This is a genomic window from Sphingobium sp. Leaf26, assembly GCF_001421665.1.
Taxonomy (GTDB): Bacteria; Pseudomonadota; Alphaproteobacteria; order Sphingomonadales; family Sphingomonadaceae; genus Sphingobium.
Window position 1 is genome coordinate 738,801 of the sequence record NZ_LMKV01000012.1, and the last position, 56,497, is coordinate 795,297.

52 protein-coding genes and 1 pseudogene (2 of these 53 only partly in view) are annotated in these 56,497 nt (G+C 65.6%); 25 read left to right on the plus strand and 28 right to left on the minus strand.

Annotation, left to right across the window (positions count from 1 at the left end):
* Nucleotides 1–276, minus strand: a pseudogene (locus ASE85_RS12340) (ArsR/SmtB family transcription factor); its annotated part reaches 12 nt to the left of the window's first position; the annotation flags it as partial.
* A 112-nt stretch (nt 277–388) separates the two neighbouring features.
* On the opposite strand from ASE85_RS12340, the gene ASE85_RS23925 reads away from it, so the two are divergent.
* Nucleotides 389–583, plus strand: coding sequence for a hypothetical protein (locus ASE85_RS23925; protein WP_235523509.1), 195 nt, complete (start codon nt 389–391; stop codon nt 581–583).
* Here the strand turns inward: ASE85_RS23925 and ASE85_RS24220 are convergent.
* The 7 genes from ASE85_RS24220 to ASE85_RS12375 form a co-directional block, all read right to left on the minus strand.
* Nucleotides 578–703, minus strand: a complete 126-nt coding sequence (locus ASE85_RS24220) for a hypothetical protein (protein WP_268795127.1) — start codon at nt 701–703, stop codon at nt 578–580. The two genes, ASE85_RS23925 and ASE85_RS24220, sit on opposite strands and share 6 nt — an antisense overlap.
* 19 nt (nt 704–722) lie before the next feature.
* The gene (locus ASE85_RS12350) at nt 723–2,207 is read right to left on the minus strand and encodes a DUF4403 family protein (RefSeq protein ID WP_056688432.1); all 1,485 of its coding nucleotides are present in this window, start codon (nt 2,205–2,207) and stop codon (nt 723–725) included.
* Nucleotides 2,208–2,316: 109 nt separating this feature from the next.
* The gene (dxs, locus tag ASE85_RS12355; RefSeq protein WP_082462779.1) at nt 2,317–4,245 is read right to left on the minus strand and encodes a 1-deoxy-D-xylulose-5-phosphate synthase; all 1,929 of its coding nucleotides are present in this window, start codon (nt 4,243–4,245) and stop codon (nt 2,317–2,319) included.
* A 78-nt stretch (nt 4,246–4,323) separates the two neighbouring features.
* Nucleotides 4,324–4,788 (minus strand): Fur family transcriptional regulator, encoded by a 465-nt coding sequence (locus tag ASE85_RS12360; RefSeq protein WP_056688435.1) that lies wholly within the window; start codon nt 4,786–4,788, stop codon nt 4,324–4,326.
* Nucleotides 4,789–4,832: 44 nt separating this feature from the next.
* Nucleotides 4,833–5,159, minus strand: a complete 327-nt coding sequence (locus tag ASE85_RS12365; RefSeq protein WP_056688438.1) for a DUF423 domain-containing protein — start codon at nt 5,157–5,159, stop codon at nt 4,833–4,835.
* Nucleotides 5,156–6,955, minus strand: a complete 1,800-nt coding sequence (locus ASE85_RS12370; RefSeq protein WP_056688441.1) for a cation:proton antiporter domain-containing protein — start codon at nt 6,953–6,955, stop codon at nt 5,156–5,158. The genes ASE85_RS12365 and ASE85_RS12370 overlap by 4 nt, the downstream gene beginning before the upstream one ends.
* Nucleotides 6,955–7,377, minus strand: a complete 423-nt coding sequence (locus ASE85_RS12375; RefSeq protein ID WP_056688443.1) for an iron-sulfur cluster assembly scaffold protein — start codon at nt 7,375–7,377, stop codon at nt 6,955–6,957. Before ASE85_RS12375 ends, ASE85_RS12370 begins: the two co-directional genes overlap by 1 nt.
* Before the next feature lie 182 nt (nt 7,378–7,559).
* Between ASE85_RS12375 and ASE85_RS12380 the strand changes: the two genes are divergently transcribed.
* Together ASE85_RS12380 and ASE85_RS12385 are read left to right on the plus strand one after the other, a co-directional pair.
* Complete coding sequence (locus ASE85_RS12380) at nt 7,560–8,015, plus strand: YaiI/YqxD family protein (protein WP_056688446.1); 456 nt, start codon at nt 7,560–7,562, stop codon at nt 8,013–8,015.
* Between the two features lie 2 nt (nt 8,016–8,017).
* Nucleotides 8,018–9,190 (plus strand): NAD(P)/FAD-dependent oxidoreductase, encoded by a 1,173-nt coding sequence (locus ASE85_RS12385; RefSeq protein ID WP_056688449.1) that lies wholly within the window; start codon nt 8,018–8,020, stop codon nt 9,188–9,190.
* Between the two features lie 16 nt (nt 9,191–9,206).
* Here ASE85_RS12385 and ASE85_RS12390 read toward each other — a convergent pair whose 3' ends face one another.
* Together ASE85_RS12390 and ASE85_RS12395 are read right to left on the minus strand one after the other, a co-directional pair.
* Nucleotides 9,207–9,953: a LytR/AlgR family response regulator transcription factor gene (locus tag ASE85_RS12390; protein WP_056688762.1), complete on the minus strand. Its 747-nt coding sequence runs from the start codon at nt 9,951–9,953 to the stop codon at nt 9,207–9,209.
* 5 nt (nt 9,954–9,958) lie between these two features.
* Complete coding sequence (locus ASE85_RS12395; RefSeq protein ID WP_056688452.1) at nt 9,959–11,068, minus strand: sensor histidine kinase; 1,110 nt, start codon at nt 11,066–11,068, stop codon at nt 9,959–9,961.
* Between the two features lie 141 nt (nt 11,069–11,209).
* Between ASE85_RS12395 and ASE85_RS12400 the strand changes: the two genes are divergently transcribed.
* The 6 genes from ASE85_RS12400 (at nt 11,210) to ASE85_RS12425 (ending at nt 14,033) form a co-directional block, all read left to right on the plus strand.
* Complete coding sequence (locus tag ASE85_RS12400) at nt 11,210–11,425, plus strand: hypothetical protein (RefSeq protein WP_200928345.1); 216 nt, start codon at nt 11,210–11,212, stop codon at nt 11,423–11,425.
* Between the two features lie 78 nt (nt 11,426–11,503).
* Complete coding sequence (locus tag ASE85_RS12405) at nt 11,504–11,758, plus strand: hypothetical protein (RefSeq protein WP_056688455.1); 255 nt, start codon at nt 11,504–11,506, stop codon at nt 11,756–11,758.
* Between the two features lie 100 nt (nt 11,759–11,858).
* Complete coding sequence (locus tag ASE85_RS12410) at nt 11,859–12,218, plus strand: winged helix-turn-helix domain-containing protein (RefSeq protein ID WP_056688458.1); 360 nt, start codon at nt 11,859–11,861, stop codon at nt 12,216–12,218.
* A gap of 50 nt (nt 12,219–12,268) precedes the next feature.
* The gene (locus tag ASE85_RS12415) at nt 12,269–12,637 is read left to right on the plus strand and encodes an STAS/SEC14 domain-containing protein (RefSeq protein WP_056688461.1); all 369 of its coding nucleotides are present in this window, start codon (nt 12,269–12,271) and stop codon (nt 12,635–12,637) included.
* Between the two features lie 343 nt (nt 12,638–12,980).
* Complete coding sequence (locus ASE85_RS12420; RefSeq protein WP_056688768.1) at nt 12,981–13,529, plus strand: hypothetical protein; 549 nt, start codon at nt 12,981–12,983, stop codon at nt 13,527–13,529.
* An 81-nt stretch (nt 13,530–13,610) separates the two neighbouring features.
* Nucleotides 13,611–14,033 carry a hypothetical protein gene (locus tag ASE85_RS12425; protein ID WP_056688464.1) on the plus strand — a complete coding sequence of 141 codons (423 nt, stop codon included), beginning with the start codon at nt 13,611–13,613 and terminating at the stop codon, nt 14,031–14,033.
* A gap of 49 nt (nt 14,034–14,082) precedes the next feature.
* Here the strand turns inward: ASE85_RS12425 and ASE85_RS12430 are convergent, their stop codons facing one another.
* Complete coding sequence (locus ASE85_RS12430) at nt 14,083–17,328, minus strand: beta strand repeat-containing protein (protein WP_056688467.1); 3,246 nt, start codon at nt 17,326–17,328, stop codon at nt 14,083–14,085.
* A 250-nt stretch (nt 17,329–17,578) separates the two neighbouring features.
* Here ASE85_RS12430 and ASE85_RS12435 point away from each other — a divergent pair, with 250 nt between their 5' ends.
* From ASE85_RS12435 to qhpE, 9 genes are all read left to right on the plus strand, one after another.
* Complete coding sequence (locus tag ASE85_RS12435; RefSeq protein WP_056688771.1) at nt 17,579–18,046, plus strand: (2Fe-2S)-binding protein; 468 nt, start codon at nt 17,579–17,581, stop codon at nt 18,044–18,046.
* Nucleotides 18,043–20,226, plus strand: a complete 2,184-nt coding sequence (locus ASE85_RS12440) for a xanthine dehydrogenase family protein molybdopterin-binding subunit (protein ID WP_056688470.1) — start codon at nt 18,043–18,045, stop codon at nt 20,224–20,226. The genes ASE85_RS12435 and ASE85_RS12440 overlap by 4 nt, the downstream gene beginning before the upstream one ends.
* A gap of 172 nt (nt 20,227–20,398) precedes the next feature.
* On the plus strand, nt 20,399–22,135 hold the full coding sequence (gene peaA / locus ASE85_RS12445) for a quinohemoprotein amine dehydrogenase subunit alpha (protein ID WP_056688473.1): 1,737 nt from the start codon (nt 20,399–20,401) through the stop codon (nt 22,133–22,135).
* Nucleotides 22,132–23,580, plus strand: a complete 1,449-nt coding sequence (peaB, locus tag ASE85_RS12450) for a quinohemoprotein amine dehydrogenase maturation protein (RefSeq protein WP_056688476.1) — start codon at nt 22,132–22,134, stop codon at nt 23,578–23,580. Before peaA ends, peaB begins: the two co-directional genes overlap by 4 nt.
* The gene (qhpC, locus tag ASE85_RS12455; RefSeq protein WP_056688478.1) at nt 23,577–23,957 is read left to right on the plus strand and encodes a quinohemoprotein amine dehydrogenase subunit gamma; all 381 of its coding nucleotides are present in this window, start codon (nt 23,577–23,579) and stop codon (nt 23,955–23,957) included. Before peaB ends, qhpC begins: the two co-directional genes overlap by 4 nt.
* Before the next feature lie 8 nt (nt 23,958–23,965).
* Nucleotides 23,966–25,057 (plus strand): YncE family protein, encoded by a 1,092-nt coding sequence (locus tag ASE85_RS12460; RefSeq protein ID WP_056688774.1) that lies wholly within the window; start codon nt 23,966–23,968, stop codon nt 25,055–25,057.
* A 34-nt stretch (nt 25,058–25,091) separates the two neighbouring features.
* A complete protein-coding gene (locus tag ASE85_RS12465; protein WP_056688479.1) occupies nt 25,092–26,084 on the plus strand; it encodes a hypothetical protein in 993 nt (330 codons plus the stop codon).
* Nucleotides 26,081–27,787: an ABC transporter ATP-binding protein gene (locus tag ASE85_RS12470; protein ID WP_056688481.1), complete on the plus strand. Its 1,707-nt coding sequence runs from the start codon at nt 26,081–26,083 to the stop codon at nt 27,785–27,787. The genes ASE85_RS12465 and ASE85_RS12470 overlap by 4 nt, the downstream gene beginning before the upstream one ends.
* Nucleotides 27,780–28,436, plus strand: coding sequence for a subtilisin-like serine protease QhpE (qhpE, locus tag ASE85_RS12475; RefSeq protein ID WP_056688483.1), 657 nt, complete (start codon nt 27,780–27,782; stop codon nt 28,434–28,436). The genes ASE85_RS12470 and qhpE overlap by 8 nt, the downstream gene beginning before the upstream one ends.
* Here the strand turns inward: qhpE and ASE85_RS12480 are convergent.
* Nucleotides 28,412–30,448 carry a tetratricopeptide repeat-containing sulfotransferase family protein gene (locus tag ASE85_RS12480; protein ID WP_056688486.1) on the minus strand — a complete coding sequence of 679 codons (2,037 nt, stop codon included), beginning with the start codon at nt 30,446–30,448 and terminating at the stop codon, nt 28,412–28,414. The two genes, qhpE and ASE85_RS12480, sit on opposite strands and share 25 nt — an antisense overlap.
* A 362-nt stretch (nt 30,449–30,810) precedes the next feature.
* On the opposite strand from ASE85_RS12480, the gene ASE85_RS12485 reads away from it, so the two are divergent.
* Genes ASE85_RS12485 through ASE85_RS12495 form a run of 3 tightly spaced genes read left to right on the plus strand, consistent with a single transcriptional unit; the run spans nt 30,811 to nt 34,321 of the window.
* The gene (locus tag ASE85_RS12485; RefSeq protein ID WP_443018520.1) at nt 30,811–33,480 is read left to right on the plus strand and encodes a TonB-dependent receptor; all 2,670 of its coding nucleotides are present in this window, start codon (nt 30,811–30,813) and stop codon (nt 33,478–33,480) included.
* A 50-nt stretch (nt 33,481–33,530) separates the two neighbouring features.
* Nucleotides 33,531–33,809: a hypothetical protein gene (locus ASE85_RS12490; RefSeq protein ID WP_056688780.1), complete on the plus strand. Its 279-nt coding sequence runs from the start codon at nt 33,531–33,533 to the stop codon at nt 33,807–33,809.
* The gene (locus ASE85_RS12495; protein ID WP_156358308.1) at nt 33,746–34,321 is read left to right on the plus strand and encodes a hypothetical protein; all 576 of its coding nucleotides are present in this window, start codon (nt 33,746–33,748) and stop codon (nt 34,319–34,321) included. Before ASE85_RS12490 ends, ASE85_RS12495 begins: the two co-directional genes overlap by 64 nt.
* Nucleotides 34,322–34,369: 48 nt before the next feature.
* Here the strand turns inward: ASE85_RS12495 and ASE85_RS12500 are convergent, their stop codons facing one another.
* From ASE85_RS12500 to ASE85_RS12530, 7 genes are all read right to left on the minus strand, one after another.
* Nucleotides 34,370–34,882, minus strand: coding sequence for a c-type cytochrome (locus tag ASE85_RS12500; RefSeq protein WP_056688783.1), 513 nt, complete (start codon nt 34,880–34,882; stop codon nt 34,370–34,372).
* Between the two features lie 11 nt (nt 34,883–34,893).
* Complete coding sequence (locus ASE85_RS12505) at nt 34,894–35,439, minus strand: methylamine dehydrogenase light chain (protein WP_056688491.1); 546 nt, start codon at nt 35,437–35,439, stop codon at nt 34,894–34,896.
* A gap of 25 nt (nt 35,440–35,464) precedes the next feature.
* Complete coding sequence (locus tag ASE85_RS12510; RefSeq protein WP_056688495.1) at nt 35,465–36,067, minus strand: hypothetical protein; 603 nt, start codon at nt 36,065–36,067, stop codon at nt 35,465–35,467.
* A 4-nt stretch (nt 36,068–36,071) separates the two neighbouring features.
* Entirely contained in the window at nt 36,072–36,605 is a 534-nt protein-coding gene (locus tag ASE85_RS12515; protein WP_056688498.1) for a MauE/DoxX family redox-associated membrane protein, read from the minus strand.
* Between the two features lie 2 nt (nt 36,606–36,607).
* A complete protein-coding gene (locus ASE85_RS12520; RefSeq protein WP_056688500.1) occupies nt 36,608–37,786 on the minus strand; it encodes an amine dehydrogenase large subunit in 1,179 nt (392 codons plus the stop codon).
* A gap of 144 nt (nt 37,787–37,930) precedes the next feature.
* Nucleotides 37,931–39,112: a hypothetical protein gene (locus ASE85_RS12525; protein ID WP_056688503.1), complete on the minus strand. Its 1,182-nt coding sequence runs from the start codon at nt 39,110–39,112 to the stop codon at nt 37,931–37,933.
* 87 nt (nt 39,113–39,199) lie between these two features.
* Nucleotides 39,200–39,853, minus strand: coding sequence for a TetR/AcrR family transcriptional regulator (locus ASE85_RS12530; protein WP_056688507.1), 654 nt, complete (start codon nt 39,851–39,853; stop codon nt 39,200–39,202).
* A gap of 213 nt (nt 39,854–40,066) precedes the next feature.
* Here ASE85_RS12530 and ASE85_RS12535 point away from each other — a divergent pair, with 213 nt between their 5' ends.
* On the plus strand, nt 40,067–40,543 hold the full coding sequence (locus ASE85_RS12535) for a c-type cytochrome (protein ID WP_056688511.1): 477 nt from the start codon (nt 40,067–40,069) through the stop codon (nt 40,541–40,543).
* A 539-nt stretch (nt 40,544–41,082) separates the two neighbouring features.
* On the opposite strand, the gene hutU is transcribed toward ASE85_RS12535, so the two are convergent.
* Genes hutU through hutI form a run of 4 tightly spaced genes read right to left on the minus strand, consistent with a single transcriptional unit; the run spans nt 41,083 to nt 46,272 of the window.
* Complete coding sequence (hutU, locus tag ASE85_RS12540; RefSeq protein WP_056688514.1) at nt 41,083–42,750, minus strand: urocanate hydratase; 1,668 nt, start codon at nt 42,748–42,750, stop codon at nt 41,083–41,085.
* A complete protein-coding gene (gene hutG, locus ASE85_RS12545) occupies nt 42,747–43,553 on the minus strand; it encodes an N-formylglutamate deformylase (RefSeq protein WP_056688518.1) in 807 nt (268 codons plus the stop codon). The genes hutU and hutG overlap by 4 nt, the downstream gene beginning before the upstream one ends.
* Complete coding sequence (gene hutH / locus ASE85_RS12550) at nt 43,550–45,079, minus strand: histidine ammonia-lyase (protein ID WP_056688521.1); 1,530 nt, start codon at nt 45,077–45,079, stop codon at nt 43,550–43,552. The genes hutG and hutH overlap by 4 nt, the downstream gene beginning before the upstream one ends.
* The gene (gene hutI / locus ASE85_RS12555; protein ID WP_056688524.1) at nt 45,076–46,272 is read right to left on the minus strand and encodes an imidazolonepropionase; all 1,197 of its coding nucleotides are present in this window, start codon (nt 46,270–46,272) and stop codon (nt 45,076–45,078) included. The genes hutH and hutI overlap by 4 nt, the downstream gene beginning before the upstream one ends.
* An 87-nt stretch (nt 46,273–46,359) precedes the next feature.
* On the opposite strand from hutI, the gene ASE85_RS12560 reads away from it, so the two are divergent.
* Together ASE85_RS12560 and hutC are read left to right on the plus strand one after the other, a co-directional pair.
* Nucleotides 46,360–47,739, plus strand: a complete 1,380-nt coding sequence (locus ASE85_RS12560) for a formimidoylglutamate deiminase (protein ID WP_056688527.1) — start codon at nt 46,360–46,362, stop codon at nt 47,737–47,739.
* Complete coding sequence (gene hutC / locus ASE85_RS12565) at nt 47,736–48,455, plus strand: histidine utilization repressor (RefSeq protein ID WP_056688530.1); 720 nt, start codon at nt 47,736–47,738, stop codon at nt 48,453–48,455. The genes ASE85_RS12560 and hutC overlap by 4 nt, the downstream gene beginning before the upstream one ends.
* A 2-nt stretch (nt 48,456–48,457) precedes the next feature.
* On the opposite strand, the gene ASE85_RS12570 is transcribed toward hutC, so the two are convergent.
* Together ASE85_RS12570 and ASE85_RS12575 are read right to left on the minus strand one after the other, a co-directional pair.
* On the minus strand, nt 48,458–49,924 hold the full coding sequence (locus ASE85_RS12570; RefSeq protein WP_082462780.1) for a glycoside hydrolase family 28 protein: 1,467 nt from the start codon (nt 49,922–49,924) through the stop codon (nt 48,458–48,460).
* Nucleotides 49,921–52,311, minus strand: a complete 2,391-nt coding sequence (locus ASE85_RS12575; protein WP_056688533.1) for a glycoside hydrolase family 2 TIM barrel-domain containing protein — start codon at nt 52,309–52,311, stop codon at nt 49,921–49,923. Before ASE85_RS12575 ends, ASE85_RS12570 begins: the two co-directional genes overlap by 4 nt.
* Before the next feature lie 206 nt (nt 52,312–52,517).
* On the opposite strand from ASE85_RS12575, the gene ASE85_RS12580 reads away from it, so the two are divergent.
* Nucleotides 52,518–53,171: a YjbE family putative metal transport protein gene (locus tag ASE85_RS12580; RefSeq protein ID WP_056688536.1), complete on the plus strand. Its 654-nt coding sequence runs from the start codon at nt 52,518–52,520 to the stop codon at nt 53,169–53,171.
* Here the strand turns inward: ASE85_RS12580 and ASE85_RS12585 are convergent.
* The 3 genes in view from ASE85_RS12585 to ASE85_RS12595 are tightly spaced (at most 34 nt apart) and all read right to left on the minus strand, a layout consistent with a single transcriptional unit that may run on beyond the window.
* On the minus strand, nt 53,155–54,231 hold the full coding sequence (locus ASE85_RS12585) for an AbrB family transcriptional regulator (RefSeq protein ID WP_056688539.1): 1,077 nt from the start codon (nt 54,229–54,231) through the stop codon (nt 53,155–53,157). The two genes, ASE85_RS12580 and ASE85_RS12585, sit on opposite strands and share 17 nt — an antisense overlap.
* Nucleotides 54,224–55,531: a CitMHS family transporter gene (locus tag ASE85_RS12590; protein WP_056688541.1), complete on the minus strand. Its 1,308-nt coding sequence runs from the start codon at nt 55,529–55,531 to the stop codon at nt 54,224–54,226. Before ASE85_RS12590 ends, ASE85_RS12585 begins: the two co-directional genes overlap by 8 nt.
* A gap of 34 nt (nt 55,532–55,565) precedes the next feature.
* A protein-coding gene (locus tag ASE85_RS12595; RefSeq protein ID WP_056688544.1) for an OprO/OprP family phosphate-selective porin crosses the window boundary here: on the minus strand, nt 55,566–56,497 show its 3' portion. Its footprint extends 547 nt past the window's final position; the window shows 932 of its 1,479 coding nt (coding positions 548–1,479); its start codon lies off the right edge, out of view — the gene reads right to left on this strand; the stop codon is at nt 55,566–55,568.

Sequence of the window (56,497 nt, forward strand, 5' to 3'; positions counted from 1 at the left end):
CATCAAGGCTTTCAGCCGGGCGAGCATGTCGTCCCATCGGGTGCTGGCGTGTTCCAGCCAGAGCCGGGCCGCGTCCATGGCGTCAGGGTGCAGCGTGTAACGGACCTCGCGCCCGCTCTTGCGGCGATGAGCGAGGTCGGCGTCGTGCAGCACATCCAGATGGTTGGCGACGGCCTGCCGACCGATGGCCATCCCTTCGCCCAGTTGCATGATGGACAGGACTTGTCCGTCGCTGAGACGGCGGACCATGCCGAGCCGGCTGGGGTTGCCGAGGGCCGCGAACGATGCAGATGGTCAAGCGTTCGGCATAGCGTCTGATACTCTGCACCTGCTCCGCCCACCCGCCATCGTTCGAGCGCAGGACGTTGGAGCGGCGCGGTTCGGGGATATGATCGAACGCGTTTCGGTGACGGTCAGCCGGGTGCCGGTGCCGATCGGTTCCAGCCGAAATTCCACCAGCGTCCATTCGGGCGCGCCGCTGCGGATCGCCTGCTCATCGCCACCGATCGCGGGCCATTCGAAGGCGAAGCGGGTCATCGGTTCGATCGCAAAGGTGCGCGACGCCCATGGGCAATGTTCATAGCCCGGACAGGTCATGTGGCCGGTCGAGCAGGCGCCGACTTTTCCGATGATCGGTGAGCGCGTCCCACATTTTCTCGACAGGGGCGGCAATCTCGATGGTCTTGATGATGGAGTCGGTCATGATCGCACACTCCTCATCCTTATTTGCGGTCCCGTACCGGCTGGTAGCGCATGCGGGCCGTGCCCTGCGCTTCGACCGGCAGGTGCAGGCCCGCACCATAGGCGTGGATCTGGCCAGTGGTCATGCGGTCGATGCGGCTCTGGATCAGCAGGTCGCCCAGCCGCTTTTCGGCGATGGCTCGGCGGATCTTGCCTTGCAGTTCCTCCACATCCTTTGTGAAATTCTGGGTGAGGGCGGTGGCGATCAGTTGGGAGACGCCGGGGCTGTTGCCGAGTGCGACCAGCATGTCGCCCGCGACGCCATCCGTGGCACCCGAGACCGTCAGGTCGGTGAAATGAACCTGCGCGCTGTTGGGGGCGTTGACCGGGCGCGCGGTGATCCAGATGCGGCCGTGGGTTTCATCCGTCCCGCTGGTCGCGGGGCGTGCGGCGAGGGTTAGGCCCACCGCGATGCGGCCTTTGTCGGTGCCATAGGCCTCGACCTTGTCGAAACGGGCGATCACAGGGCCGATAGCGGGCAAATCGAACGGCTGGGCGGCGCGTCTGGTGAGGGCGCGCAGAATGACCGGTTCCAATTGGGCATAGTCGGCGGTGACGGGGATCGCCATGGCGAAATGGCCGTCGACGCTGGCGGGGGCGGGCGGCGGCAGTGGCGTCGGCTGGGGCGCATCCGGGCGTGGCCCGACATAGGTTTCCGTCAGCGCCTCCAGTCCCATGTCGAGGCGGAGCCGGCCATTGCGCAGCGTATAGCCGCCATAGAATAGTTTTTGCGGCGTGACCCGCATCCAGACGGCGGGATTGCGGGCGTTCAGTTCCAGCGTAGCGAAGCCCTGACGCCAGAGTCGCTCCACCTTGGGCCGGACATGGACCTGCGCCAGTTCACGAGGGAGTTCGCGTTCCAGCTTGCGGATGATCGGTTGCAATTTCTCGTCCGCCTTGTCGGTGAAGCGGATGCGCTGGCCCAGAAAGTCGATGCCGGGCGGGGTGGTCCAGTCGTAGCCGAGGCGCACCGTACCGGTCAGCGCCCATTGCGGTGTCAGCGTCAAGCGGATGCGGGCATGGGCCATGGCGGCGCCGGTCGCGGTTTCACCCTTGAGCCGACCATCGACGTCGCGTGCGCTGATCTCTGCACGGATCGGCATGTCCGCGATGATGTCCTGCCCCTCACCGCGCAGGCGGATCGGGCCGCGCGTGACGGTGCCGTGGATGGCGCAGTGGATCGGCGGCGTGACCTTGATCCGCTTGCCGAACAGCTTGACCTGCTGGGGCGGGATGCAGCGGGCTTCGGGTTCGTCGATCGACCAGAGGATATGGGGAACGGCATTTTCGACCGCGCGGCGGATGATTTCGGCATCGCCCTCGATCGGGGCGGTGAGGATGGAGGCTTTTTGCGGGACCGGGACGGGATCGTCGGCGCGGGGCGGCGGCTTGTCCTCCTGTTTGGGGTGGCAGGCGTTCAGGGTCAGGAGGCAGGCAAGAAAAAGCGTTCTCCCGACATGCCGCATCCTTGTCCTCCCCTTATGTCCCGGCCCGCACTGATCATCGCATGATCGGCACGGTCCGGCTAGGACGCAAGAGGCGGGATTTGGTTCCTGAACACCGTCAGGCTCCTGGTCAGGCGCGGGCTTCCGTGCCGACGCTGTTGTGGCGGAGCGCGGTCAGGACCGTGTCTATGATGGCGTCGGCGTCGAGGCGGGCCTGCGCATATTGCACTTCGGGCTTGTCCTGATCCTGGAAGATGTCAGGCAGGCGCAGGGTGCGCAGTTTCAGGCCATTGTCGATCAGGCCAAGGTCGCTGGCGAGCGTCAGCACATGGGCGCCGAGGCCGCCGATCGCGCCTTCCTCGATCGTGACCGCGACGTCATGCGTCGTCAGCAGCTTGCGGATCAGGGCTTCGTCCAGTGGCTTGGCGAAGCGCAGGTCGGCGACGGTGGTGGACAGACCCTTGGCCTCCAGCGCTTCGGCAGCTTTCAGCGCTTCTTCAAGGCGGGTGCCGAGCGAGAGGATCGCGACCTGACGGCCTTCCTTGACGATGCGGCCTTTGCCGATCGGCAGCGCTTCGGGAACGGCCGGCATATCGACGCCAGTGCCATTGCCGCGCGGGTAGCGCAGCGCGATCGGCCCGCTGTCGTGCATGGCGCAGGTATGGACCATATGGACCAGTTCGGCTTCGTCCGCCGCCGCCATCACCACCATGTTGGGCAGGGTGGCGAGGTAGGTGATGTCGAAGCTGCCCGCGTGAGTGGAACCATCGGCCCCGACCAGACCGGCGCGGTCGATGGCGAAGCGGACGGGGAGGTTCTGGATCGCGACGTCATGCACGACCTGATCATAGGCGCGTTGCAGGAAGGTCGAGTAGATGGCGCAGAAGGGGCGCATCCCTTCGGCCGCAAGGCCCGCCGCGAAGGTGACGGCATGTTGTTCGGCGATGCCGACGTCGAACAGGCGATCGGGGAAGGCCTGCTCGAATTTGTCGAGGCCGGTGCCGGACGGCATGGCGGCGGTGATGGCGCAGACCTTCGGGTCGCGCCGGGCTTCGGCGATCAGGGCCTGGGCAAAGACATTGGTGTAGCTGGGCGGTCCGGGCGGGGCCTTCGCCTGCGTGCCGGTGATGACGTCGAATTTCTGGACGCCATGATATTTGTCGGCGGCCGCTTCGGCCGGGGCGTACCCCTTGCCCTTCTGCGTGACGACATGGACGAGGCACGGCCCTTCGGCGGCGTCGCGGACATTTTCGAGCACCGGGATCAACTGGTCGAGATTATGGCCGTCGACCGGGCCGACATAATAGAAGCCCAGTTCCTCGAACAGGGTGCCGCCCATTGCCATGCCGCGGGCGAATTCGTCCGTCTTGCGTGCGGCGTTGTGGAGCGGGCGGGGGAGTTTGCGCGCCAGTTTCTTGGCCAGGTCGCGCAGGCCGAGAAATTCGCGGCTGGAAACGAGACGGGCGAGATAGGCGGACAGGCCACCGACCGGGGGGGCGATCGACATGTCATTGTCGTTCAGGATCACGACGAGGCGGTTGCCGGCCGCGCGGGCGTTGTTCATCGCCTCATAGGCCATGCCGGCCGACATCGCGCCGTCACCGATGACGGCGATGCCCTTGCCGGGGCGATCCTGCATCTTGTTGGCGACCGCGAAGCCAAGCGCCGCGCTGATCGAGGTGGAACTGTGCGCCGCGCCGAACGGGTCGAACTCGCTTTCGGCGCGCTTGGTGAAGCCGGAAAGGCCGCCGCCCTGTCGCAGGGTGCGGATGCGGTCGCGCCGGCCGGTCAGCACCTTGTGCGGATAGCATTGATGGCCGACGTCCCAGACCAGCTTGTCATTGGGCGTGTCGAACACATAGTGGATCGCGGTCGTCAGTTCGACCACGCCCAGCCCCGACCCCAGATGACCGCCGGTGACGCCGACGGCGGAAATCACTTCCTGCCGCAGTTCATCGGCGAGCTGGCGCAACTGGTCGGGCTTGAGGGCGCGCAGGTCCGACGGCCAGACGACCTGATCGAGGAGCGGGGTTTCGGGGCGATCATTCATGAAAGACATAGACTCCCAAGGCCCTAGCGCCGTTCCGGATCAAAGCAAGGCCCGCCAGGCCGTTCCGCACGCAAGCGCACCGTTCCATCAGGCCGCGCATTTCGCGCAAAGGCCCAGAATCTCGATGACCGGGCGTTCGGGGTTGAAGCCCTCCTGCTTCGCGACGGCGCGAACCTGGTTGGTCACCTTGTCGTCATCGACATGGGTGGCCTGCTTGCAATTGCGGCATACCAGAAAGATGCAGTCATGGTGACAGCCGGGATGGGCGTTGGCGATATAGGCGTTGGCGCTTTCGACGCGCATCGCGATGTTGTTCGTCACGAACAGGTCGAGGATGCGGTAGACGCTGTTGGGCGCGACCCGCTTGCCGCGCGCCTTCGACACGGTGTCGGCGATGTCATAGGCCGATGCCGGGCGTTCCTCCGCGGCAAGCGCGTCGAAGATGGCGGCGCGCATCGGCGTCCATTGCTCATTCTGCGCCTCCAGCGTGGCGCGGGCGGCGTCGGCGAGATTGGTGCCGGTCGGTTCATGATGATGGTGGTGGTCGGCCATGATCCCAATCTAGGCTTGCAGTGGTGAAGGAGCAAGGCCGCAGCTTAACGCTGCGCAAAGGTCCAGGCGGCCCAGAGCCATCCCGCGATCATCAGCGTGCCGCCGATCGGCGTGATCGCACCCAGCCATTTGGGACCACCCAGCGCCATGACGTAGAGGCTGATCGCGAAGATCGCCGCGCCGGCCAGCAACAGAGCCGCCGCGCCGCGCGTCACGCCCATGATGGCCATGGCCGCGACGGCATGGATCAACTGATAGAGGCCGCCGGTGCGCAGCCATTCCGCCGCCTTGGGATCGGCCACGCCATGGGCGCCGAACGCGCCGGCGCCGATGGCCAGCGCCGCCGACAGGCAAGCCAGAATCGCGATCATGCCTTTTCTCCATCCCCTCGACTGATGAGGCGCATGCCCTTGCCCGGTCGATACATCAAGTCCTTCGCCGCGAGCAGGCTGCCATGTTCGGTCTGGAGCGCGAGGCGATCGGTATCATTCTGGCGATATTGGCGCTCGACCTCCTCGACCTCCTCACCCGGTACGCCCAGCGCCTGCATCGCCTGAACGCCCATGCAGATGGCCGATTCATAGACTTCGCGGACGGTGCCGGCGAGGTCCATGTCCTGCAATTCCAGCAATTGGCGGCGGTCGAAGACGCGGACCATGAGCGCGGCCTGGGGGAAGGCCTCCGCGATCGGTTGGAGCGCGCGCGAATCGAGAGCGGGGTCGTCGATGCAGAAGGCGATCAGGCGCGCTTCGTCCGCGCCGGCGCGGTGGAGCAGGTCCATGCGGGTGCCGTCGCCATAATAGACCTTCATGTCGAAGCGGCTCGACACTTCGATCTGGGCCGGCTTCTTGTCGATCAGGGTGACGGCGAAGCCATGACCCATCAGCATCTGCGCCACGGTCTGGCCGAAGCGGCCATAGCCCACGATGATGGCGGAGCCGCGTGGCGCGTCCTCCGGTCCCGACAGGTCGTTGACGTCCTTGGGCTTGGCGAATTCGAAGCGGCGGGCGAAGAGCATCAGGAACGGCGTCGTCGCCATGGAGAAGGTGACGATGGCGCTGAACAGGCTGGACGCTTCGGGCGCTATCAGCAGGGCGTTCTGCGCCTGGGCGAAGAGGACGAAGCCGAATTCGCCGCCTTGGCTGAGCAGCAGGCCAGCGCCGAGCGCCTGTTGCCAGGCCATGCCGAACAGGCGAGCAAGGCCGGTGATGATCGCCGCCTTGGTCGCGACGAGGATCGCGGCCATCGACAGGACGAAGAAGGGATTGGCGGCGACGGTGCGCAGGTCCAGCACCATGCCGACGGCGAGAAAGAAGAGGCCGAGCAGGATCGAGCGGAACGGCTCGACGTCGGCCTCGATCTCATGCCGGTAGGGCGAATCGGCGAGCATGACGCCCGCGACGAAGGCACCGAGCGCGGTCGAGAGGTGCAGGCTGTGCATCAGCGCGGCGGCGGCGAGCACGGTGAAAAGGCCGACCGCGACGAACAGTTCGCGCTCGCCCATGCGGCCGACGAGGCCAAGGAGCGGGCGCAGGATGAAGCGGCCGGCCAGCACAAGGCCGACGATGGCGGCGACGGTGTAGGCGGCCATCATCCATCCGGGCGGGCCGCCAGCGTCGGCGGGGTTGCGGGAGAGGGCGGCGATGATGGTGATGAGCGGGACGATCGAGAGATCCTGGAACAGCAGGATCGAAAAGACCTTCTCACCAAAGGGGGAATTGATGCGGCCGCTGGATTTGAGGCCGGGCAGCACCTGCGCAGTGGAGGACAAAGCGAGTGGCAGGCCGAGCGCGATCGCCGCGCCCCAGCTAAAGCCGGTGGAGTAGAAGATGATGGCGGTGAGGACGCAACCGCACAGCACCACCTGCGCCAGGCCGAGCGCGAAAATGTCGCGCTTCAGGCGCCAGAGGCGGGCGGGATGGAGTTCGAGGCCGACGAGGAACAGCAGCAGGACGATGCCGATTTCCGCGATGGCGAGTTTCGATTCGCCGCCGCCGACAAGGCCAAGGCCCTGCGGTCCGACCAAAGCGCCGGCGACGAGATAGCCGAGCACCGCGCCGAGGCCGAAGCGGCGGAAGAGCATGACGAAGAGGACGGCGGCGCCCAAGAGTATGACGCCTTCGGACAGGAGGACGTCGGTGGCGCTGATGGGGGCATGGGCTTCCATCAGGCGTCTGCCTGCCGGGCGGCTTGCGCGATCGCTTCAAAGCCGAGGCGGATCGAGGCGTGGCGGGCGGGATAGCCGCGCGCCGGGGCGAGGACGGCAAGGCCCGGCCAGAAGGCGAGATCGTCGCTGTCGCCCGCCAGATAGGCGGCGAGCCTGTCGCGGGCGTCGGCCAGTTCGTCTGCGGTCAGGCCGATCGCATGACCGGCCATCAGGGCGGCGGAGGCCTGACCCAGGGCGCAGGCTTTCACGTCGAGGCCCATGTCGGACAGATGGCCGTCGGTCATGCGGACATCGGCGGTCACGCGCGATCCGCAGGTGGGCGAGCGCTTCTCCACGGTCGCCTGCGGGTCCGGCAGGCGCTGGTGATGCGGGATGCCGGCAGCGAGCCGCAATATGTCTTTATTATAGAGGGGGGCATTCATGGCGAACCATGTAGGACAGGAATATCGCGGGGTGAAGGCGGCATAGGGCGATGTGGGAAAATTCCTCAGTCGCTGGAGCGTTGCACCAAAGCGGGGAACCGGAGTGGCGTGGGTATGCCGCTTTCCTGCGGGGCTGGTTGCCGGGATTGTGCTGGTCGGCCCCAAAGACTATCGCCCCGCCCATGAAGATACTGGTCGATGCCGATGCCTGCCCCGTGAAGGAGGAGATCTACAAGGTCGCCTGGCGGCATGAAATACCCGTGACGATCGTGAGCAACAGCCCGATCCGCATTCCTGTGCACCCGCTGGTGGACCGGGTGGTGGTGAGCGACGGTTTCGACGCGGCGGACGACTGGATCGCGGAGCGGGCGGATGCCGGGTCGGTGTGCATCACCGCCGATATCTTGCTGGCGGACCGCTGCCTGAAGGCCGGCGCGGTGGTGATCGCGCCCAATGGCAAGCCCTTTACGCTGAGTTCGATCGGTGCGGCGGTGGCGACGCGGGCTATCATGGCGGACCTGCGCGCAGGGGCCGTGGGCGATCCGATCGGCGGGCCGCCGCCCTTCGGCAAGGTCGATCGGTCGCGCTTTCTTCAGGCGCTGGACGAGGCACTGGTGCGTCTGAAGCGGGGGCGGTGACGATGGCCGATTATGACGCAATAATCCTTGGCGCGGGCGCGGCCGGGATGATGTGCGCGGCCACCGCCGGGCAGCGGGGACGGCGCGTGCTGCTGGTCGACCATGCCGAGGCGGTGGGCAAGAAGATCCTGATTTCGGGCGGCGGACGGTGCAATTTCACCAATATCCATACCGCCGCCGACCGATACCTGTCGGCCAATCCGCATTTCGCCAAGTCGGCGCTGGGGCGCTACACGGCCCAGGACTTTATCGGGCTGGTCGATCGCTATGGCATCGCCTGGCATGAGAAGACGCTGGGGCAGTTGTTCTGCGACGGGTCGGCGAAGCAGATCGTCGCGATGCTGGAAGAGGAATGCGCCAAGGGCGGCGTGACGCTGGCGCTGGGACAAGCGGTCGCGGATATCGACCATGGCGATGGCCTGTATCGGGTGAGCGTCGGCGGGACCGGGCATCGGGCGCCGGCGCTGGTGCTGGCGACCGGTGGGCCGTCCATTCCCAAGATGGGGGCGACGGGCTTCGCCTATGATGTGGCGCGGCATTTTGGCCTGAGCATCGTGCAGCCGCGTCCGGCGTTGGTGCCCTTCACGCTGGGGCCGGAGGAGTCGCTGTTCCAGTCGCTGTCGGGCGTGTCGGCCGATGTCGAGGTGCGATGGAACAAGACGCGCTTTCGCGAGGCGGCGCTGTTCACGCACCGTGGGCTGTCCGGGCCGGCGATGTTGCAGATATCCTCCTATTGGCAGCATCGGACGGCCATTCAGGTGAATTTCCTGCCGGATCGGGCGGCCGACTGGTTGCTGGCGGAAAAGGCGGAGCGGCCGCGGGCCAGCCTGCGCCGGGTGCTGGCGCAGGCGCTGACCGAGCGGCTGGCCGATGCGCTGCTGGAGCGGCTGGAAGTACAGGGGGAAATGGGGGCGCTGACCGACAAGGTGCTGCGGCAAGTGGGGGCGCGGCTTGCCGACTGGGCCTTCATGCCTTCCGGGACGGAGGGCTATGCCAAGGCCGAGGTGACGGTGGGCGGGATCGCCACCGCCGGGCTTTCGTCACGCACGATGGAGGCGGCCAAGGTGCCGGGGCTGTATGCGATCGGTGAGGCGGTGGATGTCACCGGATGGCTGGGCGGCTATAATTTCCAATGGGCCTGGGCCAGCGGCGTAGCGGCTGGGCAGGCGGTTTAAGACGTCGGGGAACGAGTCAGCGCCCCGTCATCGCCCGTGCGTTGGCGAGGAAGGTGCGGCCGATGCGGATTTCGCCGCCGTCGGTGAGGGCCGCGAACCAGACGCCGCTGCCGTCGTGGCGCAGGCGGGCGATATGGTCGCGGCGCACGATATGGCTGCGATGCAGGCGGACGAATTGCTGCGGGTCGAGCCGTTCCTCCAGGCTGCTGATCGTCTGGTGCAGCAGATAGCTGTGGGCGCTGACATGCAGGCGCATATAGTCGCGTTCCGCCTCGATCCGGTCGATCTGGTCGGTGGCGATGCGGATCAGTTCGGAGCGGTGCGGCACCCAGAATTCCTCCGCCCATTCAGGGCTGGGTTCGCTGGCGATGGCAGGCGCACCGGTGGAGGACTGGTTGCGCAGCGCCGCTTCCACCCGGTCGACTGCGCGGGTCAGCCGGTCATGGGCGACGGGCTTGAGCATGTAATCGACGGCGGCGAGATCGAACGCTTCGACTGCGAAACCCTCGAACGCGGTGACGAAGATGACGGCGGGGCGGATGCCCATCCGGCCTACGGCGCGGGCGACGCCGATGCCGTCCAGCAGGGGCATGGCGATATCGAGCAGGACGAGATCGGGCTTCAGCCCCTCGATCAGGCGCAGCGCCGCTTCGCCATCGGTGGCGGTGCCGACCAGCGCGATGCGCGGTTCGCGGGCGCAGAGCATCTGGAGCCGTTCGACGGCGAGCGGTTCGTCATCGACGATCATGGTGCGGATGGACATGGACGTCAGCAACCCCGGCGGATGATGGGCAAGGTGAGGAGGACGGAAAAACCGTCGCCTTCGCGCGGACCATAAGCGATGCGGCCCTGTTCGCCAAAGCGGGCGGTCAGCCGGTCGCGGACATTGGCAAGGCCGATGCCGCTGCCGGCGTCGGCCCCGCTCGGCGGATTGTCGCCATCATCGGTCACGGCAATGTGCAACTGGTCGCCATCCTCCCGCGCGGTGATGGTGATGGTCACGGGACTTAAGGTGCGGGATACGCCATATTTGATCGCATTTTCGACCAGCGGCTGGAGGATGAGGCCGGGGACGCAGGCGTTCATCAGCGCGGGCGGGATGTCGATGGCGGTGGTCAGCCGGTCGGGGAAGCGGACCGCCTCGATATCCAGATAGAGTTTCTGAAGATGGACTTCCTCCTCCAGCGGCACATCGTCCAGCGGATCGCCGGTCAGGCTGGTGCGGTAGAAGTTGGAGAGCGACATGATCATCTGCTCCGCATCGTCCGGCTTGTTGCGCATGACCAGGGTGGAGAGGGAGTTGAGCGTGTTGAACAGGAAATGCGGGTTCACCTGATAACGGAGCGAGCGCAGTTCGGCCTGCTGGGCGGCGCGTTCCAGCCGGGCGGCGCGGCGTTCGGTGCGGTGCGCTTCGCTGGCATAGGAGAGGGCGAGGTAAAGGCCGGCCCAGGCGGCGAGGAAGAAATAGCGCGTCATCGCGTCTTCGACGATGGAGATGAGCACATAGCCTTCCTCCATCGCCTTCTTCTTCATGTCCGCGTCGGGAAAGAGGCTGATCGGATCATAGACGTTGAAGATATAATAGTTGGCCGCTGCCATGGCGAGCGCGAAGGGGGCGGCGAGCGAGAAGGCGGCGACGAAGCGGACCGCCAGCGGCTTATAGTCGAACCGGCGCAGCGCGAGATAGAGTATCCAGGTGACGATGATGCCGATCACCGCCACGACCATGCGGCGGGCCGCCATTTCCCATTGCGCGTCGAAGCCGACGACGATGGCGCGCAGGGTCACGATGACGGTGTAGAAGAACCAGAAGCCCAGAATCGAATAGAGCGCGATCGACGGCGCGACGCCGCGATCGTCTTCGGGAAGATCAGTCATGATGCCTGTCTACGCCGGGATATTGCGAAAGTCTGTAGGACGCCGTGTTGCTGGTCGAACTGGCGGCGGCGTTGGTCGAAGGACGGGCGGAACCGCGCTGCCGGGCTGTCCGTTGATCCGAGGAAACGACAGGAGAGTGTCATGACGGACAAGAACGAACTGCGTCCGAACAGTCGCGAGGAGGCCGGCGACGATCGGGAAAGCGATACGCAGGACCATGTGCTGCACCCCGACGAGAAGCGCGACGAGAGCCTGAAGGATTCGATGGATGCGTCCGATCCGCCATCGACCGCCAAGCCCGGCGACAAGGGCGACCCGGTGCCCTCGTCCGGTTTCAGGGAGGGCGAGGACCGATAGCTCCGCCTGTAACGATATGCTATCGTAACGGGCGGAAGAGCGAAAAGCGCCGCCCCTTTTGAGAGGAGTATGCCATCCATGCCGACATCCGCCACCCCCGCCATCGAGCGCATCGCCCGTGTCCTTGCCGGTCGCCAGTTGAGCCTGAACGGGGGCGGCCATGATCCGCATGCGGCCGGCGCGGTGGATGCCGCCTGGCCCGACCATGTCGATGATGCCTATGCGATCCTGCATACGTTGCGCGAACCCGATGCGCAGATGGCGCAGGCCGGCGACGTGGGCGTATGGCGGGCGATGATCGGCGCGGTGTTGGAGCGGCGGGCCAGCGCCTGAACTTTCCGCGCCTGAATCTGCCGGGGCCTGAATGTGCGGGGGACGGCTGGCGCGCTCTGGCGCTGGCGGTTTTAAACCGTTAGGCGTGGGCGACGGGCCGATGCTGAAGATCAAGATCCAGATATATTGTGGCGACGAGATCGCCATGGGGCCGGGCAAGGCGGACCTGCTCGACGCGATCGCGGCGGAAGGGTCGATCTCGGCGGCCGGGCGGAAGCAGGGGATGAGTTACCGGAGATGCTGGCTGCTGGTCGACGTCATGAACCGCTGCTGGGCCGATCCGCTGGTCGCGACGTCGAGCGAAGGGGCGCGTTTGACGCCGAGCGGGACCGCGATCCTGGCGACCTATCGTGCCTTGCAGGCGAGCGTGGCCGGGACCGGGCTGGAGAGTGCTGCGGCGCTGGAACGGTTGCTGCGGGATAGGCCGCTGTCCACGCAAGTCGCTTCGCCGCATAGCTAATCTTTCGGTAACGCGCGTGCGGCATGAGAGACGGCGGAGGCCGCTTTCCCATGTATGACATCCGATTTCGCCACGATATCAACCTGCTCGACATCGCCTGGCACGGCCAGTTCACCAATGAGGGCGTGGCTGCCTACGCCCGTGAGGTGAAGGCGCGATTCGTGGCCGAGGGGTTTGCGCCCGGCTATCTGCTGCGGATGGACATGAGTGGCAGCGCGGTGCAGCCGCAGGTAGCGGTCGCGGCTTTCCGCGCGCATCTGGGCGAAGGGCTGTTCCCGCGGGCGTCGCGGATCGCCATCGTCACCCCCAGCATCATCGCCACGATGCAGGTGCGGCGGGAAATGACCCAGGATTATATGCGGATATTCACCCAGGCCGATGAGGCGCTGGCCTGGCTGCTGGAGAGGGTGAGCGCTTGATGAGACAGCGAGTTGGACAGGTGAATCGCGTGGGTTTATTAGTTACTTAGCTAACTAATTAAATTGTGGCCAGCTATGTTCGCGGGATGGGGTGTCATATTTGGCGGGCCTGTCCCGACTTGGGTTCAGACGCTGTTTCAGCCGATCATCGCGCGGGTCATGCAGGCGCGATGGGGGGTGTTGTCCGCGTCTCCAACGGCTTGTCGCAGTCACGGAAGTTTCATGTTGCGCCGCACAAAGAAATCTGTTCCGTTATGAACAGCGGTGGAACAGGCGCTTAAGCCTTCGGTAACCATAGAGGGCGCATGTTTCATCCTACGACTTCAAGTCGGAGGGCATGAACATGGGTACGAGTGCAAGACCTGCGGACGGGGCTGTCACCTTGGCGGAACTGCGTGAATTCGCCAGCTTCCCGTCTGCCACGCAACGCTATATCCGCCGATCGCTGGATATCGGGCTGCATCGCCGCGATGCGATGAAGCTGTGGTCCCGCGACATGGTGGAGGAAGCGTCGATCCGCGCACAGGCGCGCATCTACGGCCGGCTGGACGATATCAAGGCGCGCGTACCCGATGATAGCGGGCTGGAGCAGGTGGAGCCGTTCATGGCGCCGCTGGTCACGGTATCGGCCTTCGACCTGGGGCAGGATCGGCTGAGCAGCTTTTCCGCCTATCGCTTCCTCTATGAGCGCCTGCTGGGCGCTGGGGCGCGGCCCTGGTTGCCGGGGGCGTTCTGCGCCGCCGCCAGCCTGCCGCACCTCCACCCCGAAAAGCGGCGCGCGCTGCTCCAGTCGATCAGCGAGGCGGCGGCGACGGCGGTGGGCTGGTCCAACCGCGAACCGACCTTCTATCCTGAGTGGGTGGAAAAGGTGGATCTTTCCAAGGCGAACTGAGGGGGAACCCAAGGTTGTGCCTTAACGAAAAAGGCCGCGCGAAGTGGGGGCTTCGCGCGGCCTTTTTCATGGGGCTGCGGGATGACGGAGACGGGTATGATCGGAACGGTGATGGTGGTGGCGGCGCTGGCCGGGGCGAGCGATATCGGCGTGGGCGATGCGCAGCGGCGCGTGCTGCTGGATGCGCTGCGGCCGGTGATCGAGCGCGATCTGGGGCAGAAGGTGCAATTCGTCGTGCGGACGCTGCGGCGGCAGGATCGCTGGGCCTTCGCCCATGTGGTGCCGCAGACGGTGGCGGGCGGGGCGATCGACTTTCGCCGCACCCGCCATGCCGAGCGGGTCGAGGCCGGGATATTAGACGGGCCGGATACCTATGCGCTGCTGGAGATGCGGGACGGGCGCTGGATGGTGCGCGACTTCGTGGTCGGGCCTACCGATGTGACTTATGCGGGATGGCCGGACGACTATGGCGCGCCGGCGGGGTTGTTCGGTTTGGAGGAGTGAAGGCCGGGTTGGCGGCTAGGGGTGGATCGGCTCCCCCGCCGCCGTCCGGTCAGACCAGTGCGAAATCGGCCAGCGTGAGTTGCGCGGGCGGCAGGCCCAGGCCGAGATCGGCGATGTCGTAGATGTTCGCGTCCTGCGTGCCGCTGGCATCGGCGGTGTAATATAGGTGGGTGCGGCCGTCGGCAGTGGCGGCGGCGATGAACAGGCCGGCGCCGACCGCGCCGCCGCTGCCATGGTCCGCCAGGATGGCGCGCAGGTCCACTATGTCTTCGACCGGTCCGTCATAGAGGAACAGGTCTGCGCCGCTGAGGTTGGCGACGCCGTTTTCATCGCCCTGGACCAGCGTGTCGAGCCGCCCGTCGGCCAGGATGAAGCCGGCTGCGGAGAAGTGCAGTTGATCCTCGCCCGGCGTGAAGTCGGTGATGCTGTCCCAGCCCTGTTCGGCGCTGCCCCAGAAGAAGATGTCGCCGCCGGCGCCGCCGGTCAGGATGTCGTTGCCATAGCCACCCTCCAGCCGGTCCTGCCCGGCGCCGCCCAGAAGCTGGTCGTCGCCATAGGAGCCGTCGAGGTCGACGCTGTAGGGGGCGGAGAGGGTGCTGGCGTCGAGGATGTCGTTGCCATATTCGCTGACGACCTGAAGCCGGCCGCCATGGGCGGTCGAGACGAGCGCGTCGGTTATTTCGAGGCTGTAGTCGGCCGATTCATAGGGGCCTTCGGTGTACCAATAATAGCCATCGTCATAATAATAGTCGCGATACCAATAAAAGACGTTGAGATCGATCTTCTCGATACCGGATACGCCGGACAGCAAGGCAGCGTCATAGACGGCACCATAGTTGAGGATCAGCGTGTCGATGGCGGCGCCGTCGCCGCCGACCACGACATCGCCGCTGACGAAGGAGGTGGGTTCGTAAGCCAGGCTGCCTTCATAGAAATTGAAGATGTCTGCGCCAGCGCCGCCGACCAGATGGTCGGCCCCACTGATTGTGAGAATGGAGACGGCATAATCGGCCGAGACGGCCGAGGCGTCGACCATGGCGTCCCATCCGAATTGCAGTTCGATCCGGTTGCTGCCCGTCGATGCGATCAGTGCGTCGCCCAGAGCGATGCTGCTGCTGCTCAGAAATTCGATCTCGCCGATATCGCGGACCTGTGCGAAGTCCGCTTCGGTCAGGTGGACGCCGTCGCGGAAGGTCAGGACGTCCGCACCGCCATTGCCCTCAATCCGGTCGCGCGCGTTGAAATCCGTTCCATCGACCAGAATTTGATCATAGCCCGATCCGCCAAGCACCGTGTCGTTGCCGCTGCTGATATAGATGGTTCCGCCGGCTCTGCCGCTGGCGTCGATCCTGTCATTGCCAGCGCCGTCGCGGATCGTGCCGGACATGGCCGAGGACAGTTCGATCCAGTTGTCACCATCGGCCAACTGGATTTCCTGCACCACATTGTCCGCATTCCAACTGGCGGCGGAGAAATGGCCGGCGGTCGAGAAGATGAGCGTGTTATAGGCCCAGCCGCCGTCGCCACCATCCATGAAGTCGGCGCTGGTCAGATCCTCCATGCGGAAGATGAAGAAATCATCATACCAGCCGCCGACGAGATGATCGTCGCCTGCACCGGCCGTTACCCACACGCCGGTATCGAAATCGGTCGCGTCGAGGCGGTCGTCGCCGTCGTTCAGGATGATCTGATAGGGTTCAAACGGATACCAGTTGGTCGGGCGGCCGGACAGGGTGATGTCGTTTGCGCCATTGGCGAAGCTGACCTGCTCCACCGAACTGAGGGACGACCATAGGGCATCGGTTATGCTGACGGTTCCGGCGGTCTGAAAGGCGATCCGGTCCCGGCCGCCATTGCCGACGATCCTGTCCGCTGCGGTCAGCGCGCCGGCGTCGAAGCGGAAGATGTCGTCGCCCGCGCCGCCGATCAGCATGTCGTTGCCAAGGCCTGCATAGACGTCGAGATGGTCGGCGGCGGTGAAATCCCGCGCGTTGATGCTGTCATTGCGGGCATTGCCGATGATGGTGACGGTGCGGTTCTGCGCCGTGGCGGCCCAATGCGGGGCGAGGCTGAGATGGTTGGCGCCGTTGGCCAGGTCTATCCGTTCTATGCCGGAGACATTGGCCAGTTGCTGGCCATAGAGGCCACCGGCGCTGGTCAGGATGAGCCGGTCGAAGCCGGCACCGCCCCGGACTGTGTCGCCGCCATCGAGGGCATTGGCGGCGAAGCGGAAGCTGTCGTCGCCCGCGCCGCCGATCAAGCTGTCGTTGCCAAGGCCGGCTGTGACGTCCAGCCGGTCGAAGGCGGTGAAGCCGGAGGCGTTGACGCTGTCGTTGCCGGCATTGCCGATGACGGTGACGGTGCGGCTTTGCGCGGTAGCGGCCCAGTGCGCGGCGAGGCTGAGATGGTTGGTGCCGTTGGCGAGGTCTATCCGTTCGATGCCGGAGACATTGGCGAGTTGCTGACCATAGAGACCGCCCGCGCTGGTGAGGATGAGGCGATCGAAGCCGGCGCCGCCCTGGATGCTGTCGCTGCCGTTGAGGGCGTTGGCGGCGAAGCGGAAGATATCGGCCCCGGCCCCGCCGATCAAGCTGTCGTTGCCGGTGCCGGCGGTGACGTCGAGATGGTCGGCGGCGGTGAAGCCGGAGGCGTTGATGCTGTCGTTGCCGGCGTTGCCGATGACGGTGACGGTGCGGCTTTGCGCCGTAGCGGCCCAATGGGCGGCGAGGCTGAGATGGTTGGCGCCGTTGGCGAGGTCGATCCGTTCGATGTCTGAAATGTTGGCGAGTTGCTGGCCATAGAGTCCGCCGGCGCTGGTGAGGATGAGGCGGTCGAAGCCGGCGCGGCCGTTGACGCTGTCGCTGCCGTTGAGGGCGTTGGCGGCGAAGCGGAAAATGTCGTTGCCTGCGCCGCCGAGAAGATTGTCGTTGCCGGTGCCGGCGTGGATGTCGATGCGATCCGCCGCCGTGAAGGTGAAGGCGCTGATGACGTCGTTGCCGTTGTTGCCGAGGACGGTGACGGTGCGGTTATGGGCGGTGGCGGCCATCCGCGCGGTCAGGATCAGGCGGTTGGCCCCCGCCGCGAGTTCGACCTGTTCGATGCCGGATACGCCGGCCAACTGCCCGTCATAGACGGTGCCGGCGGTGTCGAGGACGAGGCGGTCTATCGCGGGGCCGTCGCCGCCGATGACGGTGTCGCGATTGTTGAGGTCGGCAACGCGGAAATGAAATATGTCCGCTGCCGTAGTGCCGGTGAAATGATCGTCGCTATTAGGGTTAGACCTGAAGATCGCCATCACGATTCGTCCCGCTATTGCGCATGAAATCATCATGCCTGACTTATGAACGACTGACGAGTATCAAAGTCGGTCATGATATTGCCGGTTCGTTTCCATGTGCGATAGTCGGCGTCATCATGCCGCTATGGTCGTGCATGATGCGATGCGCGGGCCGATCCGTTTTCCCGCAGGCGGGGGCATGAAATGGCTGGACAGGCGGCGTCTTTCTGGCATCCCATCGTTGGTGCGCGACAATCGGGGGACGATGATGGCGATCAACCTGAAGGTGAATGGGCAAGTGCGGGCGGTGGAGGCCGATCCGGCCAAGCCGCTGCTATGGGTGCTGCGCGAGGATCTGGACATGGTGGGCACCAAGTTCGGCTGTGGCGCGGGGCTGTGCGGCGCGTGCACCGTCCATATCGACGGCAGCCCGGCGCGCGCGTGCCAGACGCCGATCGGCGAGGCGCAGGGCATGGCGATCACCACGATCGAGGCGGTGGCGCAGAGCGAGGCGGGCAAGCGCATTTCCGATAGCTGGGTGAAGCTGGACGTGCCGCAATGCGGCTATTGCCAGGCGGGGCAGATCATGAGCGCGACCGCGCTGCTGGCGACCACGCCCGATCCCACGGACGAGGATATTGACGGGGCGATGATGGGCAATTTGTGCCGTTGCTCCACCTATGTCCGCATTCGCGCCGCGATCAGGGATGCAGCCAGGTCGGGAGCGAAGGCATGAACGCGCCGGTCCTGTCGCGCCGTGGCTTTTTGAGCGCATCGTTGGTCGCCGGGGGCGGATTGCTGTTCGACCTCAACATCCCGATGGCGGGTGCGGCCGAAGGAGCGCCGCAGATATTGACCGCCTTCGTGCAGATACTGCCGGACAATCGCGTCATGATCGGGGCGAAGAATGCCGAGATCGGGCAGGGCGCCAAGACGATGCTGCCGATGCTGATCGCCGAGGAGCTGGACGTCGACTGGGCGCAGGTGACGATCGAGCAGACCCATGCCGACCAGACAATTTTCGGCGGGCAGAGCGCAGGCGGCAGCCGCACGACGCCGCGCGAATGGCTGCCGACGCGCAAGGCCGGGGCTGCGGCGCGGTCGATGCTGGTGGCGGCTGCGGCGCAGCTATGGGGCGTGGCGCCGGCGTCCTTGAAGACGGGCAGCGGCACGGTGCGCGATCCGGCGTCGGGCAAGAGCATGACCTATGCCGCGCTGGCCGCCGCCGCCGCGCGGCAGCCCGCGCCCGATCCGGCGACGCTGGTGCTGAAAGACCCGAAGGATTTCCGCATCATCGGCCAGTCGATCGGCGGGGTGGATACGCCCGCGATCGTGGCGGGCAAGCCGCTGTTCGGGATCGATTTCAAGCTGCCGGGCATGCTTTATGCGGTGCTGGAAAGCTGTCCGGCCTTTGGTGGCACGTTCAAATCGGCCAATCTGGATGCGGTGAAGGCGCTGCCTGGCGTGGCCCATGTGCTGACGATCAAGGGGGACGGCACGCCGGAGTCGCTGTTCGATGGGGTCGCGATCCTGTCGGGCAGTTGGTGGAGCGCCAACCAAGCGCGCGAGGCGCTGAAAGTCGAATGGGACATGAGCAGGGTCAGCGGTTTTTCGACCGACGGCTATGCCGCGCAGGCAGCCACGCGGCTGAAGGGCAAGGCGGATGGCGATATCGTCCGTGCGGGCGATGTGGATGGGGCCTTTGCCGCTGCGGCAAAGACGGTCAGCGCGCAATATCATTATCCCTTCCTGGCGCATGCCACGCTGGAGCCGCAGAACTGCACCGCCCTGTTCAAGGATGGCGCGATCGAAATCTGGGCGCCGACGCAGAATCCCGAAAGCGGGCGCGGGCTGGTGGCCAAGGCGCTGAACCTGCCGCCGGAGAAGATCCGCATCAACTTCACCCGCATCGGCGGTGGTTTCGGCCGGCGGTTGATGAATGATTATATGGTGCAGGCGGCGGCGATCGCGGCGCAGCTACCGGGCGTGCCGGTGAAGCTGCTCTATAGCCGGCAGCAGGATATGCAGCATGATTTCTATCGTCCCGCCGGCTGGCATGGTTTCCGCGCGGCGCTGGACAAGGGCGGCAGGCTGACGGCGTTTCACGATCATTTCGTGACGTTCGGCAAGGACGGCAAGCCGGTGCGATCGGCGGAAATGCCGGCGAGCGAATTGCCTGCCGGCCTGATCGACACGGTGCTGCTGGAGCAGAGCTTCATCAGCACCAATATGCCGACCGGCTGGCTGCGGGCGCCGGGGTCCAATGCGCTGGCGTTCGTGACGCAGGCTTTTCTGGACGAAGTGGCGCAGGCGGCGGGCAAGGATCTGCCGAGCCTGATGCTGGAATTGCTGGGCGAGCCGCGCGAACTGGCGCGTGGACCCAATGCGCCGCCCTTCGTCACCGGGCGGGCCAAAGGCGTGATCGAGACAGTGCTGGCGATGAGCGGCTGGGCCGATCGCGGGAAGCTGCCCAAGGGACGGGGCAAGGGCTTCGCCTTTTACTATAGCCATATGGGCTATTTTGCCGAGGTGCTGGAGGTGGCGATGGTCGACGGGATGCCGAAGGTTGCGACCGTGTGGGTCGCGGGCGATGTCGGCAGCCAGATCATCAACCCGATGAATGCGCTGCATCAGGCGCAGGGATCGGTGATCGAGGGGCTGGGGCAGGCGCTGGCCGGGCAGAAGATCACGCAGGTCGCGGGCGCGGTGGAGCAGGCGAATTTCGATACCCATCCGTTGCAGCGCATCCCCGATACGCCGCAGATCATCGTCGAGTTCGTGAAAACAGACTATCCGCCGACCGGCATGGGCGAGCCGGCGCTGCCGCCGGTGATCCCGGCGCTGGTCAACGCGCTGCATGCGGCGACCGGCAAGCGCATCCGCACCCTGCCGATCGTGCCGGAGATGTTCGCCTGATCCATCTTTCCTGAGTTTTTCGGCCCCCCGAAAAAAATCTTGATGATCGTCAAGATTTTTATGGCGGATCGGCATGGTGTCCTTCGTCATGCCGATCAGAGGGGCGAAAAGCCCCGTCCAGGCTTCGGCTGCGTCCAGGACAAGGGACCGGACGCCAAAGGGGGACATCAGGGTGAAGCGGCTTCCGGTGCAATTCGGTCTGTTGGCGTTGCTCTCCGCATCGGTCGTGCTCGCCCAAGGCAATAGCGGGGCAGATGGCGGTCCCGACGGCGCGACGATGAAGGAGACGGAGGCGGGCATTCCCGTCACCGATCCGCTGGTCCAGGAAAAATGCGGCAGTTGTCATGCGCCCGATGCCAAAGGGAACCTGTCGCGCATAAGCTGGGTGCGCACCACGCCGGAGGGCTGGGCGCAGGCGATCAAGCGGATGGTGCGGCTGAACGGCCTGGGCATCACGCCCGAAGAATCGCGCGCGGTCATCAAGTCGCTGTCGGCCTCGCACGGGCTGGCGCCGCAGGAGGCGCGGCCGGTGATGTACCTGCCCGAAAAGCGGATCATCGACGAGGCTTTGCCCAACGAGACGATGCGGGGCGCGTGCGCGAGTTGCCATGCCTATGCCCAGCCCCTGTCCTGGCGCCGGTCGAAGCTGGAATGGAAGACGTTGCAGGACATGCACGTCGCGCTGTATTCGCAGGCGGACGCGCAATATCGCCGCCCGGCCGAGGATAGCGAGCAGCCGGCCGGGCGCGACCCCAAGGACAAGATGACGCGCGGCGACTATGCGCTGACCTATCTGCCCAAGGTGGCGGGGCTGCATACGCCCGAATGGGCGGCGTGGAGTTCGCGCCTGCGCGCGCCGAGGCTGGCCGGCGACTGGCTGGTGGTGGCGTCGGTGCCGGGGCAGGGGCGCTTCGTCGGCACGATGACGGTGGCGCAGGGCGCGGCGGCGGATGAGTTCAGGACCAGTGCTTCGCTGACGTCGCTGGGTAGTGGCGCGACCGTCAGCCGCAGCGGGACGGGGCTGGTTTATTCCGGCTATAGCTGGCGGGGGTCGTCCAAGGGTGGGGCCGCGCCGACGAGGCCCGACGACCTGACCAGCGCGGCGCGGGAGGCGATGTGGTTCGCGCCCGACCAGCAGAGCGCGGAAGGGCGCTGGTTCTGGGGCGAATATCAGGAATTCGGCTATGATGTGAAGCTGGTCCGCGCGACCGCCGCCCCGTCCATATTGGCGGTGACGCCGGGGGCGGTGAAGGCCGGGGCGAAGGGCGTGGCCATGACCATCTGGGGGCATAATCTGCCGGCTTCGCTGGCGGCGGGCGACGTCGATCTGGGGGCGGGCGTGACCGTCGGCAAGATCGTGTCGGCAGCGCCGGGCAAGGCGGTGCTGAGCGTCGATATCGCGGCCGATGCGCCGGCTGGGCAGCGCGATGTCGGTATCGGCGGCGCGGTGCTGGAAAAGGCGTTCCCGGTCTACGCCAGGGTCGATTATCTGAAGGTCACGCCGGAAACGAGCCTGGCGCGGCTGGGCGGGATCAAATTTCCCAAAGGCTATCAGCAGTTCGAGGCGATCGGTTACGACAATGGCCTGGACGGCAAGCCGAGCACGAGCGACGACGTCGCGATCGGTCCGGTGGACGCGACCTGGTCGATGCAGGAATTCATGTCGGTCTATTATGATGACGACATGAAATATGTGGGCGCATTGAGCCCCACCGCCTTCTTCACGCCGGGGCCGGAAGGCCCCAATCCCGAACGCCGGTTCAGCCGCAACAATTATGGCGAGGTCTGGGTCGTCGCCACGGCGAAGGCGGAGAAGGACAAGTTCGGCAGGCCATTGAGCGCGCGGTCCTATCTGGTCGTGACCGTGCCCATGTACCAGCGCTTCGACCAGCCGGAGGTATCGCGATGACGGTGATGCACATGCCCGCCTACCGCCGGGCCGAATATCATGGCTTTTCCGCGGGGGGCAGCGACTTCGTCTATCTGGTCAGCGCCGGTGCGATCTTCGAGATCGACGCGCAGGTGCGCGATGTGCTGGACCGGATCGACGGGCAGGAACTGGGCCATGCCGCGCTGGTGCGGGAGCTGACGGGCGAGGGCGGCGATCCGGGTGAGGCGGAGGCGCTGGTGCGCGAATTGCGCGCGGCGCAGCTTATCCATCCGGGCGCCGCGCCGGTATCCGTGCCCGAAGCGCCGCCGGCCGATTTTCCGTTGCAGGCGCTGGTGCTCAACGTCACCAACCAGTGCAATCTGGCCTGCACCTATTGCTATGAATTCGGTGCGGACAAGATCGCGACACCGGCGGGCAAGCCCAAATATATGACGCTGGAGACAGCGAAGGCGTCCGTCGACCTGCTGATCGCGGAGGCGGCGCATCGCCCGTCGGTGCACGTCACTTTCTTCGGTGGCGAAACCTTGATGAATTTCAAGCTTTTGCGGGATGTGGTGGCCTATGCCAACGGCGCGACGGCGGCGGCGGGCAAGGGGATCACCTACAGCCTGACCACCAATGCCACGCTGCTGACGCCGGAGATCGTCACCTTCCTGTCGGACAACCGGGTCGGCGTGACCGTGTCGATGGATGGCCCGCCCGAATTGCAGGACAAGCATCGCGTCTACAAGAATGGCAAGGGCAGCTATGCGGTGATCGAGCCGCGATTGCGCACGCTGATCGCGCATCATCGCACCCGCGCCGTGACCGCGCGGGTGACGCTGACCGATGGCGTCACCGATGTCGTGCGCATCTTTCGCCATCTGAAGGACGATCTGGGCTTTCACGAGGTCGGCTTTGCGCCGGTGACGACGGGGGAGACGCGGGCCTATTCGATCGACGCCGACGGCATGGACAGCGTGCTGGCGCAGTTCAACCTGCTGGCGCAGGAATGGCTGGACTTCGCGCTGCGGGGGCAGGTGCATGGCTTCACCAATGTCAGCGAGACGATCAGCGAGCTGATTTCGGGGGTCAACAAGTCGCATCCGTGCGGCGCGGGCATGGGGCTGATGGGGGTCAGCCCGTCGGGCGACCTGTCCCCCTGCCACCGCTTCACCGACGCCGACACCCATGTGATGGGCCATGTGTCGAGCGGCATCGACCGGGCCAAGCAGGGCGATTTCCTGCGCCGGGGGCATGTGGGCGCCAAATATGATTGCCAGAGTTGCTGGGCGCGGCCGCTCTGCGCCGGTGGATGTCACCATGAGGCGTTCGTCCGCTATGGCGACACCGGCCACGCCAATCTCCATTATTGCGACTGGATCCGGCAATGGACCGACACCTGCCTGCATATCTATGGCGAGCTGGCGGTGAAGAATCCCGGCTTTCTGGAGCATTTCGCTGAACGAAAGGGGCTGTCATGAAGCATCTTCGTGCCATCAATAAAAAGGCGCGGCGGATCGACGAGGCGGTGACGCAGATGGAGGCGGCGATCGAGGCTGCCGCTGCATCGGGCACCATGCCGTCGGACATGGAGGAGGATGTCGTCGCGCTGCAACAGCCGCCGCGTCCCCATGTGCCGATGGGCTGCACCCTGTCCTTCTCGCCGGGCTGGGAAGTGGATGCCGGCGGCGGCACGGCGGGCCTGTGCCAGCCGGTCGAGCGCGACATCTACGACTGCTACGTCACCTGCTTCTGGCCGGTGCAGGTGCCCGACCATGTGAATTATTCGCCGGACTGGGCCAGCAATTGCGCCACCGCGACCAAGGATTGGCGCAATCTCGACCTGGTGTTCCCATGAGGCCCGCGATGCAGAAAATCCGCTTTGCGCTGGCGGCCGGTCTGGCCGTGCTGGCGACCATGCCCACCCATGCCGCGACCCTGTTCATGGGCGCCTATCCCGACATGCTGCTGGTCTTTGACGAAGGCAAGGGCGCGGTCACGCAGAAGATCAAGCTGGACACCGGCCTGCCGACGGCCATGACCCTGTCCGACGATGGCAAGCGCATCTATGTGTCGACCATCACGACGAGCGGGATCGAGGTGATCGATGCGGCCAGCCGCAAGGTCATCAGCAAGTTCAGCCTGAATGACGGCCCCAGCAAAGTGCGCTTTTATGGCGGGGTGCCGGACCCGGCCGGCCGGTATTTCTATACGATCGTCACCAGGATCGACAAGGAAATGGACCGCTACAAGGTCAGCAAGCCGCTATATGGCGTGGTCGACCTGAAGCTGGGGAAGCTGGTGCGCACGGCCGAGATCGAGAAGGAGGATGAGAAGGCGATCGGCGGCTTTCGCGTCGGTTTCAAGGTGTCGGGGGACGGCAGATATCTCTATGCCTTTGGCGAGAAGGTGATCGTGATTGACACCGCGACGCTCAAGGCCACCGATCGCATCGACCTCGCGCGGCCCGAAGGCACGGGGCTGGAGAATGTCGGCTTTGGCGGATCGCTGGAGACGCTGCGGACGCCCGGCCAATATGTGTCGCTGTTCAACGCGGCCGACCCCTATATTCATAGCAAGATGTTCGGGCTGGCCCGGTTCGACCTCAACAGCCGGCAGTTCGACTTCACCCCGATCGGTCCGGCGCCGACCGCGATGGCGGGGCTGGAGATTACGCCGGACGGCAAGCAGGCCTATACGGTCGTGACCAACGGTACGCTGGGGGCGAAGCGGTGCGAGTTCTGGCACATGGACCTGGCCACCAACAGGGTGGTGGACAAGGCGGAGTTCCCCTGCCGATCGCGCTTCCGTCTGGGCATGTCGATGGATGGGGCCAAGCTCTATATCTACGGCGCCAGCTACGACATCGAGGTGTATGACGCCAAGACGCTGAAGCTGGAAGCGACCTGGGATCTGGGCAATGACGCGACCGGGGCGGGCATGGTGTCGGTGCCGTGAGGGTGGCGCGCTTCTCCTCCGGGATTTTGGGGGCATGAGGTCCGTGGCCATCCGGGGTAGCGGGATGGCCGCCAATGGCTGCGCGTATTTGCTGAAAGAGGCGGGATTTCGGGTCGGACAGGAAGCTGTCCATCGGCCGCCGGTGCCGAGCATGATGTTGAGCGAGGCGGCGCTGGCATTGATGCGCGATCTGTTCGGGCGGCCGGACCTGTTTGCCGATGCGCCGCGTGTCCGCCGCCGGCTGGTCGCCTGGGGCGGGGCGCCGGTGACGGTGCTGCATGACGCTGTGCTGGCGTCCGAGGCGATGGTGCAGGGGGCGCTGGGCGTGCGGGACGAAGCGACGGTGGCCGCCCCCGATTGCACCATATATGCCGCGCCGCCGATGCCCATGGGCGAGCTGCATGTCTTTGGCGAGCGTCAGGCCGTCGCTGTTCGCGTGCGGTTGCGCAACCCGGCCTGCCGCGAGGAGGGGCGGGTCGAGGCGGTCGGGAGCGGCTGGCTGTTTCTGGTCCCGGCGGATGGCGATGAAGGCTGGCTGCTGGGCGTCGGCGGCGAGGTGGACGCGCTGCTGGCGCAGAGCCGGCTGATCGCGCCGGTGGTCGATCCGATCGGCGGATCGTCCCGCCCCTTCCTCGCTGCGCCGCGCCTGCATATGCCGCTGGTCGGCGGCGACTGGCTGGCTTGCGGCACGGCGGCGATCGGCTTCGATCCGATCTGCGGCGATGGCACCGCCCAGTCGGTGCGCGAGGCGATATTGGCGAGCGCGGTGGTGCGCGCGATCGCGGACGGCGGCGACCAGGCGGCGCTGCTCGGCCATTATCAGGCGATGCTGATCGCGGCGATGCGGCGGCATTTGCTGCTTTGCGCGCAATTCTACGCCAATGGCGGGCAGGGCGACTGGTGGCGGGCGCAGCATGACGCGCTGATGCAGGGGCATCTTTGGTGTACCGGGCTGCTGGCGAAGCTGCCCGAACCGCAATTTGCGCTGCACGGCCTGACGCTGGTGCCACGGCGGGTGGCGGCATGAGTGCGCCGCCATCGACGCCTGTTGCCGGCTGGGGCAGCTATCGCCGGTTGCTGCCCTATATCCGGCCCTACCGGCGCGGGCTGTTGCTGGTGCTGGCGATCAGTGTGCTGTCGACCGCGCTGGGGCTGGCGCAGCCCTATCTGTCCAAGCTGATGATCGACCAGGCGCTGTTGCGGCGGGACATGGGCGCGCTGTGGCGGATCGCCGGGATCATGATCGCGGTGACGGTGCTGGGGTTCGGCGTCAATATCGCGGCGAGCTATCGCTATGTTCGGCTGTCGGCGGCGATGCTCTATGATATGCGCGCGGCGTTGCTGCGGCATCTCCAGACATTGTCGCCGCGCTTTTATGCGACTTTCCGGCTGGGCGATCTGGTTTCACGCATGAACAGCGATGTGAGCGACGTGCAGCGGATCGCGTCCGACACATTGTTGTCAGTGGTCAGCAACCTGCTGTTCTTTATCGGCTGTGTCGCGATGATGGTCTGGCTCGACTGGCGACTGTTTCTGGTCGGCGTGTTGCTGGTGCCCGCCAGCCTGGGGGCCTTCACCTATTATCAACGACGGCTGACCGCGCTGACCCGCGACATGCGCGAGCGGGGGGCGGACCTTGGCAGCCTGCTGGTCGATACGGTGATGGGGATGCGGGTCGTCACCGCGCTGCGGGCGGGCGAGCATGAGGTCGGGCGTTTCAGGGCGAAGAATGACGCCTTTGTCGGCGCGATGCTGAAGATGCAGGTGGCCTCCTACATGACGGGCGCGCTGCCGGGGACGTTGATGACCGCGGCGACGTCCGCCGTGATCCTCTATGGCGGGTGGCGCATCATGGAAGGCGATATCAGCATCGGAACGCTGGTCGCCTTCATGGCCTATCATATGCGGTTGCTGTCGCCGATCCAGACGCTGATGGGGCTGACGTCCGGGCTGGCGTCGGCGCGGGTGTCGCTGGGGCGTATCTTCGAACTGTTCGATACCCGGCCCGATGTCGAGGAGCGCACGGATGCCGTGGCGATCGGGCGGGTGCGGGGCGAGGTGCGCTTCGAGCAGGTGGCGATGCGCTATGATCGCGATCCGGTGCTGCGGGGTATGGACCTGACCATCCCGGCCGGCAGCATCTGCGCGATTTTGGGGCCGAGCGGTGTGGGCAAGTCGACCATGGCCGACCTGATGGTGCGCCATGCCGATCCCACCGGCGGGCGCATCCTGCTCGACGGGCATGATGTGCGCGATCTGCGGCTGGACGATCTGCGGCGGGAGGTGATGCTGGTCGATCAGTCGCCCTGGCTGTTCAACGACACTATCGCCGGCAATATCGGCTTTGCCCTGCCGGACGTGCGCACCCAGGATATCGAGGCCGCTGCCCATGCCGCCGGACTGGATGCGTTTCTGACGCGCCTGCCTGATGGGCTGGAAACCCGCACCGGCGAGCGGGGGCTGGCGCTGTCGGCGGGGGAGCGGCAGAGGATCGTCATCGCCCGCGCGTTGCTGCGCCGGCCGTCGGTACTGATCCTGGACGAGCCGACATCGGCGCTGGATGGCGAGACGGAGGCGCTGGTGGCGGGGCGGCTGCGCGGGGCGTTGCCGGCGGCGACGATCATCCTCATCACGCACAAGCCGGCGCTGGCGCGGATAGCCGACCGGATCGTGACGATTACGGACGGCCGGGCGCAGGTCGTGGCGGCGCCGGTGCCGGTCGATGCCTGACGCCTTGCGCATCGCCGTGATCGACAGCGGGGTTCATCCCGATCATCCCCATATCGACGCGGCGCGGCTGTTGCCCGGCTTTGCGATCGCGAAGGATGGCGCCGACATGGGCGAGGATTGTCTGGACCGGCTGGGCCATGGCACGGCCGTCACCGCCGCGATCCAGCATCGGACGGCCGATGCGCTGTGCCTGCCGATCCGGGTGTTTCAGGATGCGCTCAGCACGACGGCGCGGGCGCTGGTCACGGCGATCGACCGGGCGGTGGCGGCGCGGGTGGATATCATCAACCTCAGCCTTGGCACCGTCAATCCGGGCCATGCCGACGCCTTTTCGGCGGCGGCCGACCGCGCGCTGGGCGCCGGCATATTGATCGTGGCGGCGCGGGATAAGGACGGGATGCCCTGCTATCCGGGCAGCCTGCACCAGGTGCTGGGCGTGGGGCTGGACTGGGACTGTCCGCCCGGCGAATATCGGTTGCGCGACGGGCTGGCCTTTGCGTCCGGCCATCCCCGGCCGATCCCCGGCGTGCCGCAGCGGCGCAACCTGTTCGGCGTCAGTTTTGCCGTCGCAAACATGACCGGGTCGATCGCGCGCGCGGGGCGGGTCGATCCGGCGGACTGGGTTCAACTGGCCGGAACGTCGGGATAGGCATCCACCAGCGGTCCCAGCGCGTCGGCCAGCGGGCCAAGATGGGGCGCGAAACGCTGCCAGTGATCCACGCTGTTGCTGTAGATGGGCTGGCGCACCTGTTCGGAGCTGGCGGTGCGCACGGCGCGGTCGGTCTGCCAGAAGGACAGGCAGGCCGGCTCGAAATCCAGGCCGAGATAGGCGAGCAGCCGGTCGACTTCGCCCGGCGTGTCGGCCACCATGCGTTCATAGATGACGCGGTGGACGCGGCCCGGCGCAGCGGCGTCATAGGCGGCCATCAGCGCGACATAGTCCCGATAATAACGGCCGATGTCGGTGAGGTCGTAGCTGAACGCCTGACCACGGGCGAAATGCTGTTTCCAGCCGGAAAAGCAGCAGCCCATCGGATGGCGGCGCGCGTCGATGATGCTGGCATTGGGCAGGATCAGTTTGATGAGGCCGATATGCTGCCAGTTGTTGGGCATCTTGTCGATGAAGCGGGGCTTGTCGCTCTGACGATGGACGCGGGTCTGGTCGACATATTCCTCGCCCAGCCGCTGGCGGTCGGCGGGTGAGAGGGATGCGGCCATCGCGGCGAAATCGGCAAATTCGCCGTCGTCCACGCGCGATTGCAGGCGGCTGGCGATGACCATCATTTCGGGCAGTTCCATCGTGCCTTCCACCCGGCTGTGGCTGGCGAGGATCTGTTCCACGAGCGTCGATCCGGCACGGGGCAGGCCGACGATGAAGATCGGGTCGGGGGCAGGGCAGCCACCATCGCCCATGGCGGCGATGAAAGGCGCGGTGAAGGGCGCGGAGGTGGCCGCGACCTCGGCGGAAAATTCGTCAGCATCGTGGCGGATCATGGCGCGGCGCAGGCTGTTGCCGAGGCTGTAATGGTGGAAGGCGGCTTCGTCGGCCTTGCTGTCCTCCAGCGCCTTGCCCAGCGAGAAATGGAGGTGGAAGACGTCCTCGCCTGAGTCGTGGCCGTCCTGGGACAGAGTCGTCAGCGCCTGTTGCATCGTCGCGATATCGTCGGCGTCGAGTTTCACCGTCTTGAGATTGGCGAGGCTCCACCAGGCTTCGCCCATGGTCGGGCGGTGAAGGACGGCCTGGCGATAGGCATGGACGGCGTCCGCCTGCAATCCGAGGGTTTTGAGTGCATGGCCGAGATTCTGCCAGAGCTGTGGCTGGTCGGGACGGTCGGCCAGCAACCGTTCGTAGATGGCGCGCGCGCCCTGCTGGTCGCCGAGCCGCACCAGCACCGAGGCGCGGATCAGGTCGTAGCCCGGATTATGGATCGGTGAGCGGGCCAAGATGTCGGCATGCGCAAGCGCCTCGCGCAGGCGGTTGTTCTGGAGCAGCAGGCGGATGAGGAAGTCGCGCGCCAGATCGAAGCCCGGTGCGAGCGTCACCGCCCGTTCGACCAGCGCCAGCGCTTCGGTCATGTCGCCGCGTCGCCACTGGACCTCGCCCCACAGACGGGTGCCGGCGGGGTCATGGGGCAATCGTTCGGCGCGCGCGATCAGCAGCGCGTCGGCTTCGTCCAGATTGCCTGCGTTCATCGCCATCGCCGCTTCCAGCAGGTCGCGGTCGCGCGAGGCGGCATGGATGCCGGACAGGTCGGCGCGCCAGCCATCGTCGTCACGCCCGGCCGCGCGCAGCAGGCCGGCGAGCAGGAACCAGCCGCCGGCAACGGCGGGTTGCAGGCGGGTCAGCCCCTCCAGCGCGGCGATGGCCTGTGGCCGGTCGCCGGCCTCCTGCGCGGCCTGCGCCAGTTCCCACAGGATCGCCGGGATAGCGGGATGCTGGCGGGCGAGCGGGGTAAGGCGGGCGAGCGCCGCCTGAGGCTGGCCCAGGCGGCGCAGCGCTTGCCCTGCAAGCAGTTCGGCGGGGGGGAGGCGGCCGGCACGACGGACGATCGCGTCCGCCTGCGCCAGCGCCCTGTCGGGGTGCGTTTCGAGCCAGCCGGTCGCCTGGGCCAATGCCGCCCGAATGCTGTCTGTTGCCGTAGCGGCAGGCGCGTTCCCCATAGCCCCTCATATTTGTGCGACTGCTCAAAATTCTATGGTGCCCGCAGGCAGTCGTCCAGTCAGCCTGTCGCAAAAGTTTCAAAAACTTGCTGAACAGGCGCTTGACACGGCGTGTCCTATTGGCAGTATCGAATTTAGGACAGTTGTTATGATTGCTGCAAAAGCGAACTGTCCAAGGGTGTGTACGAGATAATCAGCGTAACCGGCGCCATTGCGGCGATCCTGGAGGGCATGGCCTTTCGGGCGGGGTGGGTTTTGTCCTGCTCCGATCAAACGCAGGCGCGAGGCATGATGGAAGACCCGGATAAACGGGCAAAAAAGCTGGGAGAGGCCGAGTCGCAACGCATACAGGGGGTATTCGTATGGCCATTCGTCTCCGTTCGCACAGGGTGCGCATGTTCTGCGCGCTGGGTACGAGCACGTTTCTGACACCGATGATCGCGCCCGCCATGGCGCAGGAACCCGTTCCGCAGGCCGCGGACAGCGCCGAGGCGGCGGGGGACGCAGCGTCGGGCCTGAGCGAAATCGTGGTCACCGCGACCCGCAGCGCGCAGAGCATCCAGAAGGTGCCGATTTCCATGCAGGCGCTGGGCGCCGAGGTGCTGTCGCAGCGGCAGGTCAAGGGGCTGAGCGATTTCGCCGCCCTGCTGCCGTCGGTGTCGTTCGAGGGGATCGGACCGGGTCGCAACACCGCCTTTTTCCGGGGAATCGTGCCGGCAGGCGGCGCCTATGCCTCGGTCGGCTATTATCTGGACGATATTCCCATCACCGGGACCGAAGTGCCCGATATCCACGCCTATGACATGGAGCGCGTCGAGGCGCTGTCCGGGCCGCAGGGGACGCTGTATGGCGCCGGTTCATTGTCGGGCACGATCCGCCTGATCACCAACAAGCCCAATCTGGACAAGTTCGAGTTCGGCTATGACGTCGAAGCCAATAAATATGGCAAGGGCGATTTTGGCGGGCAACTGGAATCCTATGTCAACGTGCCGGTCAGCGACACGCTGGCGATCCGCGCCATGGGCTATTACCGGCGCGACGGCGGCTATATCGACAATACACCCAATGAGGGGAAGCTGAACAACGGCGATCCGGCCGTCTATAATCTGGGCGATACCAACCCGCTGACCTTCTATAATCTCGACAACAGCGACATCGCGAAGGACGATTACAACACGATCAAGGAATTTGGCGGCCGGTTGCAGTTGCTGTGGGAGCCGGTCGAGGGATGGTCGTTCAACCCGTCCATCACCGCGCAGAAGCAGGTTGCGAACGGCTATTTCGGCTATGATCCGCGCGTGGGCGACCTGGAAGTCCATGACTATGACAAGACGAAGAATGACGATCGCTGGTATCAGGCGGCGTTGTCGATCCACGGCCATATCGGCGACTGGGACGTTGTGTCGGCGACCGGCTATTTCAAGCGGCGCACGCGCACGCTGAACGACTATACCTATTACACCGTCACCTATGATGGATTTGGCGGCGGCTATGAAAGCTATCTGCAATTTTTCGATGCGGCCGGATGTACGGGATCGGGCGACAGCCTGAAATGCACGACCCTGCTCGATCCGACGCAATATTATCATGCCGATACCAAGCGGAACAAATTCACGCAGGAATTGCGCATTTCGACGCCGAAGGACTGGCCGTTCGACGTGACGATCGGCGGATTCTACCAGCGCCAATCGAACAAGCTGAACACCTATTATGCGATCCGCGGGCTGGAAAATGTCGTGGGCTATACCGCCGCGTGCGCCTATTCGGTGGTCGAGGATGTCTGCGACGGCAATGAAACCACGCTGGACGGCTTTGGCATTCCCGAATCCGCTGGCGGCACGATGGTCATCGGCAATCCGGCGGCGAAGGGCGATGGCTATTATATCGTCGAGCAGAACCAGCTTTATCATGACAAGGCGATCTTCGCCGAAGGCCATTACAACATCACGCCGACGGTGAAGGTGACGGGCGGTATACGCTATTTCTGGACCGATTATTCGGTCGTGGGCTTTGCCGGCGTCGCGGCGTCGGCGCAGGCGGTGGGATGCGAAACCCCCTTGCCGGCCGATCAGCGCCTGACCTGCCTCAACACCAATCCGCTCGCGGATGACCGGACGGGCCGCTACAAGGAAAATGGCGAAACGCACAAGGTTGCGGTCGACTGGCAGATCACGCCCGACAAGATGGTCTATGCCAATTATTCGACCGGCTTCCGGCCCGGTGGCTTCAATCGGCCGCTGCGTATCCGCGCCACGGCGACGAAGCCGTCCTTCCTGGCCGAAGTTCCGTCCTTCGAGTCCGAGACGCTGACCAATTATGAGTTGGGCGTGAAGACGACCTGGAACAATATCTTCCGTCTGAATGCGGCCATCTACTTCGAAAAATGGAATAATATTCAATATGGCGTCGTCGTGGCGGGCGCGCAGGGCGCAGGCATGACCGGCAATGCGGGCAAGGCGGAAGTGAAGGGCATCGAATATGATGCCAGCCTGAAGCTGGGGAAGATCACCATCAATTCTTCCGGCGCCTTCAACGACGCCAAGCTGAAGGGCGATTTCTGCAATTTCGCGGTGAATGCCGAAACGGAGTCGATTTCGCAATTGGCGACCTGTTCGCAGGGCACCTTTACCGAAGGCAATCCGCCGATCCCGACCGTGGCCGCAGACGACGGCACCCGCCTGCCGCGTCAGCCCAGATTCAAGGGCACGACATCGATCCGCTATGACACCATGTTCGGCGATTATAGTGGTTTCCTTCAGGGCGCGGCGCTCTACCAGACCGGGGCCACGCAGGATCTCAACGTCAATGCCAACAGGTTGCTGGGCAGTACGAAGGGCTTTGTCAGCTTCGACTTTTCCGGGGGGATTAAGAAGGATAACTGGACGCTGAGCTTCTTCCTGCAAAATGCGTTCGACAAGCGCGGGCAGTTGACCAAGAACACCTTCTGCTCGATCGACTTCTGCGCCAATTCCTCGCGCACCTTCACCATCAAGCCGCAATTTTTCGGCGTCAGGTTCGGCCAAAAATTCTAAACAGGTCGCCGAACAATATGGCCATGCTCCGCCGGATATCCGCGCGGGGCATGGCCATAGTCTTTGGGATGGCGGGTCTGGCGCTCGCCATGCCGGCGGCGCCGCGCGCGCAGGAGGATCATTCCGGCCTGACGCGGGCGGACTATCGCCGCAGATGCCTGATGTGCCACAGCCGCGCGGCGCCCGAGGGCGTGGCGCCGGAGATATTGGCGGGGCTGCATCCCGAACCGGGACTGACGCCGGCTGCGGCGATGCCGGGGGTGACGTGCTGGCGACGGTGCACGACTTGCTGGCCGGGGGAGGGGCGGAAATCCGTTCCACATCAATGATGCTGTGCTACCATGCCTGTATGACCACAGGCGGCATCGAATATTTTCCGCAGCCAGACGATTGGACTGATGGCTTGCTGCATGAATTGGGCTACAGGCGATACGCTGTTTCAGTCTTTGACCATTGGCTGACCGAAGAAGAGTGGGAGCTAAACCCGTTCATTGCGTTTGAGCGCGCGCGTGCGGCAGGATTTGAAGCCGTCTATCGCGAACAATGCTGTCAATTCCGGGCTTTTTACCAATGGCTTTTCAAGGAAGGCGTGTTCCGCCTTACCGGATTGAGAACAAGGAGGCAGGTGGTCTGGCATGATCGTTGGGACCGTCGACTAAAGAAAGCTGTGACGGCCATGGTCAGCGATCAACGATGGGGAGCAGAATTCTACGCACCGGCTGAGCATCTTCGCGTCATATCTGGCGACGTCCGCACGGATACTCTCCTCCTGGAAGACAACGCGGATGAGAAGGCATTGGAGAATGTCGCGAATAAATTTGGGCTGAACTTCATTCGCTGAAAAAGTTCTAGGCGATATGCCTTCTCCGCAATCTTGAACTAATCCTCCTCAACGCCCCGCAGACGGAAACAGCAGCCGCAGTGATGCTGGTGCGTGGCACTGCCTGATCGCGGTTTCGACGTGGCGGGCGCGTTCGGCTGTCAGGGAGGCGGAGGACAGGGCGAAGCGGCGTTCGCGGGCGATCTCTTCAGCGGTGAAGGGAGTGCTGCCCTGGGGCACGCTGCCGCCGCCCAGGCCGAAGACGACGAAGTTCATCATGTCGGCCAGTTGCTGATTATCCCTGATCCGGCTGAGCGCGACATTGGGCAGGCGGATGAGATAGGCGCGGGTCTGCGGCGTGCAGAGGAACCAGCCGACCCGGCCGCGCAGTTCGGGCAGGGCGGCGGGCGCGGCGCTGCCCTGCACCCCGTGGCAGCCGCCGCAATTTTCGACATAGTCGGACCGGGCGAGATCGGGATCGGTGATCGCAGCGGGGAGCAGCCCCATGGGTGGCAGCGCGGCGCGGCCGATGCCGACCGCGCCGAGCAGCGCCAGCGATCCGATCAGCAACGCGCGCTTCATGGTCCGCTGGCTCAGCTTGCCGCGCCCACCAGCACGGCGGTCGAGCAATGATACTCCATGCTGCTGGTGCCGAAACACCAGATCACGTCATTGTTGAGCTGGGGCATGTAAAGCTGCGTCTCGCGGTCGGTATTGTCGCAGCCGCACTGGCCGCAGGCGGGCTTGCCGCAACAGTCGCGATAGGCGATCAGATAGGCCTTGCCATCGTCCGGGTTGATGCAGGTGCCGACCCAGGAGACGGGCGAAGGCTCCGACCCCGCCGGGCAGCTATGGATGCCGCCGCCGCAGCAGGTGCAGAGCGCGCCGTCGATCGCGCAATAGCGCCAATAGTCGCACTTGGTTTCATCCTTGCTCTGCGCGGTGCGGGCAAAGGCGGTCTTGGCTTCGGGCGAGCGGTCGGGCTTGGCCGCTTCGGCGCGGCTGACCGGCAGCAGCGGGAAAGCTGGCGCAGCGACCAGGACGGCCCCCAGGCGCGAGAGCATCGAGCGGCGCGAACTGCCGCCGGCCAGCTTGCGCAGCAGCTTTTCCCCCATGGCATCGGCGTCGAACTTCTTCATGGTACGGACCCCCTTGTTTGAAAATTCAGGCCGCCTGCGCCTTGAGCGAACCGATATAGTCCTGCACCGTGGCGATCCCCATTTCATGGGCGACGATCAGGCTTTCCAGATGCTCGCGGCTGTTGACCAGCCCCTTGGACAGGATGGTGCCTTCGGCATCGAGCAGCACGGCGAAGGGCAGTTTGGCGACGCCATAGGCTTGCCCCGCGTCGGGGCCGTTGACGAAGGCGTAGCCGTCCAGCCCATGCTGGGCGATCATGGCGCGCTGGGCGGCGACATCATCATCGCCCACGAAGGTCAGCGTGACCCGCTCGTCGCGGGCGAAGGACTTGGCCATCGGGATGATATTCTTGCACAGCGGGCATTGGGCGGACACGAACATCAGCAGGCGCAGCGCCGTGTCATGGGCATGGCCACCGATCGTCACCGGCGCGCCTTCGATGGTGCGGGCGTCGATCTTCACGATCGCGTCGCCGACCGCCGGGCCGCCGCTGGTGGCGAGCGCGCCGGCAGGCGCCACGCGGATATGCAGCACGCCGACCTGCCGCGCGACCGCGAGCAGCCCGACGCCAAGCGCCAGCAAGACGACCCAGGAGAGGATCTGCGCGATGATGAGCGACGTCAGCATATGTCTATCTCCGGTAGGCGGCGGCAGGGGAGGCGATCAGCGCCAGCAGGGCGCCGAGCAGATGGTAAGCGAGGAACAAAGCGATTCCGCCGGCGGCGGCGGTGGCGATGTCGAGAGATGAAAGCGGTGGGGCGGGCAACAGGCGCGGCGCGACCAGCGCGATGAGCAGCAGGTTGCGGACCACCAGCGGCCAGCCGATCGGGTGGCGCAACTGGGATCGGCCGCAGCCGCAGTCGATATGGCTGCGGCCGCGCCGGATATTGATCGCCATCGCGCCGGCAAAGGTGGCCAGCAGCAGCATGGCGAGCAGCACCGGCACAGGCGCGAGGCCAGCGATCAGCGTGGCGCCGATCGCGATCTCCGCCAGCGGCAGGATGGTGGCGGCCGGCGGCACCAGCGCGGACGGCAACAGCCGGTAATTGGCGATCACGCCGGGCAGCAGGGCACGGTGACGCAGTTTCGATACGCCCGCTTGCAACAGGATCAGGCCGATCCCGATGGCAGCCGCCAGCGCGGCGATCGCCAGACCCAGCGCCATGGTCAGGACGGGTCCGCGACCGTGATGGTGCTGCCGCCGGCTTTTTCGATCTTGTGCTTTTCCTCCCAGGTGGCGAGGTCGATGACGAGGGCGGTGCCCTTTTCCCCGTCCATGATGAGCAGCGGCTTGTCCGACTGGGTGACTTCGATATTGTTCATCGGCTCTTCCAGCGGGCGGCGCTTCACGACCTTTTGCGTGGCGAGGTCGACTTCCCAGACTTCCGTACCCGATGCCTTGTGCGACCAATATTCGCCCATGTGCATCAGCACGAACAGATGGCCGGTGGCGCGGTGCAGGGCCATGGGCTGGCGTCCGCCCGGATACCAGTTGAGTTCCAGCGGTTTGGTTTCGCCCGGCCGGATGCCGGCGGCCGCCTGGATCGAGAAGGGGGCGGAGATGGTCGGCGCGGGGCCGAGCCTGGCGGTCCAGACCTGGCCGGTGTAGCTGAGGAAGGTCGTTTCCTTCTTCTTGCGGTCATAGGTGAAATTGTCGAAGATCGGATCGTCGGTGGCCGAGAAGAAGGGCGCGCTGTGGGTGATGTCGGCCTTCGTCCCGGTCAGCTTCACCGTGGCGAGCGATCCGTCGCCGCACAGGGCGGAGAAGCCGACGCCCGGATTGGGCATCATGCTGGCGCAGCCGGGCAGTTCGACATTGGCGACGAACTTGCGCTTCACCAGATCGACGATGTTCACCGAGGATGCGGGGCTGAGATTATAGACGAAGCCGGTCTTGCCATCGTCGCTGATGATGAAGTTATTCTTGCGCGATCCGATGAGGATACGGTCGGGAATGGTGATTTCCGTGACCAGCTTGAGTTCGCGGGTGTCGTAGACCGACACCATGTCCTGCCGGGTGCCGCGATCGCCCTTCGACCAGATGGTTTCGGCGACATAATAATAGCGGCCCGCCGGATCGATCGCCATGTCGGCCAGGCGGCGGGTTTCGACCATGCCCTTCATCTTGCCGGTTTCCCCGTCGAAGATGCTGGTGCCCGGCATGTCCCAGCCGCCGTCGATGAAGAACCAGTTGGGCTTGGGCGGCTCCATCGTCACGACGTCGGACGTTTCCGGTTCCAGCGCAGCCATGGTGTCGGCGGGTGCGGCATGAGTGGTGACGGCTGCGCACAGGGTAAAACCCATGGCAGTGGCGGCGAAAAATCCCCTGACGACGCGGTTCGACATCTGGTGTGATCCCCCTTGATCGGTGCGGCGGGAAAGGACTCGTCGATCGCCTTTCCTTGCGCTCGGATGAAGGCTGGACAAGTGTCAAGAATTGGTCAAGGGGGTTGAGCCGGCTTTAGACAATATTTTTGCGATGCAGCAATTTCAGGCGATGATTTCGTCCACGCCGCGCACAAGTCGCAGGGACCGGCCGCGCGGCAGTGCCGCCATCAGCAGCGCGATACAGCCGCATGCCAGCGTGGCGAGCGCGCCATCGACCAGACCTTGCGCGCCGAAACCGTCCGACAGCATGGAGCCTGCCACCGGCCCGGCGATCATGCCGAGACTGTGGACGCAGGCGACGAAGCGGCGGAACAGCGGGCTGCCGTCGGCTGCGGACGTCGCCAGCCCGGAGAAGCGGATGATCGTGGCGGTCGAGCCGATGTTGAGCAGGCCGATCGCAAGGATGAACAGGGCAGGTTCGCCCGGACGGGTCAGCGCCAGCGGCGCCAGCAGGCAGAGGCCCGACAGCAGGCCCGTGAGCGGCAGCGGCATGACGGCATGTTCGCGCATGACCGCCAGGGCCGTCAGCGCGCCGACCAGCGACCCGATCGCGACGGCGGTGCCGACCACATTGTCGCCCATGCCGGCTGCCATGGCGAGCGCTCCGGCAAAGCTCCAGATCATCATGGTCGCGGCGATAAAGCAGAAGAGCGCGGCGGCCAGCGCCCAGGCATGAAGCGGGGGCGCTGTCCGTTCGTCCGGGGCGAGCGTGCGGGCGGGCGCCGGGCCAACGGACGGAGAGCGGGCGGCCAGCAGCAGCAAGGCGACGGGCGCCAGTGCCAGCAGGCGCAGCGCAGCGGCCGGACCCGTCGCGTCGCCGATCGCCGGCAGTGCCAGTGCGACCAGGGTGGAGAGCAGCAACTGGATCAGGAAGACGGCGCCATAGGCCCCGGTGGGTCGATGCGACGCGGCCATGCTCATGGCATGGGTATAGGCGATGCCCATGCCGATGCCGAACAGGCCGCGTATCGCGACCAGCGCTTCCAACTCTTCCAGCGCGGGCGTCAGCAGGCTGGCGGCGAGCGCGACCAGCGATGCGACGGCGGGCGTGCCCTGGGGCAGTCGGGCGCCGCCGCGCCAGACGAGGACCGCGCCGATCGCCATGCCGCCCTGGGTCGCGCCGACGATCCAGCCATGGTCGGACGGGGCGAGGCCGGTCGCGGCGCTGAGCAGGGTCAGGAAGACGGGGTCGATGCCGGGTTGCAGCAGGGCCAGCGCCGCCGCGACGATGCAGGCGGTGGTCCGGTCGGTTGCCCATAAGGGCAGGAGGCGGCGTCCTTCCATGATGATCCCCACAGCATGAACGGGCACCGGTGGCGCCCCTGCCGTTCAGATCATTCCCCTCCCTTATGCCGATTCGATCAGGCGGACTCAGGCCGCTTCGGTCATCAGCCCCGCAAGATCGCGCGAAGTCACCGTCTTGGCAAGATGCACCAACGACATGGCGGCCATCGCGGTGAAGACCGGCATCTTGTGCGCCCAGGGCTTTTGATGGCCCAGGAACGGCGTCGATCCTTCCATCGACGCGCTGATGAACAGGGCGACGCTATGCACCTCGTCCGCGCTCAACGCCGGATTGACCTGCGCCACATATTCGCCGATCACTTCATGCACCTTGCCGTAGAAGAGGCGGACGCGGTCGGCGACGAACGCGCTCTGGTTGGCGAGCGCCCAGAGTTCGGTGAACAAATGGGTGGTGCGCTTGGTCTGGATATCATCCAGGCACAGGATGATGACCAGTTTCAGCCGTTCTTCCGCTACAAGGCCGGGCTTGCGCACCATTTCCTCCAGCAGCTTGTCATAGGATTCCAGCATCTCGTCCAGCATCACCTGGATCAGCATTTCCTTGCGCGGGAAATGATAGCTGACATTGCCGACCTTCATGTCGCAGCGCGCGGCGATGCGGCGCAGGGTGAAGGCGTCGGCGCCCTCGTCGATCAAGACGCCAAGGGCCGCCTTGAGGATATGGTCGACCGTTTCGGACCCGCGGGCGTAGATGCCGGGCCGTGAGGGAGCAAGTATCATGTCACATCTGCCTTGACCGCTTTCCTATCATGGCCGGGGCGAATGCGCCACCCTTTGCGCCGGGGGGCGAAAGAGCGGCTTGACGAATATTTGAAGACTGTCCAATATTGTTGCATCCATACAAGATTGGGAAGAGGCGCGAAATTGGAGACGGCGGCCCGGCGGGCGCAGTTTCCGGTCAAGCGTCCACCATGTCCGGGAGCATATCAGGCGATGATTCAGGGTATCAGGCGCGTCACTCTTTCCCTACTGGCCGTCGCGGTCGCAACAGCATCCGGGGTGGCGAGTGCGGGCGGTCCCCAGACCTTCGCTGGCCGCTGTTCGATGTGCCACCAGCCGTCGGGCGCCGGGTTGCCGGGGCAGTTCCCGCGACTGAGCGGCCGGGTGTCCGAGATCGCGACCAGCCCGGACGGACGGCGCTATCTGGCGATGGTGCTGCTTTACGGCATTTACGGCCCGATCATGGTGGACGACCGGAAGATTACCGGCCTGATGCCGGGCATGGGGACGCTGAGCGACCAGGATGTCGCCGACGTGCTGAACCATGCGGTGTCGTTGAAGAAGGCCGCGAAGGCGGGCGCACCCTTCACCGCCGCCGAAATCGCGAAGGTTCGGGCGGGCGGCAAGATGACGGCGGCGCAGGTCGCGGCGGAACGCGGCCGTCTCGCCGCCAAGGGGCTGATCCGCTAATGCGGTGGATCTGAAATACGCCACCGTGCGGCGGCTTGGCCCGGTGCGTATTCCAAACCATAAACCACATCAGAATCAAATATTTCCCAGTAGCCCTGATGAGATCAAGCGGACGGTGCCTCTTGCGCGAGATTTGCGAGCGTGGTCGCATTGGCTTCTGCCGGCTGATCCGGGCGACCCCGTCGACATGGCCACAGGCATGAAGGCCAGCAGGACATCCGCAAGACCATTGGCGGATTTGATGTATTGAGGATTCATCGTGGAGGTAGCCATTGGAGGTGATCTGCCATGGACCCCAAGTCCCTTTTCAGCCTGAATGACCATCCTGCGATGCCGGGCCGGCATGGCGGCCCGCTTGAGGTTCTGGAACGGACAGTGGATTTTGAGTGTGTCCGGGTATGGCGCCAGCGCCCAGGCAACAGAAGATCGATTGAAACCTGATCGCCCGTATGGTCGCGGGGGCCTTCCATCGCTCCGCCGAGCCATTATCGCTCGCAGGAGAGGGGATAGGCTGTCCCGGTCCGCAGGCCGTCACGGGATCAACCCATTATGCCGGGCAGGTCGAGCCTCTTTTCCTCTGCGCAGGCGCGCGCCAGCGGATAGCCGGCGTCGGCATGGCGCATGACGCCGGTGGCGGGGTCGTTCCACAGGACGCGCTCCAGCCGCTTCGCCGCTTCGGGGGTGCCATCCGCCACGATCACCATGCCGCTATGCTGGCTGTAGCCCATGCCGACGCCGCCGCCGTGGTGGAGCGACACCCAGGTCGCGCCGCTGGCGGTGTTGAGCAGCGCGTTGAGCAGGGGCCAGTCGCTGACTGCATCCGAGCCGTCCATCATCGCTTCGGTTTCGCGATTGGGGGAGGCGACCGAACCTGAGTCCAGATGGTCGCGACCGATGACGACGGGGGCTTTCAGTTCCCCCTTCGCCACCATGTCGTTGAAGGCGAGGCCGAGGCGATGGCGGTCGCCCAGTCCGACCCAGCAGATGCGTGCGGGCATGCCCTGAAAATGAATCTTCTCCCGCGCCATGTCGAGCCAGTTATGGAGGTGCGCGTTGTCGGGGAGCAGTTCCTTCACCTTGGCGTCGGTCCTGTAGATATCCTCCGGGTCGCCCGACAGCGCCGCCCATCGGAACGGGCCGATGCCACGGCAGAAGAGCGGGCGGATATAGGCCGGCACGAAGCCGGGGAAGTCGAAGGCGTTGTCGACCCCTTCATCCTTCGCCATCTGACGGATATTATTGCCATAATCGGTGGTGGGGACGCCTGCTGCCTGAAAATCCAGCATCGCGCGGACATGGACGGCCATGCTCGCCTTGGCGGCCTTCGCGACGGCTTCGGGCGCGCGTTCGCGCCGTTCGATCCACTCCGCGACGGTCCAGCCGATCGGCAGATAGCCGTTGACCGGATCATGCGCGCTGGTCTGGTCGGTGAGGAGGTCCGGGCGGATGCCGCGCGCGAACATCTGCGGTAGCAATTCGGCGGCATTGCCGAGCAGGCCGACCGAGACGGGCTTCTTCCGGGCGCAGCTTTGCTCGATGATCGCCATCGCTTCGTCGATGGTGGAGGCCGCGACGTCGAGATAGCCGGTGCGCAGGCGCATCTCGATCCGGCTGGGCTGGCATTCGATCGCGAGGCAGGAGGCGCCGGCCATGACGGCGGCCAGCGGTTGCGCCCCGCCCATGCCGCCAAGGCCGGCCGTGAGCAGCCATTTGCCGCTCAGGCTTCCGCCATGGTGCTGACGGCCCATTTCCACGAAGGTTTCGTACGTGCCCTGCACGATGCCCTGTGTGCCGATATAGATCCACGAGCCGGCGGTCATCTGGCCATACATGGCGAGGCCGCGCTTATCGAGTTCGTTGAAATGGTCCCAATTCGCCCAATGGGGAACGAGGTTGGAGTTGGCGATCAGCACGCGCGGGGCGTCTGCATGGGTACGGAACACGCCGACCGGCTTGCCCGACTGGACCAGCAGGGTTTCATCGGCTTCCAGCCGCTTCAATGTGTCGACAATGCGGTCATAGCTTTCCCAGTCGCGCGCGGCGCGGCCGATGCCGCCATAGACGACCAGTTCTTCCGGCCGTTCCGCCACATCGGGATGGAGATTGTTCATCAGCATCCGCATGGGCGCTTCGGTCAGCCAGCTTTTGGCGCTGAGCGTCGTGCCGGTGGCGGGGCGGATGATGCGGCTATTGTCGATGCGGGTCATGGACGGCCTTTCGCAAAGTCGATGCAGGCGGCGATGATCTGCCGCAGGGTGGGAAGGATAGCGGGATCGGGGTCGATCGGGGTGGGCCAGTTCGCAGGGCCGGGCTGGTCCGGTTCGGTCAGATAGCCGCGCATGGCCAGTTCCATCTGGATCGCGTGAACGCCCTGCTGCGGCCTGCCATAATGGCGCGTGGTCCAGCCACCCCGGAAGCGGCCATTGACGACATGGCTGTGGCCGCTGGCGGCGCAGAGCGCGGCGACGGCGCTTTCCAGGGCCGGGTCGCAGGTCGCGCCGCCGTCAGTACCGATGTTGAATATCGGCAGTGCGCCGTCGAACAGGCGCGGCACATGGCTGCGGATCGAGTGGGCGTCGTAGAGGACGATATGCGGGTGCAGCGCGCGCAGCCGGGCGATTTCGGCAGCGAGGGCAGCGTGGTAAGGCGTGAACCAGCGAGCGCGGCGGCGGACGATCTCGGCCTCGTCCGGGACCGCCGCTGTGTAGAGCGGATCGCCGTCGAACGTCGTGGCCGGGCAAAGGTCGGTCGTCGCCTGCCCCGGATAGAGCGATGCGCCGGAGGGATCACGGTTGAGATCAATGACGCTGCGGCTGATCGTCGTGCGGATCAGCGTTGCACCCATTTCGGCGGCGAAACCGTAGAGTTGATCCACCCACCAGTCGGCGTCGCGCCGGGCCAGCCAGGGCGAGCGGAATTGCTCCTCCACGTCGGCCAGGTCGCTGCCGACATGGGGGAAGGCAAGGATCAGTGGCGCGTCGCCGGGTGCTGTCGACAACCAGTCGCTCATGCGATGCCCGGCAGATGGTCTGCGGCGATGACGGCGAGCGCGCCGGAGCGGATCAGGGCGTTGGCGGCCTCCATATCCGGGTGGAAATGGCGGTCGTCGGTCAGATGCGGCACGATGGCGCGCAGCCGGGCGCGGGCGGCCTCCAGCATGGTCGAGGAGGCGAGCGGGGCGTGGAAATCCACCCCTTGGGCCGCGGCGAGATATTCGATGCCGATCACGGCCGTCGCATTGTCCGCCATGTCCAGCAGGCGGCGCGCGCCATGGGCGGCCATCGACACATGGTCCTCCTGATTGGCGGAGGTCGGGATGCTGTCGACGCTGGCGGGATAGGCGCGCTGCTTGTTCTCGCTCACCAGCGCGGCGGCCGTGACCTGCGGGATCATGAAGCCGGAATTGAGGCCGGGCCGGGGCGTCAGAAAGGCGGGCAGGCCAGACAGCGCCGGATCGACCAGCATGGCGATGCGCCGTTCGGCGATGGAGCCGATCTCGCATATGGCCATGGCGATCATGTCGGCGGCGAAGGCGACCGGCTCGGCATGGAAATTGCCGCCGGACAGCGCTTCGTCCGTCTCCGGGAAGATCAGGGGATTGTCGGAGACGCCATTCGCCTCGATGGCCAGCGTGGTCGCGGACTGGCGGAGGATGTCGAGCACGGCCCCCATCACCTGCGGCTGACAGCGCAGGCAATAGGGGTCCTGCACACGGGCGTCATTGTCGAGATGGCTGGCGCGGATATGGCTGCCGGCCATCAGCGCGCGCAGTGCATCGGCGACGGCGATCTGCCCGTGATGCCGGCGCAGCGCATGGATGCGCGGGTCGAAGGGGGTGTCCGAACCCTTCGCCGCCTCGGTCGAGAGCGCGCCGGTGACGAGAGCGGACCGGAAGAGATTTTCCGCCTCGAACAGGCCGGCGAGCGCGTTCGCAGTCGAGAATTGGGTGCCGTTCAGCAGCGCCAGCCCTTCCTTGGGACCGAGCGCCAGCGGGGTCAGCCCGGCGCGGGCGAGCGCTTGCGCGGCGGGCAGGCGTTCGTCGCCGATCCGTATTTCGCCAACGCCGATCATGGTGGCGGCCATGTGCGCCAGCGGGGCCAGATCGCCGCTGGCGCCGACCGATCCCTGCGCCGGGACGATCGGGGTCAGGCCGTGCGCCAGCATCGCTTCCAGCAGCGCGACGGTCTGCGGCCGGACGCCCGACGCGCCCTGGGTCAGGCTGGCTAGCTTCAGTGCCATCATCAGCCGCACGACCGGAACGGGCGAGGGCGCGCCGGTGCCGGCGGCGTGGCTCAGCACGATATTGCGCTGGAGCGTGGCGAGATCAGCGTCGCCGATGCGGACGCTGGCGAGCTTTCCAAAGCCGGTGTTGATGCCATAGACGGGTTCGTGCCGGGCGAGGATGCGCTCGACCGCGGCGGCGCTTTCGGCGATGCGCGGGGCGCTCGCCGGGTCGAGCCGGACAGCCGCGCCGCGATAGATGGCGCGCCAGTCGGCCAGCGGCACCGCGCCGGGAACAAGCAGGATCGATGTCATGAACCACTCCAGATGCGGGCATGGAGCGGGTTCAGCCCCATGCGATAAACCAGTTCGGCAGGCCGCTCGATGTCCCAGATGGCAAGGTCGCACCGTTTGCCCGGTTCCAGTGTGCCGCGATCGCTTAGCCCAAGCGCGCGCGCGGCGTTGCGGGTCACGCCGGTCAGGCATTCCGCGACGGTCAGGCGGAACAGGGTCGCGCCCATGTTCATGACCAGCAACAGGGAGGTGAGCGGCGACGTGCCCGGATTGCAGTCGGTGGCGAGCGCGATCGGCACGCCGGCGCGGCGCAGGCTCTCGATCGGCGGCAATCGGGTTTCGCGGACGAAATAGTAAGCGCCGGGCAACAGGGTGGCGACCGTGCCATTTACGGCCATCGCCGCGATGCCGTCCTGATCCAGATATTCCAGATGATCGGCGGACAGGGCGTCATGCCGGGCGGCCAGCGCCGCGCCATGCAGATTGGACAATTGCTCCGCATGCAGCTTCACCGGCAGGCCATGCCGGGCAGCCGCCGCGAACATCCGCGCGGTCTGCGCGGGGGTGAAGCCGATCCCTTCGCAAAAGGCATCGACCGCGTCGGCCAGGCCCAGCGCCGCGACCTGCGGCAGCAGATCGTCGCACAGCATGGTGATATAGCCATCGGCATCGTCGGCATATTCGGGGGGGAGGGCATGCGCGCCAAGGAAGGTGGTGGTGATCCCGACCCGCCTTTCGCGCCCCAGCCGACGCGCCGCGCGCAGCATGCGGATTTCGCTGTCCGCGCAAAGGCCATAGCCCGACTTCACCTCGATCGTGGTCGTGCCCTCCGCGATCAGGGCGTCGATCCGGGGCAGGGCCTGCTCGACCAGTGCGTCCTCGCTCGCGGCGCGGGTGGCGCGCATGGTCGACAGGATGCCGCCGCCGGCGCGGGCGATCTCTTCATAGCTGGCGCCCGCCAGCCGCATCTCGAATTCCTGGGCGCGGTCGCCGCCATGGACCAGATGGGTATGGCAATCGATCAGGCCCGGCGTGACCCAGCGGCCACCGCAATCGACCACAGCCGTCGCGTCCCATGCCGGAGCGGTGCTTGCCGGGCCGGCATAGAGGATGATGCCGTCGCGCGATGCGATCAGGCCATCTTCGACCAGCCCCATATCGTCGCCGGTCATGGTTGCCAGCCGGGCATGCCTCCAGACCCTGTCGCATCGCATGAGATGATGTCCTCCGCCTCGCTCCCGATGGGAATTGCAGCAAATCGCTTTTAATGTATATACATAAAATGAGGACAGGGAGCAATTATGTCGGAACGCCTTCGCCCCAGCGGCGCATCCCTCTTTTTCGATCAGTTGCTGTTGCCCGATGGCTGGGCGCGCAACGTTCGGCTGACGCTGGAGGGCGGCCGGATCGGCGCGATCGAGGCGGATGCAACGGCGACGGTCGGGGACGAGCGGCATGCTATTGGATTGCCGGGCATGCCCAACCTGCACAGCCACGCCTTTCAGCGCGCGATGGCGGGACTGGCCGAGCGACGCGGTCCCGGCACGGACAGTTTCTGGAGCTGGCGCGACATCATGTATCGCTTCGTCGCGCGCATGAGCCCGGACGATGTGCGGGCGATCGCGGCCCTTGCCTATATGGAGATGCTGGAAAGCGGCTTCACCCGTGTGGGGGAGTTTCACTATCTGCACCATGACCGGGACGGGGCACCATTTACGGACCCGGCCGCCATGAGCGGCGCCATCGTCGCGGCGGCGGCCGACAGCGGGATCGGCCTGACGCTGCTCCCGGTGCTCTACAGCCATGCCGGCTTTGGCGCGCAGCCGCCCCATGCGGGGCAGGCGCGCTTCATCCTGTCGATCGACGGTTATGCGCGCCTGATCGAAGGGGCGCAGCGCCATGCCGCCACTTTACCGGACGCGGTGGTGGGGATCGCGCCGCATAGCCTGCGCGCCGTTTCCGCCGACCAGTTGCGGATGCTGGCGCCGCTGGCGGTAGACCGCCCGGTCCATATCCATGTCGCCGAGCAGGTGAAGGAAGTGGAAGACTGCCTGGCCTGGAGCGGGCAGCGCCCGGTCGCCTGGCTGCTCGATCATGTCGATGTCGATGCGCGCTGGTGCCTGGTCCATGCCACCCATGTCGATGCCGGCGAAATGGCGGCGATCGCGCGCAGCGGCGCGACGGTGGGACTTTGTCCTGTCACGGAGGCGAATCTGGGCGACGGGATTTTCCCCGCCGGCGCCTATCTGGATGCGGGCGGGCGCTTTGGCATCGGCAGCGATTCCAACATATTGATTGATTGCGCGGAAGAATTGCGGCTGCTGGAATATGGCCAGCGCCTGCTGCATCGGAGACGCAACATGCTGGCGCGACAGGCGGGAGAGGCGACCGGTGCCGCCCTCCATGCGCGGGCGCTGGCCGGTGGCGCGGCGGCGCTCGGCGTCAAGGACGGCATCTGTGTCGGGCAGTCTGGCGATATCGTCAGCCTGGATGCGGATCACCCCGCACTCCTGGCCCGGTCCGGCGATGCGATCACCGACAGCTTCATCTTCGCATCTGGCCGGTCCGCCATAGATTGCGTATGGCGCCATGGGATCAGGCTGGTGCAGGGCGGTCGCCATCGGCAGCGTGAGGACGTCGTCCGCACCTATCGTGCGGTACTGGAGAGATTGATCGGGTGAAGATCGCGCTGCACGAACGGATCAGGCAGGATTTCGAAAGTCGCATCCTGTCGGGTGAACTGGCACCCGGCGATCGCCTGCCGATCGAGCAGGATATCATGGCCCACTATGGCTGCGCCCGGATGACCGTGAACAAGGCCTTGTCGGCGCTGCTGGCGGCCGGCCTGATCGAACGGCGCAAGAAAGCCGGCACGTTCGTCGCCCGGCCAAAAGTGCATAGCATGATCCTGGATGTGCCCGACATCGCGGCGCAGGTGCGGGAACGCGGGCAGGATTATGGCTTCCGCTCCCTCGCCCATGCCGTGCGTCAGCCCGGAGCCGGTGCGGAGGAAGAGCGGTTGCTGGCCGGACAGGGCGCACTGATGCAGGTCGATGGCCTGCATCAGGCCAATGGCGTGCCACTGTGCGTGGAATATCGGCTGGTCAGCGTGGCGGCGGTGCCCGACATCGTGGATGCGGACCTGCACACTATGGCGCCGGGCACGTGGCTGCTCCGGCATGTGCCATGGACGGAGGCGGAAACGCGCATCTCTGCCGTGCCTGCGGGCGCGGCGGAGGCGTCGCACCTGCACCTGCCGGTGGGCACGGCCTGCCTGAGCGTCGAGCGCTGGACATGGCGCGGCGCCGAACGCATCACCTATGTCCGGCAGATATTTCCGGGCGACGCCTACGACATGGTGGCCCGCTTCGGTCCCTCGGCCGCAGCGGCACGATAGATTTACCGACAGACCGCCCATTTGTCGCAACGGATGCTGTCGGCGCCGGGCAGTCCGCGCAGATAGGCCTGAGTCCAGAGCCGGCCGCCGACGACCACATTGTCCAGTATCGGCGGGTCTACATCCACGGTGACGGACGGCTTTGCCTCATGGGATACGCTGATATCTGCCAGCCGCAGGTCGCGGATTGGTGCATGCGGCAGGCCGCGCACGATCAGCACCCGCTCCGTCGATCCGATCATGCAGTTTTCTGCTGACACATGGGCAACCTGCGGCACATGGCCGCCGCCTTCCCCTTCCTCATAGAGCATCCAGATCTGGATGAAGGCCTTGTCCACCGCGCTAGCCTGGATACGGCGCAGATGGATATGCTCTATCTGCCCGCCGCGATAGCTGTTCGACTTGATGATCAGCGCCCGCGTCAGGTGCGGGCTGTCCATCCTGCAATCATGAACGAAGACATTGCGTACCCCGCCGGTCAGTTCGCTGCCGATGGCGACGCCGGCATGGCCATCCTTCATCAGGCAATGGCGGATGACGATATTCTCGCACGGCTTGTGCAAACGCCGGCCGTCCGCATTGCGTGCCGCCTTGATGGCGATGCAATCGTCGCCGGTGTCGAATATGCAATGTTCGATCAGCACGCCGTTGCAGGATTCCGGGTCGATTCCATCATTGTTCGGGCCTTTGCTGGCGCATGTGATGCGGCGGAAGGTCACATCGGCGCAATCGACCGGATGCACCTGCCAGAAGGGTGCGGCCTCCACCCGGATGTCCTCCATCAGCACCCGGTGGCAACGATAGGGCTGAAAGAAGGACGGGCGCAGGCGGCTGCCCTCGCCGAATATGCGTTCCGCTACCGGCACGCCGCGCTCCGCCATGGCGAACAGGCGGGCGCGGTCGGCGGCTTGTCGCTCTATGTCCGGCGTATCGTCATAACGCCCCGCCCAGGGGCCTTTCCATGGCCACCAGGTTCGGTCGTCGGCCGATCCGTCGATCACGCCCTGGCCGGTCAGTGCGATATCCTCCTCTTCAAAGGCGTAGATGAGCGGCTGATAGCCCATCAGTTCCACGCCTTCCCAGCGGGTATGGACCGGCGGCAGATAGCGGGCCGGTTGGGGAATGAATTTGAGCCGCGCCCCTTTTGGGACATGCAGTTCCATGCGTGATCGCAGGCGGACGGGACCGGTCAGCGTCACGCCGCGCGGCAATATTATGCGGCCGCCGCCTGCTTCGGCACAGGCGGCGATAGCGCGGGATATAGCGGCGCTGTCATCCGTCTGTCCGTCCGACACCGCGCCAAAGGCGGTGATCGGGAAGCGACGGCGCGGGATACGCGGCGGCTGGATGCGGTCGGCAATGGCTTTGGCCTGCGCGTCGAAATCATCTGCCGGCGCTGCCCGGACGGGGCCGACGGGCACCGCCAGAGCGAGCGCGCCAGTCATGAGGTCGCGACGGGACGGCGTCATCGGGTCGCGTCCAGATCAGCCGTGCCGGCCTTCAGCCCGTCGGCCGTGGCGGTGACGGTGAAGTGGCCCTTGCCCGCGCCCCGGACCAGAGCGACGGCCAGCCCATTCAGCGCGGCGCGGTCTGGCGAGGGGAAGGGGGTATGATCGACCGAGGAGCCATTGGCGGTTGCGATCAACCGTCCTGCGCCCCTGACCGCAAAATGCAGCTTTTGCGCGGCGGAGGGTACGGTGACGCCGTTCGCATCGACCACCCGCGCGCGGACATAGACCATGTCGTCGAAGGTCGAGCCAACGGTCGGTGCATCCGGCTTCAGTTCGATGCGCACCGGTTTGCCCGCCGTCCGCAGACGGTCGGATACCGACTCGCTACCCGGATCGCGGCAGGTGGCGCGCACCTCGCCCGGTGCATAGCGCACAGACCAGCGGCGGGGCGACGCATCCTGGTTGATCGGCAGTGTGCCAAGCGAACGGCCGTTCAAAAACGCTTCGACCTGCTGGCAATTGCTGTAGACCTCGATCGTCTCGTCATGCGGGGTACGATCCTGCGGCGTCCAGTCGTCGAACAGGGCGACCTTGGGCTTGGGCGTCGCCACCGCGATCATGGTCGGCAACACCGGCTGGTTGGGACCGCCAGCGCCATCGGTCGATGGGCCAGCCGCCCCCGGATCGGCATTGCGCACCACATGCAGCACGGGCCGCTCCGACCACCAGCTTTCGCGCTCCATGCCGCTGATCTTCTGTCGCCCGGTGCGATCGAGCAGGCCGGCCGGGTTCTGGATATTGGGCCAGCCGGACCGGTTCGCCTCACCCAGATAGTCGATGCCGGTCCACAGGAACATGCCGGAAAAGGGCGCATAGTCGCGTACCGGCACCCAGTTGCTGCGGTTATGCGCATTTTCGGTGCCGACGATGCTGCGCTTCGGATTTTGTCTGCTGGCCGCGATCAGTTCATTCTCACGATAATTCTGGCCGACCACGTCCAGCATGTCGGCGAGGCCATTGTCATAATCCTTGGTGACGTTGGGGCGGAACAGCGCCATCGTCACCGGCCGTGAGGGATCGGCGGCATGGACGATGTCGAGGATGCTGCGCAGCGCCGCCTTGGCCTGGACCGGATAGGCGGTGTCGTGGATTTCGTTACCCGCGCTCCACAATATAATGCTGGGATGATTGCGGTCACGCCGCACCATGTCCAGCGTATCGCGCTTGTGCCAGTCGCCGAAGAACAGGTGGTAATCCTCCGGCGTCTTGGCGACGTTCCACTGGTCGAACAGCTCGTCCATCACGACCAGCCCCAGTTCGTCGGTCAGGTCGAGAAATTCCGGGCTGGGCACATTATGGGCCGTGCGGATCGCGTTGACGCCTTGCGCCTTGAGCGACGTCAGCCGCTGGCGCCAGACGGCAACAGGCACGGCGGCTCCGACCGCGCCGCCATCCTGATGCAGCGCGACGCCCTTCAGCTTGAAGTTGCGGCCATTCAGCCAGAAGCCGGTTGCGGGATCGAACCGCGCTTCGCGCACACCGAAGCGGACATCCTCATTGTCGAGCAGCGTGTCATCGGCCGCCAGCACCCGTATGGTGGCGCGATATCGGGCAGGATCGGCGATGTCCCAGCGACGGGGGCGGGGCAGCATCAGCTCGACCGGCAGGATCATCGTCCGGCCCGCCGCAATGCTGGTGGGCGTGGTCACGGTGCGCGCGACTTCGTGCCCAGCGGGATCGGTCAGCACCACCTCCGTTTTCACGGCCATGGCGACGGGGCTGTCATTCTGCACATCGGTCGTGACGGCGATGGTCGCCTGCCCGTCGCTGATGGCGGTCGCGCGCACATAGGCGCCACCCTGCGGGATATGGACGTCGCTCGTCTCGATCAGCCGGACGTGGCGATAGATGCCCGATCCGGTGTACCAGCGTGAGGAGGGCGCGGCGGAGGTGTCGGCGCGCACCGCGATCATGTTGCGGCCGTCTGTGCGCAGGTGGCGCGTCAGGTCATAGCGCTGGCTGACATAGCCCATCGGCCGATAGCCGATATGGTGGCCGTTCACCCAGACGCCGCTCCGCTCCATGATGCCGTCAAATTCGATATAATAGCGCCGCCCCGGCTGCGGTTTCAGGTCGAGGCTCTTGCGGTACCAAGCCACGCCGCTCGGCAGGAAACCGTTCTCGCCCGCAGCCTTGGCGTTGGGATCGAACGGGCCGGCGATCGCCCAGTCGTGCGGAACGCTGACAGCCTGCCAGCCTGCATCATCCAGCGTGGGCGTTTCCGCGCTTTGCGGATCGGCCTGAATGAAGCGCCAGCCGTCGGGCAGGGACGTCACAGCGCGAGGTGCCGCTTCGGCTGCGCCGATCGATGCCAGCGCTGTCGCCAGTGCACAGAATATCGTCATGCTGCCCGTTCTGCGCACCTGTATCTCCTCTCCTGCCAAGCCGTCCTGTTTGGCGGCTAAGGCCCAACAGCTATCCAATATTCCACTATTTGCAATATGGTTTCAACATGCGGCCAATTGCGGTCGTGCATTTTGCCGGTCTGAAAGGTCGGTGACAGGATAGTCGTCTAAGCGTTCGTCGCATTTTTTGGATGGCGAGAGGATTTATGAACAACATCTTGGCCCATATCGTGGCCGATTTCTCCAATATCGGCTCCCCCCCCGCGCTGGCCGCCTTTGGTCAGGTGGTGCTGATCGACATCATGCTGGCGGCGGACAATGCGATCGTCGTCGGTGCGCTGGCCGCCGGTCTGCCGCCAGCATCGCGGCGCAAGGTGATCGCGATCGGCGTGATCGCCGCGCTGGTGCTGCGTGTCGCCTTCGCCCTGCTGGTGACGCAGTTGATGCAGCTTGTCGGCCTCGTCTTTGCCGGCGGCCTGCTGCTGGTCTGGGTCGCGTGGAAGATGTGGCGCGAACTGCGTTCGGGTGGCGAAGCGGAAGATGCCGGGGATATTGCCGGCAAGGCCGCGCCCAAGGGCTTTGCCCAGGCGGCATGGGCCGTCGCGGTCGCCGACGTGTCGATGAGCCTGGACAATGTGCTGGCGGTCGCCGGCGCTGCGCGGGAGCATCCCGGCATTCTGGTCGTCGGTCTGGTCCTGTCGGTCGCGTTGATGGGCGTGGCGGCGAACCTGCTGGCCCGCGTGATCGAACGCTATCGCGCCATCGCCTATTTTGGTCTGGTAGTGATCCTCTATGTCGCCGGCAAGATGATCTATGAAGGCGTGATCGACCCGGCGACGGGCCTCATGACCCTCTTCTGATACCCATGAACCTGAACCCGAGTGGTGCGGCGATCAGGACCAGCACCACGCGGGTCAGGTGATGGATGATGACCACGCCCGGCTCCAGCGCCAGACTGAGCGCCACCATGCTCATTTCGGCAAGGCCGCCGGGCGAATAGGCCAGGGTCAGCAGCACCGGGTCCAGCCCGGTCAGCGCGCTCACCCCGGCCGCCCAGGCGAAGGTCACCGCAAGCAGGATCAACGTCGATCCCGCCGCCAGCGCCAATGTGCGCAGCAACATCTTCAGCGTCAGCCCGACGAAGCGGCAGCCGATGGTGGCGCCAAGGCCGACCTGCGCGGCCGCCAATGCCCAGCCGGGGATACGGAAATCGGCAAGGCCGCTCATATGCACGGCGGCGCTCACCGCCAGTGGCCCGACCAGATGCCAGGCCGGCAAGCGCAGCATTTTCCCGATCAGCAACCCTACAGCCACGCAACCGGCTGCCCAGAACAGCAGCGACAAGTCGGCCACGTCGCCTGTCGCTGGAGCGGTCTGCGTGATGGCGACCGGCGCATGATCCAGCCGGATCAGAAAGGGCAGGATGAAGACGACCAGAAAGATGCGCGCGCCATGGATCAGGCCGATGGTCCGCTCGTCGGCGCCGCGCTCCGCTCCCATCACCACCATTTCGGCAATGCCACCGGGCATGCCGGCAAAATAGGCGGTGGCGGGGTCGAATTTGGCGAGCTTGCGGAAATAGGTGACGCATAGCAGCGCCGCGGTCGCAAGGAAGAAAGGCAGCGCGACGAGCGGAATGATCCACTCGCGCGCCTGTGGCAGGAGGTGCGGGCCGAAACTGCTGCCCAGCACCACCCCGATGACTGCCGCCATCGGCCTGCGCGTGGCGGACGAGGCCTGTATCGGCAGGCCGATGACGCTGGCGACGGCGCAGGCGGCCATTGACCCCAGCACCCATGGCAAAGGTGCGCCGATCTCCAGAAACAATGCGCCCCCCGCTGCCCCGACAGCGATGGCTGCCAGGAAGCGGAGGGCGGCCTGCGTTGCCCGGTGTGTGACCGGTTGCGACCCGTCAGGCAACGAAGGGGAAGGCCAGCGCGATCATGCCCACCAGCGTCATGACGATGCAGACGGCGGCGGCCGGCAGCAGCGTAAAACGCTGATGGTCGGCCAGGTCGATGCCGGCAAGGCTGACCAGCAGATAGGTGGAGGGCACCAGCGGGCTGAGCAGATGGACCGGCTGGCCCATCAGCGACGCGCGGGCGATCGCCATCGGTTCGACGCCATAATGGGCGCCGGCCTCCGCCAGGATCGGCAACATGCCGAAATAGAAGGCGTCGTTGGAGATGAAGAAGGTGAAGGGCATGGACAGCAGGGCCGTGATCGGCGCCATATAGGGGCCAAGCGCGGGCGGGATGAAGCCCACCACTTCCTTGCTCATCGCCTCCACCATGCCGGTGCCGCCCAGGATGCCGGTGAAGATGCCCGCCGCAAAGATCAGCGACACGACCGACAGGACATTGCCGGCATGGGCGGCGATGCGCTCCTTCTGCTGCGCCACGCCGGGATAGTTGACGATCATGGCGATGGCGAAGGCGATCATCATGAGGACCGACAGCGGGAGGATGCCCCACACCAGCAGCCCCAGCAGTGCGATCACCAGCGCGGCGTTGAACAGGCGCAGATGCGGACGGCGCGCTTCGGGATATTGGGACACGCCCAGGTCGGCGATGTCCACCGCCTCCCGCTGCGGCAGATGGACGTGGCCGAGGCGCCGACGTTCCTTGATCCCGAACCAGAAGGCCAGGCCGAGCAGGAAGGCCAGGCCCGCGATCATGCCGGGGATGAGTGGCAGGAACAGCGTGGCCGGATCGAGCTTGAGCGCGCTCGCGGCGCGGGCGGTGGGGCCGCCCCATGGCGTCAGATTCATGATCCCGCTCGTCACCATCAACAGGCAGACGAGGTAGATGCGCTTCATGTCGAACCGCTTGTAGAGCGGCAGCAGTGCCGCACAGGTGATGATGTAGGTGGTCGATCCGTCGCCATCCAGACTGACGATCGCGCACAGGACCACCGATCCCAGCAGGATCAGCAGCGGGTCGCCATGGACCAGCTTCACCAGTCGGCCGACCAGCGGATCGAACAGGCCGGTATCCGTCATGGTGGAAAAGAACAGGATGGCGAACAGCAGCATCACGCCGGTCGGGGCGAGATTCTTGATGCCGTCGATCATCATGTCGCCAAGGCCGGCGGCCTGACCGGCCACCACGCCGAACAGCGAGGGGATGACGATCAACGCCACCAGCGGCGTCATCTTTTTGGTCATGATCAGCGTCATGAAGGTGGCGACCATCAGGAAGCCGAGCAGGGCAAGATTCATCGCTGCATCCTTGAAGAGGCGAGGAGAAGAAGGATCAGAAGGTCACGCCGACACGCGCGCTGACGGTCTGGCCGTCGTCGCTGCCGGTGAAGGCGCCGGCGCGATTGTCGGTGCGCCAGTGGATGCCGTTCAGTTGGAGCCGGGTGAAGCTGTTGAGATACCAGTTCACGCCGACCGTCGCGGCCCAGCCGTCGCCGCCAAGGACGAGGTCGGTATAGTCCAGATTTTCGTAACGGGCCGTCAGTTCGATCGCACCCGGTCCACCGTCGAAGGTGGGGTGCAGCACGTTGGGCTGGCCGAAACTGCCGAGGCGGGGGTTATAGGGCGGCAACTCCCCGGTCAGGAAGAAGCCGGTCGATACGCTCCATGCCTTGCTCTCGAAATCGGGGCGATCGCCGGTCAGGCGCGCGACGCGGCGGCCTGCTTCGCCCATGACCCACAGGCTGCCGGTATAGCCGCCCAGTTCGACGCCATAGCCGGTGGTGGAGCGCCCGCCGAGCAATTCGCCGGTCGACACCCGCACCGCGCCGTTGAAGCGCCCGCCAATGACAGTGCTGCGGGTCAGCGACGTCGCAGCAGCCGACAGGGCCTCGTCAAAGCCCCATGCGCCGACATGCAGCAGCGACCGGTCGGTCCTGATCGGGTTCCAGTGCGCGCGGAAGGAGGCGGTGCGGCTGTCGTTCGTCGCCTGCTCGCCGTCGATCCGGTCGCCGGTCACGCTGACCGACGCATGCCAGTTGGGACCGAACATGCGGCCCATGATGCCGATGCCGTAGAAGCCCCGCTGCGGGATGATCGCGGTCGATACCGTGCTGCGCTCCAGGAAGGGCGTGGAGTCAGAACCGGTGCTGCCCTCGAACGCGCGGTCGTTGAACAGGTGGCCGGCACGAATGTCGTAATCGATCTTGCTGCTCAGCCGATTGCGCCAGCCCAGGAAAGCGGTGACGATATCGACTTCATTCTCCG

Bases quoted from the DNA above. Each gene is read 5' to 3' on its own strand.
- ASE85_RS23925 (WP_235523509.1), top strand. From the start codon at position 389: ATGATCGAACGCGTTTCGGTGACGGTCAGCCGGGTGCCGGTGCCGATC.
- ASE85_RS24220 (WP_268795127.1), bottom strand. From the start codon at position 703: ATGACCGACTCCATCATCAAGACCATCGAGATTGCCGCCCCTGTCGAG.
- ASE85_RS12350 (WP_056688432.1), bottom strand. From the start codon at position 2,207: ATGCGGCATGTCGGGAGAACGCTTTTTCTTGCCTGCCTCCTGACCCTG.
- dxs (WP_082462779.1), bottom strand. From the start codon at position 4,245: ATGTCTTTCATGAATGATCGCCCCGAAACCCCGCTCCTCGATCAGGTC.
- ASE85_RS12360 (WP_056688435.1), bottom strand. From the start codon at position 4,788: ATGGCCGACCACCACCATCATCATGAACCGACCGGCACCAATCTCGCC.
- ASE85_RS12365 (WP_056688438.1), bottom strand. From the start codon at position 5,159: ATGATCGCGATTCTGGCTTGCCTGTCGGCGGCGCTGGCCATCGGCGCC.
- ASE85_RS12370 (WP_056688441.1), bottom strand. From the start codon at position 6,955: ATGGAAGCCCATGCCCCCATCAGCGCCACCGACGTCCTCCTGTCCGAA.
- ASE85_RS12375 (WP_056688443.1), bottom strand. From the start codon at position 7,377: ATGAATGCCCCCCTCTATAATAAAGACATATTGCGGCTCGCTGCCGGC.
- ASE85_RS12380 (WP_056688446.1), top strand. From the start codon at position 7,560: ATGAAGATACTGGTCGATGCCGATGCCTGCCCCGTGAAGGAGGAGATC.
- ASE85_RS12385 (WP_056688449.1), top strand. From the start codon at position 8,018: ATGGCCGATTATGACGCAATAATCCTTGGCGCGGGCGCGGCCGGGATG.
- ASE85_RS12390 (WP_056688762.1), bottom strand. From the start codon at position 9,953: ATGTCCATCCGCACCATGATCGTCGATGACGAACCGCTCGCCGTCGAA.
- ASE85_RS12395 (WP_056688452.1), bottom strand. From the start codon at position 11,068: ATGACTGATCTTCCCGAAGACGATCGCGGCGTCGCGCCGTCGATCGCG.
- ASE85_RS12400 (WP_200928345.1), top strand. From the start codon at position 11,210: ATGACGGACAAGAACGAACTGCGTCCGAACAGTCGCGAGGAGGCCGGC.
- ASE85_RS12405 (WP_056688455.1), top strand. From the start codon at position 11,504: ATGCCGACATCCGCCACCCCCGCCATCGAGCGCATCGCCCGTGTCCTT.
- ASE85_RS12410 (WP_056688458.1), top strand. From the start codon at position 11,859: ATGCTGAAGATCAAGATCCAGATATATTGTGGCGACGAGATCGCCATG.
- ASE85_RS12415 (WP_056688461.1), top strand. From the start codon at position 12,269: ATGTATGACATCCGATTTCGCCACGATATCAACCTGCTCGACATCGCC.
- ASE85_RS12420 (WP_056688768.1), top strand. From the start codon at position 12,981: ATGGGTACGAGTGCAAGACCTGCGGACGGGGCTGTCACCTTGGCGGAA.
- ASE85_RS12425 (WP_056688464.1), top strand. From the start codon at position 13,611: ATGACGGAGACGGGTATGATCGGAACGGTGATGGTGGTGGCGGCGCTG.
- ASE85_RS12430 (WP_056688467.1), bottom strand. From the start codon at position 17,328: ATGGCGATCTTCAGGTCTAACCCTAATAGCGACGATCATTTCACCGGC.
- ASE85_RS12435 (WP_056688771.1), top strand. From the start codon at position 17,579: ATGGCGATCAACCTGAAGGTGAATGGGCAAGTGCGGGCGGTGGAGGCC.
- ASE85_RS12440 (WP_056688470.1), top strand. From the start codon at position 18,043: ATGAACGCGCCGGTCCTGTCGCGCCGTGGCTTTTTGAGCGCATCGTTG.
- peaB (WP_056688476.1), top strand. From the start codon at position 22,132: ATGACGGTGATGCACATGCCCGCCTACCGCCGGGCCGAATATCATGGC.
- qhpC (WP_056688478.1), top strand. From the start codon at position 23,577: ATGAAGCATCTTCGTGCCATCAATAAAAAGGCGCGGCGGATCGACGAG.
- ASE85_RS12460 (WP_056688774.1), top strand. From the start codon at position 23,966: ATGCAGAAAATCCGCTTTGCGCTGGCGGCCGGTCTGGCCGTGCTGGCG.
- ASE85_RS12465 (WP_056688479.1), top strand. From the start codon at position 25,092: ATGAGGTCCGTGGCCATCCGGGGTAGCGGGATGGCCGCCAATGGCTGC.
- ASE85_RS12470 (WP_056688481.1), top strand. From the start codon at position 26,081: ATGAGTGCGCCGCCATCGACGCCTGTTGCCGGCTGGGGCAGCTATCGC.
- qhpE (WP_056688483.1), top strand. From the start codon at position 27,780: ATGCCTGACGCCTTGCGCATCGCCGTGATCGACAGCGGGGTTCATCCC.
- ASE85_RS12480 (WP_056688486.1), bottom strand. From the start codon at position 30,448: ATGGGGAACGCGCCTGCCGCTACGGCAACAGACAGCATTCGGGCGGCA.
- ASE85_RS12485 (WP_443018520.1), top strand. From the start codon at position 30,811: ATGGCCATTCGTCTCCGTTCGCACAGGGTGCGCATGTTCTGCGCGCTG.
- ASE85_RS12490 (WP_056688780.1), top strand. From the start codon at position 33,531: ATGGCCATAGTCTTTGGGATGGCGGGTCTGGCGCTCGCCATGCCGGCG.
- ASE85_RS12500 (WP_056688783.1), bottom strand. From the start codon at position 34,882: ATGAAGCGCGCGTTGCTGATCGGATCGCTGGCGCTGCTCGGCGCGGTC.
- ASE85_RS12505 (WP_056688491.1), bottom strand. From the start codon at position 35,439: ATGAAGAAGTTCGACGCCGATGCCATGGGGGAAAAGCTGCTGCGCAAG.
- ASE85_RS12510 (WP_056688495.1), bottom strand. From the start codon at position 36,067: ATGCTGACGTCGCTCATCATCGCGCAGATCCTCTCCTGGGTCGTCTTG.
- ASE85_RS12515 (WP_056688498.1), bottom strand. From the start codon at position 36,605: ATGGCGCTGGGTCTGGCGATCGCCGCGCTGGCGGCTGCCATCGGGATC.
- ASE85_RS12520 (WP_056688500.1), bottom strand. From the start codon at position 37,786: ATGTCGAACCGCGTCGTCAGGGGATTTTTCGCCGCCACTGCCATGGGT.
- ASE85_RS12525 (WP_056688503.1), bottom strand. From the start codon at position 39,112: ATGGAAGGACGCCGCCTCCTGCCCTTATGGGCAACCGACCGGACCACC.
- ASE85_RS12530 (WP_056688507.1), bottom strand. From the start codon at position 39,853: ATGATACTTGCTCCCTCACGGCCCGGCATCTACGCCCGCGGGTCCGAA.
- ASE85_RS12535 (WP_056688511.1), top strand. From the start codon at position 40,067: ATGATTCAGGGTATCAGGCGCGTCACTCTTTCCCTACTGGCCGTCGCG.
- hutU (WP_056688514.1), bottom strand. From the start codon at position 42,750: ATGACCCGCATCGACAATAGCCGCATCATCCGCCCCGCCACCGGCACG.
- hutG (WP_056688518.1), bottom strand. From the start codon at position 43,553: ATGAGCGACTGGTTGTCGACAGCACCCGGCGACGCGCCACTGATCCTT.
- hutH (WP_056688521.1), bottom strand. From the start codon at position 45,079: ATGACATCGATCCTGCTTGTTCCCGGCGCGGTGCCGCTGGCCGACTGG.
- hutI (WP_056688524.1), bottom strand. From the start codon at position 46,272: ATGCGATGCGACAGGGTCTGGAGGCATGCCCGGCTGGCAACCATGACC.
- ASE85_RS12560 (WP_056688527.1), top strand. From the start codon at position 46,360: ATGTCGGAACGCCTTCGCCCCAGCGGCGCATCCCTCTTTTTCGATCAG.
- ASE85_RS12570 (WP_082462780.1), bottom strand. From the start codon at position 49,924: ATGACGCCGTCCCGTCGCGACCTCATGACTGGCGCGCTCGCTCTGGCG.
- ASE85_RS12575 (WP_056688533.1), bottom strand. From the start codon at position 52,311: ATGACGATATTCTGTGCACTGGCGACAGCGCTGGCATCGATCGGCGCA.
- ASE85_RS12580 (WP_056688536.1), top strand. From the start codon at position 52,518: ATGAACAACATCTTGGCCCATATCGTGGCCGATTTCTCCAATATCGGC.
- ASE85_RS12590 (WP_056688541.1), bottom strand. From the start codon at position 55,531: ATGAATCTTGCCCTGCTCGGCTTCCTGATGGTCGCCACCTTCATGACG.